The sequence below is a fragment of the Streptomyces sp. NPDC052109 genome, from assembly GCF_040680195.1.
Lineage (GTDB): Bacteria > Actinomycetota > Actinomycetes > Streptomycetales > Streptomycetaceae > Streptomyces.
Map to the genome: position 1 here is coordinate 1 of NZ_JBFAWF010000027.1, position 57,671 is coordinate 57,671.

Consider the following 57,671-nt stretch of genomic DNA (forward strand, 5'->3'; position numbering starts at 1 on the left):
CGCGACACCGGCAGCGGCCTGCGTGTGCCCGATGTTCGACTTGACCGACCCCAGCCACAACGGCACCTCACGCTCCTGACCGTAGGCCGCCAGCAGCGCCTGCGCCTCGATCGGATCACCCAGCGTCGTACCCGTCCCATGCGCCTCCACCACGTCCACGTCGGCCGCCGACAACCGCGCCGCCGCCAACGCCTGCCGGATCACCCGCTGCTGCGACGGACCGTTCGGCGCGGTCAGACCGTTGGACGCACCGTCCTGATTGACCGCGGAACCACGCACAACCGCCAGCACCGGATGACCGTTCGCCCGCGCGTCCGACAACCGCTCCAGCACGAGTACCCCCAGCCCTTCGGAGAAGCCGGTGCCGGTGGCGTCGTCGGCGAAGGAGCGGCAGCGCCCGTCCGGGGAGAGGGCGCCCTGCCGGCTGAACTCCACATAGGTGCCCGGGGAGGCCATCACCGTCACTCCCCCGGCCAGCGCCAGGGTGCACTCCCCCTGCCGCAGGGACTGGGCGGCCAGGTGCAGCGTGACGAGCGACGAGGAGCAGGCCGTGTCGACGCTGAGGGTCGGGCCCTCCAGACCGAGTGTGTACGCGACCCGGCCTGAGACGATGCTGCCGGATCCGAAACTGCCGAAGTAGTCGTGATACATGACACCCGCGAACACACCGGTGCGGCTGCCGCGCAGGGACACGGGGTCGATCCCGGCGTTCTCGAGCGCCTCCCAGGACCCTTCGAGCAGCAGGCGCTGCTGGGGGTCCATGACGAGGGCCTCGTTCGGGCTGATACCGAAGAACGCGGCGTCGAAGTCGCCCGCGTCGTGCAGGAATCCGCCCTGCCGGGTGTAGGAGCGTCCGGGCACGCCGGGCGTCGGGTCGTACAGGTCCGGGTCCCAGCCGCGGTCGTCGGGGAACGGGGTGATGCCCTCGCGGCCGTCGGCGACCAGGCGCCACAGGTCCTCGGCGGAACGGACACCGCCCGGGTAGCGACAGGCCATGCCGACGATCGCGACCGGTTCCCGGGCCGCCGCGGTCAGCGCGCGGTTGCGTTCCCGCAGCCGCTCGATCTCCTTCAGCGAGGCGCGCAGCGCCTCGACCGTCCTGGTGTCCGGCTTCTCGGACTCGGCCATGGTCCTCTTCCTTGTCGCAGGGACGCCGTCGCAGGGCGTCGTCACAGGGCGTCGTCGTCCCCGACGAGATCGTCGAGTGCCATGCTGATCAGGCTCTCGGCGTCCATCGTGTCGATCGGTGCGCGGCCGGGTCCGGCGGCCGCCGGCTCGGGCGCGGGGCGCAGTCCGGCCAGTTCGAGCAGGCTGTCCAGCAGGCCGGCCTCGCGGAGCCGCCCCACCGGGATGCCGGCGAGCGCTGCCCGCACGGTGTCCTCCTCGTCGCGCGGCCCGTCGCCGGTGCGCGGGGCCAGCTCGGCGGCGAGGTGGTCGGTGAGCGCGGCCGGCGTGGGGTGGTCGAAGACGAGCGTGGCGGTCAGCCGAAGTCCGGTGGCCTCGTTGAGCCGGTTGCGGAACTCGACGGCGGTCAGCGAGTCGAACCCGAGGTCCTTGAAGGGCAGTTCGTCGTCGATCTCCTCGATGCCGAGCACCGACCGGGTCTCGTCGCGGACCAGCCGCAGTAGACGTTCGGTCCGTTCCTCGGGTGCGAGCGCGGCCAGTTCGCGGCGCAGCGCCGACGACAAGGCCGACGCCCCGGGCCCGGTCCGGTGCGGTGTGCGTACCAGGGAGCGCAGCAGCGGGGCGACACGGGTGGCCTCGCGCGGGGCGAGGTCGAGGCGGGCCGGCAGCAGCACCGGTTCGGCGCGGCCCACGCCCGTGTCGAACAGGGCGAGCGCCGCCTCGGCGTCGAGGGCGAGCACGCCGCCGGAGGCCATGCGGCGGGCGTCGGTGTCGCCGAGCCGGTCGGCCATGCCCCCGCTGCCCGCCCAGGCTCCCCAGGCCAGCGAGACCGCGGGCAGTCCGAGCGACCTGCGGTGGGCGGCGAGGCCGTCGAGGAAGGCGTTGCCCGCGGCGTAGCCGGACTGGCCGGGGCTGCCGAGCAGCCCGGCCGCGGAGGAGAACAGCACGAACGCCGTCAGCGGGCGCTCGCGGGTCAGTTCGTGCAGGTGCCAGGCGGCGTCCAGCTTCGGCCGCAGCACGGTGTCCAGCCGCTCGGGCGTGAGCGAGGTCAGGACGGCGTCGGCGAGGACGCCCGCCGTGTGGACGACCGCGGAGACCGGGTGGTCGTCCAGGACCCGGGCGAGGGCGGCGCGGTCGGCGGCGTCACCGGCGACGACTGTCACCTGCGCGCCGAGCCCGGTCAGTTCCTCGCGCAGCTCGGCCGCGCCGGGTGCCTCGGGTCCGCCTCGGCTGAGCAACACCAGCCGCTCGGCGCCGTGCGCCGTGACCAGGTGCCGCGCCACCAGCCGGCCCAGGGCGCCGGTGCCGCCGGTGACGAGGACGCCGCCGGACCAGTCGGCCGGGGCGGGTTCGTCCAGGCGCGGCGCCCGCACCAGCCGGGGCACGCTCGATCCGCCCTCCCGCAGCACCAGTTGGGGCTCGCCGGTGGCGACGGCGGAGGGCAGCAGCCGCCGGGAGGCGTCGGAGTCGTCCAGGTCGGCGAGGACCAGGCGGTCGGGGTGCTCGGACTGGGCGGAGCGGATCAGGCCCCACGCGGCGGCGGCGCCGGGGTCGGTGACGTCTCCGGGGCCGGTCGCTCCGCATGTCGCCACCACCAGGGTGCAATCGGCGAACCGGCCGTCGGCCAGCCAGTCCTGCACCAGCACGAGCAACTCGCCCACGCCGGCCCGGATCTCCTCCGCTCCGGCGCCCCCGGCATGCGCGACCAGCAGGGTGTCGGGGTCCTGTGCGGCGGCCTCGGCGAGGTCGGCGGCGACGGCGACCTGGGCCACCTCGCCCGCCAGGGCGGCCGCCAGCTCCTCGCGGGCGGCGCCGAGCACGGTCCACCGCCCGGCCTGTGGGGCCGCGGGCACGGAGAGGGGCGCCCACTCCAGGCCGAAGAGGTCGTCGTGTCCGCCCGCGGCGGCAGCGGCGATCCGCTCCGGGTCCACTTCCCGCAGGGACAGCGACGCCACCCTCGCCACCGGCCGGCCGGTCTCGTCGGCGGCCTCGATGCGTACCGCCCCGGTTCCCGCCGGCGCGATCCGCACGCGCAGGGCGGTCGCGCCGCTCGTGTACAGCTCCACTCCGCTCCAGGCGAAGGGAAGCGACATGCGCTCCTCCGCTCCCGCACGCAGCCCGATGGTGTGCAGGGCGGCGTCGAACAGCGCCGGGTGCAGTCCGAACACGGCGGCGTCGGTGGGCACGGCGACCTCGGCGTACGCCTCCTCGCCGCGCCGCCAGGCCGCCCGCAGCCCCTGGAAACGCGGCCCGTAGGCGGCGCCCAGTCCCGCCAGCCGCTCGTAGACGCCGTCCAGGTCGACCGGTTCGGCACCGGGCGGCGGCCAGGCGGCGAGGTCGCGGACGGGGCGTTCCCCGGCGGGCCGCAGTACGCCGGTGGCGTGGGCGGTCCACGGGTCGCCGTCGGCCGAGGCGGCGTACACGCGGAAGGCGCGGGCGCCGGTCTCGTCGGGCTCGCCGACCGTGCACTGGACGCGTACGGCACCGCCCTCGGGCAGGGCCAGCGGTTCGGCGACGGTCAGCTCCTCCACCGTCCCGCAGTCGACGCGGGCGCCGGCGGCGAGGGCCATCTCGACGAAGGCGGTGCCGGGGAGCAGCGGCACCCCGCCGACGCTGTGGTCGGCCAGCCACGGCTGGTCGGCGAGGGAGAGGCGGCCGGTGTACAGGGTGCCGTCGGCGCCGGCGAGGTCGACGGCGGTGCCGAGCAGCGGATGGTCGGCGGCCCGGCGCGGCAGGCCGAGGTCGCCGGTGACCCAGTAACGGCTGCGCTGGAAGGCGTACGTCGGCAGGCCCGAGCCGTCGCGGTGGGGCAGCAGGTCGGTCCAGTCGACGGCGCCGCCGTGCACGTGCAGGGCGGCGAGCCCGCTGAGCAGGGCCTCGGTCTCCTCGCGGTCCTTGCGCAGCAGCGGTACGACGGGCGTCCCGTCGGGCAGGCACTCGCCGGCCGCGGCGGTCAGCGCGCTGCCCGGGCCGACCTCGGCGAAGTGCCGTACGCCCGCCTCGCGCAGGGCGGTGACGGCGTCGGCGAAACGCACGGCTTCGCGGGCGTGCCGCACCCAGTAGTCGGGCGTGGACAGCTCGTCGGCGGCGGCCGGGGCGCCGGTGAGGGTGGACACCAGCGGGATGCGCAGGGTGCCGTACGACAGCGATGCGGCGACCTCGCGGAACTCCTCCAGCATCGGCTCCATCAGGGCCGAGTGGAAGGCGTGGCTGACGGCCAGCTCCTTGGTGCGCTCGAAGCGTGCGGCCAGGGCGCGGGCCGGTCCGGCGGGGCCGGAGACGACCACGGACGTGGGGCCGTTGACGGCGGCGATGCCCACGCCGTCGCCGAGCAACGGGGCGACCTCGTCCTCGGTGGCGCGTACGGCGATCATCGCGCCGCCCTCGGGCAGGGCCTGCATCAGGCGTCCCCGGGCGGCGACGAGGGTGCAGGCGGCCTTCAGGTCGAGCACGCCCGCGACATGGGCGGCGGCGAACTCGCCGACGGAGTGTCCGGCGATCAGGTCGGGCCGGACGCCGAACGACTCCAGCAGCCGGTGGAGGGCCACTTCCACGGCGAACAGCGCGGGTTGGGTGTACTCGGTGCGCTCCAGCCGTTCCGCGGAGTCCAGGACGTCGGTGAGCGGCCGGTCCAGCAGCGGATCCAGCTCGGCCCGCACCTCGTCGAAGGCGGCGGCGAAGGCGGGGAACGCCGTCGCGAGGCGAGTCCCCATGCCGGGCAGTTGCGAGCCCTGGCCGGAGAAGAGGAAGGCGAGCCGGCCATCGGTGGCGGTGCCGAGGACACCGGTCCGCAGCGTGCGGCCCTCCGCCAACGCCCTTACCCCTGCGCTCAGTTCGTCGCGGGTGCGGCCGAGGACGGCGGCGCGGTGGCCGAGCCGGGTGCGGGCGTGGGCGAGGGCGCCGGCGAGGCGGTGCGGGTCGGCGTCCGGGACGGCGGACAGGTGGTCCAGCAGCCGGGCGGCTTGAGCACGCAGGGCGTCCGGGGTGTGGCCGGAGAGCAGCCACGGCACGGTGTCGGTCCGCGGGCCGTCCGGTTCCCGAGCGGGCTCCGCGGTGGGCGCGGCCTCGACGATCACGTGGGCGTTGGTGCCGGAGATGCCGAAGGAGGAGACGCCGGCGCGGCGCGGGCGGCCGGGGTCGGGCCAGGGGCGGTTCTCGGTGAGCAGCCGGACGTTGCCGCCCTCCCACTCCACGTGCCGGGAGGGCCGGTCGACGCCGAGGCTGGCCGGCAGGGTCTCGTTGCGGATGGCCTCGACCATCTTGATGACACCGGCGACACCGGCGGCGGCCTGAGTGTGCCCGATGTTGGACTTGACCGAGCCGAGCCACAGCGGATGGTCCTCGGTGTGCTCGGCGCCGTAGGTGGCGATCAGCGCCTGGGCCTCGATGGGGTCGCCGAGGGTGGTGCCGGTGCCGTGCGCCTCGACGACGTCGACCTCGGCCGCCTCCACGCCGGCCGCCTGCAGGGCGCGGCGGATGACCCGCTGCTGGGCGGGGCCGTTGGGTGCGCTGATGCCGTTGGAGGCGCCGTCCTGGTTGACGGCGGTACCGCGCAGCACCGCGAGGACCTTGTGGCCGTTGCGGCGCGCGTCGGAGAGCCGCTCCAGCAGCAGGACGCCGGCGCCCTCGCCGAAGCCGGTGCCGTCGGCGGCGTCCGCGAAGGGCTTGCAGCGGCCGTCCCGGGACAGCCCCCGGTGCCGGCTGAACTCCACGAAGGTGCCCGGGGTCGCCATGACGGTCACTCCCCCGGCCAGCGCCAGCGAACAGTCGCCCTGGCGCAGCGACTGGGCGGCCAGGTGCAGCGCCACCAGCGACGAGGAGCAGGCGGTGTCGACGGAGAGCGTCGGCCCCTCCAGGCCCAGGGTGTAGGCGACCCGCCCGGAGACCACACTGCCGGATCCGAAGCTGCCGAAGTAGTCGTGGTACATCACGCCGGCGAACACGCCGGTGTCGGAGCCACGCAGCCCGGCGGGGTCGATGGAGGCGCGCTCCAGGGCCTCCCAGGACGTCTCCAGCAGTAGCCGCTGCTGGGGGTCGGTGACCTCGGCCTCCTCGTCGTCCATGGCGAAGAACGCCGGGTCGAAGTCGGCGGCGTCGTACAGGAAGGCACCGTGCCGGGTGTAGCTGGTGCCGGGCCGGTCCAGGGTCGGGTCGTAGAGGTTGTCGACGTCCCAGCCACGGTCGGCCGGGAACTCCCCGACGGCGTCCCGGCCGTCGGCCACCAGCCGCCACAGGTCCTCCGGCGAGGCGACGCCGCCGGGGAAGCGGCAGGCCATGCCGATGACGGCGATCGGCTCGTCGGCGGCGGCGCCCCTGGTCCCGGTGCGGGTGGCCGCCTGGGCCAGGGTGCCGGTGAGTTCCCCGAGCAGGTGGCGGGCGAGTTCCGCGGGGGTGGGGTGGTCGAACACCAGGGTGGCGGGCAGCCTCAGGCCGGTCGCCGCGGTGAGCCGGTTGCGCAGTTCCACGGCGGCCAGCGAGTCGAAGCCGAGTTCCCGGAAGGCCAGGGTGCGGCCGACGTCCTGGGCGGAGCGGTAGCCGAGGATGGTCGCGACATGGCTCCGCACGAGTTCGGTGAGGAACGGCTCGCGCTCCGTCTCCAGCAGCCCGGCGAGCCGCTCCCGCAGCGCGTCGGCGCCGCCGGCCGCGCCCTGCCCGGTGGCCGCACCGGCCCGGCGCACGGGTACGAGGGCGCGGAACAGCGGGGCCAGGCCCTCCCCCTGGGCCCGGAGGGAGGCCAGGTCCAGCTTGACGGGCAGCACGGCGGGCTCGTCGCCGCACAGGGCCGCGTCGAAGAGGGCGACGCCTTCCGCGGTCTCGAGGGGAGCGACACCACCGCGGGCGATGCGCGTGAGGTCCGTCTCGTCGAGGGTGCCTGTCATGCCGCCGGCCTGCGCCCACAGACCCCAGGCCAGGGAGTGCGCGGGCAGCCCGAGGGCCCGGCGGTGCACGGCGAGCGCGTCGAGGTAGGCGTTGGCGGCGGCGTAGTTGGCCTGGCCCGGCGAGCCGAGCGCGGCGGCCGACGAGGAGAACAGCACGAACGCCGACAGGTCCAGGTCCGCGGTGAGTTCGTGCAGGTTCCAGGCGGCGTCGACCTTCGGCCGGAACACCGTGTCGATGCGCTCCGGGGTCAGGGAGGTGAGCACGCCGTCGGCGAGGACGCCGGCCGCGTGGATCACGGCGGTCAGCGGCCGGTCGCCCGGTACGGCGTCCAGGACGGCGGCGAGCGCGGCCCGGTCGGCGACGTCGCAGGCGACGCTCGTCACCTCGGCGCCCAGCCCGGTGAGTTCGGCGACGAGGTCGCCGGTGGCGCCACTGCGGCTGAGCAGCAGCAGGTGGCGCACGTCGCGCTCGGCGACCAGGTGGCGGGCGAGGATCCGGCCGAGGGCGCCGGTGGCGCCGGTGAGCAGGACGGTGCCGGTGCCCAGGCCGGCACCGGTGGCGTCCTCCGGCTCCTCCCTGGTGACGCGGGCCAGGCGGGGTGCGGTCCAGGCGCCGTCCCGGAACGCCACATGCGGCTCGCCCGTGGCCACGGCCTCGGCGACCTGCTCGGCGTCCAGGTCCTGTTCGGCCTCGACGAGCACGAGTCGGCCGGGGTTCTCCGACTGGGCCGAGCGGACCAGGCCGCCGGCCGCGGCTCCCGCCGGATCGCTCCCGGCGACGACCACCAGGGTGCGGTCGCCGTCCACGAGCCGGGTGCGCAGCTCGTCGAGGACCGTGTCGACGGCCGCCCGGGTCTCGGCGGCGCTCACCCCGGCCGGGGCACGCACCACCTCCGGTGCCGGAGCGCTCGCCGCGGCCGGCGCGGCGGGCACCCAGTCGACCCGGTACAGCGCGCCCGCCCGGGCGGTGCGGGCCGCTGCCCGCAGCGCTTCGGTGCGCAGCGGTCGCAGGGTGAGCGAGTCGACCGAGGCGACGGGCGCGCCGGTGGGATCGGCGAGGGTGAGGGAGACGGTGCCCTCGCCGGTGGTCCGGACGCGGACGCGCAGGGCGGTCGCTCCGGTGGCGTACAGCCGTACCCCGGACCAGGCGAAGGGCAGCAGTGCCTCGTCGCCCGCGGCGTCGGTGAGGCCGACGGTGTGCAGGGCGGCGTCCGACAGAGCGGGGTGCAGCCCGAAGCCGTCGGGTGCGGCGTCGGTTGCGACCTCGGCGTACAGTCCGTCCTCGGTGCGCCAGGCCGTGCGCAGCCCCCGGAACAGCGGCCCGTAGCCGAGGCCGAGGCCGGCCAGTTCGTCGTAGAGACCGTCGAGGCCGATGGCTTCCGCGTCCTGCGGGGGCCAGGCGGTGAGGGTGTCGGCCTCGGCGTCGGCCGGGAGGGTGCCGGGCGGGGCGAGCAGGCCGTCGGCGTGCCGGGTCCAGGGCAGTTCCTCGTCGGTGCTCTCCGGACGCGACCAGATCGACACCGGTCGAGTGTCGCCCTCGGGCGCGCCGACGACGACCTGCAGCTGGACGGCGCCGTGGTCGGGCAGGACCAGCGGGGCGTGCAGGGTGAGTTCCGCGATGTCGCCGCAGCCGACCTGGTCGCCGGCCCGCAGGGCGAGCTCCAGGTGACCGGTGCCGGGGAAGAGCAGCCGACCGCCGACGCGGTGGTCCTCCAGCCAGGGCTGGATGGCCGGAGAGAGCCGTCCGGTGAGGACGGCACCCTCGCTGTCGGCCCGAACCATCGCGGCGCCGAGCAGGGCGTGGTCGGTGGGGGCGAGCCCGGCGGAGGTGACGTCGGCTGCGCTCGCGGTGCTGTCGAGCCAGTACCACTCGCGCTGGAAGGCGTAGCCGGGCAGCGGGACGCGGCGCGGCCGGCGGCCCTCGGCGACGGCCGCCCAGTCGACGCCGGCCCCCTGGGTGAACGCCTCGCCCAGGGCGGTCAGCAGCCGGTCCCGGCCGCCTTCGTCGCGGCGCAGGGAGCCCACGGCGGCCACGGCGTCGTCGGTCTCCTGGATGCCGACGGTCAGCACGGGGTGCGGGCTGGACTCGACGAACAGCTGGTGGCCGTCGGCGACGGCCGCGCGCACCGCTTGCTCGAAGAGCACCGTTCCGCGCAGGTTGGTGTACCAGTACCCGGCGTTCAGTTCCGTGGTGTCGATCGGGCCGCCGGTGACGGTCGAGTAGAACGGCACCTGGGTGGCGCGCGGTTCGATCCCGGCGAGAACCCGGGCGAGGCGCTCGCGGAGCGGCTCGACGTGGGCGCTGTGGGAAGCGTAGTCCACGGGCAGGCGTTTGGCGCGGACCTTCTCCTTGCGCAGCAGGGCGAGGAGTTCGTCGAGTGCGTCGCGGTCTCCGGACACCACCGTGGAGGCCGCGCCGTTGACGGCGGCGACCGACAGCCGGCCGTCCCAGGCCTTGAGGCGGGCGCGGACCGCGTCGGCGCCCTCGCCTACGGACATCATGCCGCCCGAGCCGGAGAGCAGCTCGGCGATGGCCTGGGAGCGCAGCGCGACGACGCGGGCGCCGTCCTCCAGGGACAGCGCGCCGACCGCGCAGGCGGCGGCGATCTCGCCCTGGGAGTGGCCGATCACGGCGGCCGGGGTGACGCCGTACGCGCTCCACGTGTGCGCCAGGGACACCATGACGGCCCACAGCAGCGGCTGGACGACGTCGACACGGTCGAGATCGCCGCGCAGCTCCGTGGGGAAGTCCCAGTCGGTGTACGGCGCGAGGGCGGCGGCGCACTCGGCCATGCGGGCCGCGAACACCGGGGATTCGTCGAGGAGTTCGGTGGCCATGCCGGACCACTGGGAGCCCTGGCCGGGGAAGACGAACACGGGTCGGGCGCGGCCGGGCGCGGTGCCCAGGACGAGGTTGCGGGCGGTGCTGCCGTCGGCCAGCGCGGCCAGGGCGCCGCGCAGTTCGGCCGGGTCGGCTCCGGTGATCGCGGCCCGGTGCGCGAAACGGGCGCGGGTCGTGGCCAGCGACCAGGCGACGTCGGACGGATCGAGCCCGGGGTGGGTGTCGAGGTGGCCGAGGAGCGCGGCGGCCTGGCCGGCGAGCGCTGCGGGCGTCCTGGCGGTGAGCAGCCACGGGACGGCGAGGCCGGCGGGGCCGGTGCGCTGCGGCTCGGCGGGGGCGGGCGGTGCCTGTTCGAGGATGACGTGGGCGTTGGTGCCGCTGATCCCGAACGAGGACACACCGGCCCGGCGGGGCCGACCGGGCTCGGGCCAGTTCCGCTGCTCCGTCAGCAGGCGCACCCGGCCGGCGTCCCAGTCGACCTTCGTGGACGGCGCGTCCACGTGCAGGGTCTTCGGCAGCACCCCGTGCCGCATCGCCATGACCATCTTGATGACGCCGGCGACACCGGCGGCGGCCTGCGTGTGCCCGATGTTGGACTTGACCGAACCCAGCCACAGCGGCTCGTCCCGCTCCTGGCCGTAGGTGGCCAGCAGCGCCTGCGCCTCGATCGGGTCACCCAGCGTCGTCCCCGTCCCGTGGGCCTCCACGATGTCCACGTCGGCGGTGGTGAGGCGGGCGTTCTCCAGGGCCTCGAGGATGACGCGTTCCTGGGCGGGGCCGTTGGGGGCGGTGAGGCCGTTGGAGGCGCCGTCCTGGTTGACGGCCGTGCCGCGGACGACGGCGAGGACGTCATGGCCGTTGCGGCGGGCGTCGGAGAGCCGTTCCACCACCATGACGCCGACGCCCTCGCCCCACACGGTGCCACCCGCCGCGTCGGCGAAGGCGCGGGTACGGGCGTCGGCGGCGAGCGCGCCCTGCCGGCTGAACTCGATGAACGTCTCCGGAGTGGCCATCACGGCGACGCCGCCGACGAGGGCGAGGCTGGACTCGCCCTGCCGCAGCGACTGGGCGGCCAGGTGCAGTGCGACCAGCGAGGAGGAGCAGGCGGTGTCGACGGACAGCGAGGGGCCTTCCAGGCCCAGCGTGTAGGCGACGCGTCCGGAGATGATGCTGCCGGAGCCGAAGCTGCCGAAGTAGTCGTGGTACTGGACGCCGGCGAACACGCCGGTGCGGCTGCCCTTGAGACTGTGCGGGTCGATGCCTGCGCTCTCCAGCGCCTGCCAGGACACCTCGAGCAGCAGCCGCTGCTGCGGGTCCATGACGAGGGCTTCCTTGGGGCTGATGCCGAAGAACGCGGCGTCGAAGTCGCCCGCGTCGTGCAGGAATCCGCCCTCGCCGACGTAGGAGGTGTCGGGCCGCTGCCGGGTGGGGTCGACGATACGGTCCACGTCCCAGCCCCGGTTGGCCGGGAACGGGGTGATGGCGTCGGTGCCGTCGGCGACCAGCCGCCACAGGTCCTCGGGGCCGCGGACGTCGCCCGGGTAGCGGCACGCCAGACCGACGATCGCCAGCGGCTCGTCCGCGCGGGCCTTGACGGTACGACGGCCGCGCCGGGCCCCGGCGCGCGCGCCGCCGACCAGGGTGCCGAGGTGGCCGGCGAGCGCCTCGGGTGAGGGGTGGTCGAAGACGAGGGTGGCGCCGAGGCGCTGGCCCAGCTCGGCGGAGAGGGAGTTGCGCAGCTCGATGGCGGCGAGGGAGTCGAAGCCGAGGTCCTTGAAGGCCCGGTCGGTCTCCACGCTGTCCGGGTCGGCGTGTCCGAGGACGGCGGCGACGTGGGCGCGGACAGTGTGCAGCAGTGCCTCGGCGCGCTCCTCGTCCCCGAGGGCGGCCATCCGCTCGGCGAAGGTGGCGTCGGCACCCTCGGCGGCGGCCTCCCGGCGCACCGCCCGGCCGGCCAGTGCGCGGAACACCGGCGCGAGGCCACTGCCCTGGGCGCGCAGCGCGGGCATGCTGAGCCGCACCGGTGCCAGGGCGGGACGCCCGGCGCGCACCGCCAGGTCGAACAGGGCGGTGCCCTCCTCGGCGGACAGGGCCGTCATGCCGCCGCGCGCCATGCGGGCGCGGTCGGCCTCGTCGAGGGAGCTGGTCATGCCGCCGGACGGGGCCCACGGCCCCCAGGCCAGCGACAGCGCGGGCGCGCCCTGGGCGCGGCGGTGGGCGGCGAGGGCGTCCAGGAGGGCGTTGGCGGCGGCGTAGTTGCCCTGGCCCGGGGCGCCGACGGTGCCGGCGACGGACGAGAACAGCACCAGCGCCGCGCCGTTCGCGGTCAGTTCGTGCAGGTGGAGGGCGCCGAGCGCCTTCGGCGCGAGGACCGAGTCGATCCGCTCGGGGGTGAGCGAGGAGACGACGCCGTCGTCCAGGACGCCGGCGGCGTGCACGACCGCGGTGAGCGGGTGCTCGGCCGGGATGCCGGCCAGGACGGCGGCGAGGGCCTCCCGGTCGGCGACGTCGCAGGCGTGGGCGGTCGCGGTGGCGCCGAGGCCGGCGAGTTCGGCGATCAGGTCGCCCGAGTCGCCCGAACGGCTGAGCAGCGCGAGGTGGCGGACGCCGTGCGCGGTGACCAGGTGGCGGGCGAGCACCGGGCCGATGCCGCCGGTGGCGCCGGTCAGCAGCACGGTTCCGCCGGGATCGAGGATCAGCTCAGCTGATTCTCCCGGTACGTCGGCCCGCACGAGCCGGGCCGCACGGGCGGTGCCGGAGCGCAGGGCGATCTGCGGTTCGCCGGAGGCGAGGACGGCGGGCAGGACGGGGCCGGCGTCCGTGCCCGGTTCGAGGTCGAGCAGCACGAACCGGTCGGGGTTCTCCGACTGCGCGGACCGTACCAGCCCCCAGACGGCGGCCCCGGCCAGGTCGGGCACGTCCTCCCCGGCGACGACGCCCACCGCGCCGTGGGTGACGACGGCCAGCGGGCGGGGGTCGTCGTCCTGGAGTGCCGCGAGCGCCCGGTGCAGCGCCTCCCGCACGGCGTCGGCGTCCGTCCCCGGAGTGCTGTACAGCACCCGGTGCTCGCTGTCCGGAGCGTCGCTGTGCAGGGGTACCGGCTGCCAGTCGAGGGCGAACAGGGCGTCGGCGGTCGTGTCGCGGGCGGCGCGCAGATGGGTGAGCGGGCGGGAGGCGAGCGAGGTGACCGTGGCGACGGGCGCTCCGGTGGCGTCGGCCAGGTCGACGGCGAAGGCGTGCGGCCCGGTGGGTACCAGCCGGGCGCGCAGCACGGAGGCGCCGACCGCGTGCAGGGTGACGCCCGCGAACATGAAGGGCAGCCGGGCCGTGTCGTCGGCGGATCCGTCGCCGAGCAGGGCGAGCGAGTGCAGGGCCGCGTCGAAGGCGGCCGGGTGCAGGCCGAAGCGGGGCGCTTCGGCGGCGGACCGCTCGGACAGCCGCACCTCGGCGAAGACCTCGTCGCCCCGCCGCCAGGCCGCTGTCAGCGCCTGGAAGACGGGGCCGTACTCCAGACCGGCGGCGGCGTGCCGCTCGTACAGGCCGGCGGTGTCGAGAGGTTCGGCGTCCGCCGGGGGCCAGACGTCCAGGCGGGTGCCCGGGGCGTCGGTGGCGACGGCGAGGAGGCCGGAGGCGTGCAGGGTCCAGGGCTCGTCTGCGGGCAGGGCCTCGGCGCGGGCGTACACGTGCACGGTACGGGCGCCGGACGCGTCCGGTGCCCCGACGGCGACCTGGACGCGTACGCCGTCGTCCGGGGGCAGCACCAGCGGTACTTCCAGGGCTAGTTCCTCCAGGCGGCCGCAGCCGACCTGGTCGCCGGCGCGGACGGCCAGCTCGACCAATGCGGTGCCGGGGACGACGACCGAGCCGCCGACGACGTGGTCGGCGAGCCAGGGGTGGGTGCGCACCGCCAGCCGGCCGGTGAGCACGGCGCCGTCGGAGTCGGCGAGCACGGTGGCCGCGCCGAGCAGCGGGTGGTCGGCGGAGTCCAGGCCGGCGGAGCCGACGTCGCCGACCGGTGCGGCCGTCTCGGGCCAGAACCGTTCGCGCTGGAAGGCGGTGGTGGGCAGGTCGACGGTGCGGGCGCCGGTGAAGAGTGCGGTCCAGTCCACCGCGGCCCCACCGGCGTACATCTGTGCCACGGCGGTGAGGAGGGTCTCGGTCTCGTCGCGGTCGCGGCGGGTGGCGGCGGCGAGCACGGCGTCGGTGTCCGTGCCGTCGGCGGCCAGGCACTCGCGGGCCATGGCCGTCAGCACGGCGTCGGGGCCGAGTTCGAGGAAGCGGGTGACGCCCGCGGCACCGAGGGAGCGCATCCCGTCGTGGAAGCGGACCGCCTCGCGCACGTGGCGTACCCAGTAGCCGGGCGTGGCGAGGTCCTGCGGGGCGAGGGCGCCGGTGACGTTGGAGACCACCGGGACGGTGGCCCGGTGGAAGGTCAGGGACTCCACGACCGCCCGGAAATCGGTCAGCATCGGCTCCATCAGCGGCGAGTGGAAGGCGTGCGACACCTTCAGGCGCCGGCTCCTGTCGAAGCGCGCGGCGACCGCCTCGGCCTCGTCGGCATCGCCCGAGAGGACCAGGGAGTCGGGGCCGTTGACGGCGGCGATGCCGACCCGCTCGGTGAGCAGCGGGCGGACCTCGTCCTCGCCGGCGCGTACGGCGATCATCGCGCCGCCCTCGGGCAGCGCCTGCATGAGCCGGCCGCGCGCGGCCACCAGCGTGGTCGCGTCCTTCAGGTCCAGGACGCCCGCGACATGGGCGGCGGAGATCTCGCCGATGGAGTGGCCGGCCAGGTAGTCGGGGGTGAGGCCCCAGGACTCCACCAGCCGGTACAGCGCGACCTCGAAGGCGAACAGCGCGGTCTGGGTGCGGGCGGTCCGGTTCAGCGGCTCGGGGTCGTCGCCGAACATCACCTCGCGCAGGTCGTCGCCGAACAGCGCGCATATCTCGTCGACGGCACGGGCGAACACCGGGAAGTGCGCGTACAGTTCGCGGCCCATGCCGGCGCGCTGCGCACCCTGCCCGGTGAACAGGAAGGCGGTCTGTCCCTTGCGGACACGGCCGTAGGCGGCGCCCTGACCGCCCTCGGCGACGCGGGCCGTCGCCGCCATGAGCGCGTCGCGGTCGGTGCCGAGGACCACGGCGCGGTACTGGTGGGCGGTGCGGGTGGCGGCCAGGGAGTGCGCGACGTCCACCGGGTCCGGCTCGCCGGCGGTGGCCACCAGGCGGGCGGCCTGCTCGCGCAGGGCACGTTCGGTCCGCCCGGACAGCACCCACGGCACCAGTGGCGGCGCCGTACGAGGCCCGGCTTCCGCCGGTTCTTCGGAAGGCGCCTCCTCCAGGATGGTGTGCGCGTTGGTGCCGCTGGCGCCGAAGGAGGAGACGGCGGCCCGGCGCGGGCGGCCGGGGTCCGTCCAGGGCCGGTTCTCGGTCAGCAGCCGGACCTGGCCCTGGCTCCAGTCGACCTTGGTGGAGGGTTCCTCGGCGAACAGTGACTTGGGCAGGACCCGGTTCCGTATCGCCATGACCGCCTTGATGATGCCGGCGACGCCGGCCGCAGCCTGGGTGTGCCCGATGTTGGACTTCACCGAGCCGAGCCACAGCGGGGCGTCCGCGGGCCGGTCCTGGCCGTAGGTGGCGAGCAGGGCCTGGGCCTCGATCGGGTCGCCCAGCGTGGTGCCGGTGCCGTGCGCCTCCAGCAGGTCCACGTCGGCCGGGCCGAGCTGTGCGCCGGTCAGCGCGGCGCGGATGACGCGCTGCTGGGACGGGCCGTTGGGCGCGGTCAGGCCGTTGGAGGCGCCGTCCTGGTTGACGGCGGAGCCACGGACGACGGCCAGCACCTCGTGGCCGTTGCGGCGGGCGTCGCTGAGCCGTTCCAGCACCAGCATGCCGGCGCCCTCGCTCCAGCCGGTGCCGTCCGCCGCGTCCGCGAAGGACTTGCAGCGGCCGTCCAGGGCGAGGCCGCGCTGCCGGGAGAAGGCGATGAAGTTGCCCGGCGTGGACATCACGGTGGCGCCGCCCGCCAGGGCGAGGGTGCACTCCTTGGTGCGCAGCGCCTGTACGGCGAGGTGCACCGCGACGAGCGCGGAGGAGCAGGCGGTGTCGATGGTGACGGCCGGGCCCTCCAGGCCCAGGGTGTAGGAGATGCGGCCGGAGATCACGGCGGCCAGCACGCCGGTGCCGAGCGCCGCCTCGCTGTCCTCGGGCATTTTCGCCAACAGGTCCTTGTAGTCCTGGCCGTTGGTGCCGGCGAACACCCCGATCCGGGCGCCGTGCGCGGAGTCGGGGGCGATCCGGGCCCGCTCCAGGGCCTCCCACGACACCTCCAGCAGCAGCCGCTGCTGGGGGTCCATCGCGACCGCCTCGCGGGGGCTGATGCCGAAGAAGTCCGGCTCGAACCCGGCCGCGTCGGCCAGGAAACCGCCGCGCTTGACATAGGTCCTGCCGGTGGCGTCCGGGTCGGGGTCGTAGAGCGCTTCGACGTCCCAGCCCCGGTCGCCGGGGAAGTCACCGATGGCGTCGGTGCCGTCCTGGACGAGCCGCCAGAACCCCTCCGGCGTGGTCACGCCGCCGGGGAAGCGGCAGCTCATCCCGACGATGGCGATGGGTTCCCGGTCCTGGGTCTCCACCTCGCGCAGCCGCTGACGGGTCTGGGCCAGGTCGGCGGAGACCCGCTTGAGGTAGGAGAGCAGCTTTTCGTCGTTGGTCATCGGGTGTCGCCACTCCTGTGCGAAGAGGTGGACTGCGGTGGGGCCGGGGTGTCGGGGGAGGGTGGGGTCACGCCGAGCCGAGTTCGTTGTCGATGAAGGCGAAGACGTCGTCGGCGGAGGCGTCCTCCAGCCGTCCGGCGACGCCGGCGGCGTCCTGGCCGAGGGTCTTGTTCAGATCGCTGAGCAGGGACTGCAGGCGGGTGGTGATCCGGCCCTGCTCGATGTCCTCGGCGGTGAGGTCGCCGAGCCGGGCCGCGACCCGGTCGAGTTCGGCGACGACCGAGTCCACCGAGGTGCCGGTGCCGGCGAGTTCGGTGCCCAGGTACTTGGCGAGGGCGGCCGGCGTGGCGTAGTCGAAGATGAGAGTGGCCGGCAGCGGCACCCCGGCCGCGCTGCTGATCCGGTTGCGCAGGTCGACCGAGGTGAGCGAGTCGAAGCCGAGGTCGCGGAACGCGGTCGTCGGCTCGACCGCGTCGGCGCCGGCGTAGCCGAGGACCGCCGCGGCCTGCCCGCACACCAGCTCCTGCAGCGCGCGCTCGCGTTCGCCGCCGGTGAGGCCGGCGAGCTTCTCGGCGAAGCCGTCGACCGCGCCCGCCTCGGCGCCCCCGCCCGTGCCGCGCCGGGCCTCGGGCAGCGCGGACAGCAGGGCGCTGGGCCGGCTCGAGGTGAAGGCGGGCGCGAACAGGGACCAGTCGACGTCGGCGACGGTGACGGTGGTGTCGCCGCCGGCCAGGGCGCGGCCGAGCGCGGTGAGAGCGCGCTCGGGGTCGAGGAGGGACATGCCCATGGCGCGGGCGGCCGAGCGGACGGTGCCGTGGGCGGCCATGCCGTCGCCGCCCCACGGTCCCCAGGCCACCGAGGTGGCGGGCAGTCCGGCCGCCCGCCGGTGCTCGGCGAGCGCGTCCAGGCAGGCGTTCGCGGCGGCGTAGTTGGCCTGTCCGGCGCCGCCGACGGTGGCGGTCAGGGAGGAGAACAGCACGAACGCCGACAGGTCCCGGTCCGCGGTCAGTTCGTGCAGATGGCGGGCGGCGTCGGCCTTGGGGGCGAGGACGCCGGTGAACCGCTCGGGGGTGAGGGCGTCCAGGACGCCGTCGTCGAGCACGCCGGCCAGGTGCATCACGGCGGTGAGGGGGTGCTCCTCGGGTACGGAGTCCAGCAGCGCGGCCAGTGCCTCGCGGTCGGCCACGTCGCAGGCGGCGAGGGTCACCTCCGTGCCGGCCCCGGTGAGTTCGCGGACGAGGTCGGCGGCGCCGGGCGCGTCCATGCCGCGGCGGGAGGCCAGCAGCAGGTGGTCCGCGCCCTCGGCGGCGAGCCAGCGGGCCACGGCCGTACCGACCGCGCCGGTGGCCCCGGTGACCAGGACCGTGCCGGACGGCTTCCAGGGCGCGCCGGCGCGGGCCGGGGCGTGTTCCAGCCGCCGACCGTAGGCACCGGACTCGCGGATGACTACCTGGTCCTCGCCGCCGGCCACGCCGAGCAGCGCGGCCAGCCGGGCGACGCTCTGCGGACCGAGCTCGGCGGGCAGGTCGACGAGTCCGCCCCACCGGTCGGGGTGCTCCAGGGCGGCGACCCGGCCGAGGCCCCACACCTGCGCCTGGGCGAAGCCGGTGACGGTGGCGGCGGTGCCGTGGGCGACGGCGTCGCGGGTGACGCACCACAGCGGGGCGGTGATCCCGGCGTCCCCGAGGGCCTGCACGAGAGCGGCGGTGGCGGTCAGTTCGGTGACGGGCGCCAGCAGGGACAGCACCCCGTCCACGCCGCCCCGGTCCGCGAGCAGCTCGGCCAGCCCGGCACGGCCGACGGACTGCGGTGCGGTGACGGTGTCGATCCGCAGGCCCCGGTCGGCGAGCCCGGTCAGGACGGTGGCCGTCCAGGGGTCGGCGGCGGCGGGGACGACGGCCAGCCAGTGGCCGCCGAGCGCCGGGGTGGCGGCGGGGGCCAGCGGCTCCCAGGTGACCCGGTGGCGCCAGCCGTCGGCGGCGGCGTTGGCCTGCCGCTGCTCGTGCCAGGCGGCCAGGGCGGGGACGACGGCGGCGACGGACGTCTCGTCGGGGACGCCGAGCGTGGCGGCGACGGCGGTCACGTCCTGGTCCCGCACCAGCTCCCAGAACGGGTCGTTCGCGTCGCCGCCCGCGCGGGCCGCCGCCGAACGCTCGGCCTGCAGGATGGGGGCGTCCTCCCAGTGCCGGTCGCGGCGGAACGGGTAGGTCGGCAGATCGACCTTGCGGCCCCCGGCGAACACGACCCGCCAGTCGGGGCCGGTGCCGGTCAGATGCAGTCGGCAGACGGCGTCCACGAGGGCGGCGTCCTCGTCCCGGTCGCGGCGCTGGGTGCCGATCACGTCGGGCACCACGTCCTGCGCCATGTTGGTGAGCACCGAGTCGGGGCCGATCTCCAGGAAGCGGGTGGCGCCCTCGGCGGCCAGGGTGGTGACCCCGTCGTGGAAGCGGACGGCCTCGCGGACGTGCCGCACCCAGTAGTCGGGCGAGGTCAGTTCGTCGGCCATGCGCCCCGTGACGTTCGAGACGACCGGCAGGGCGGGCTCGTGGAAGGTGAGGCCGGACACCACCTCACGGAACGCCTCGAGCATGGGGTCCATGCGGCCGGAGTGGAAGGCGTGCGAGACCTTCAGCCGGGTGGTCTTCTCCACCTTCGCGGCGACGGCGAGTACGGCTTCCTCTTCGCCCGAGACGACCACAGCACGGGGGCCGTTGACGGCCGCGATGTCGACGCCGTCGGTGAGCAGCGGCGTGACCTCGGCCTCGGAAGCGAGCAGGGACACCATGGCGCCGCCCGCGGGCAGGTCCTGCATGAGCCGGCCGCGTGCGGCGACCAGGGCGACCGCGTCCTTCAGCTCCAGGACACCGGCGACGTGCGCGGCGACGACCTCGCCGATGGAGTGCCCGGCGAGCAGGTCGGGCCGGATGCCCCAGTGCTCCAGCAGCCGGTACAGGGCGGTCTCGAAGGCGAACAGGGCGGCCTGTGTGTAGACGGTCTGGTTCAGCGGCGCGGCCGCCGGGTCCACGGCGTCCTCGAACATCACCTCACGCAGCGGACGCTCCAGGTGCGCGTCGAAGGCGGCGCAGATCTCGTCGAAGGCGGTGGCGAACACCGGGAACGCGGCGTGCAGGGTGCGGCCCATGCCGGGCCGCTGGGAGCCCTGGCCGGAGAACAGGATGCCGAGCCGGCCGGGCGCGGGGGCCGACACGGCCGCCTGGCTGCCCTCGGCGACGGCACGCAGACCGGCCAGCAGCTCGTCCCGGTCGCGGCCGGTGACGGCGGCCCCGTGGGTGAACCGGGCGCGGGTGGTGGCCAGCGAGTACCCGACGTCGTACGCGTCCAGGTCCCCGGCGACGGCGAGCAGCCGTTCCGCCTGCCGCCGGACGGCGTCGGACCCCTTGCCGGACAGGACCCACGGGACGACGGGCAGCGCGGCGCGCACCGGGGCGGGCTCGGCCTCGGCGGGCGGCGCCTGCTCCAGGATGGTGTGCGCGTTGGTGCCGGAGATGCCGAAGGAGGACACGCCGGCGCGCCGGGGGCGGCCGTCGGGGGTGTCCCAGGGGCGGGGCTCGGTGAGCAGGCGGACGTCGCCCGCGCTCCAGTCGACGGCGGCCGAGGGCTTCTCGACGTGCAGGGTGCGGGGCAGGGTGCCGTGGCGCATCGCCATGACCGTCTTGATGATGGCGCCGACGCCCGCGGCGGCCTGCGGGTGGCCCATGTTGGACTTGATGGAACCGAGCCAGACCGGCCGGTTCTCCGGCCGGTCCTGTCCGTAGGCGGCGATGACGGCCTGGGCCTCGATGGGGTCGCCGAGGGTGGTGCCGGTGCCGTGTGCCTCGACCGCGTCGATGTGGTGCGGGGCGAGCTGCGCGTCGGCGAGCGCCTGCTGGATGACGCGGATCTGGGCCGGCCCGCTGGGCGCGGTCAGGCCGTTGGAGGCGCCGTCCTGGTTGACGGCGCTGCCGCGAACCACGGCGAGCACCTCGTGGCCGTTGCGCAGCGCGTCGGACAGCCGCTCCACGAGCAGCATGCCGGCGCCCTCGGCCCAGGCGGCGCCCGCGGCGTCGTCGGAGAAGGAGTGGCAGCGCCCGTCGGGGGACAGCGCGCGGCGCTCGCTGAACTCGATGAACATCTCGGGGCTGGCCATGACGGCGGCACCGCCCGCGAGCGCGAGGGAGCACTCCCCCTTGCGCAGCGACTGGATCGCCGAGTGCAGCGCCACCAGCGAGGAGGAGCAGGCGGTGTCCATGGTGACCGCGGGGCCCTCCAGGCCCAGGGTGTAGGCGATGCGGCCGGAGACGATGCTCCCGGAGATGGTGCCGCCGATGTAGTCGTGGTGCATCAGACCGACGAAGACACCGGTCGGGGTGCCCTTGACCGTGGTGGGGTCGATGCCGGCGCGCTCGAAGGCCTCCCAGGTGACCTCCAGCAGCAGCCGCTGCTGCGGGTCCGTTCCGGGCGCGTCCTTGGGGCTGATGCCGAAGAACGCCGGGTCGCACTCGGCTGCGTCGTGCAGGAAGCCGCCGTGGCGGACGTAGGACTTGCCGGGGGCGCCGGGCTCGGGGTCGTAGATCGCCTCGACGTCCCAGCCGCGGTCGGTGGGGAACTCGGTGACGACGTCGATGCCCTCGTCGACGATGCGCCACAGGTCTTCCGGGGTGCGCACGCCGCCGGGGTAGCGGCAGCCCATCCCGATGATGGCGACGGGCTCGCGGTCCTGCTCCTCCAGCTCCCGTACGCGGCGGCGGCTTCGCTCCAGCTCGGTCGTGGCCCGCTTGAGGTACTCGCGGAGCTTGCCGGCCGTGGCCGAGTCTTCCATCACTGGGCTCCCAGTTCGTTGTCGATCCTGGCGAAGAGTTCTTCGTCGCTGGCTTCCCGGAAGTCCGCCGGCGCCTCGGGCGCGGTGCGACGTCCGTGGGTGTCCTGCCAGCTGCGCAGCAGCGCTTCGAGGCGCGCGGTGACGCGGGCGTGGCTGCCGCCTTCGTCGGGCAGGTCGTGCAGGGCGGCTTCGAGGCGGTCCAGCTCGGCCAGCGCGGACCGGGTGAGGTCGGCCGGTCCGGGCACGAGCGCGGTCTTGAGGTGGGTGGCGAGGGTCAAGGGGGTGGGCTGGTCGAAGACGAGCGTGGCGGGCAGGGTGAGGCCGGTGGCGCCCGCGAGGAGGTTGCGCAGTTCGACGGCGGCGAGCGAGTCGAAGCCCATCTCCTGGAAGGCGCGCCCTGGGTCGACCGACTCGGACGAGGGGTGGCCGAGTACACCGGCGACGTGGGTGCGGACCAACTCGAGCAGGGCGCGGTCCCGTTCGGAGTCCGCCAGCGGGGCCAGCCGGTCGCGCCAGGAGTCGGCGGGGGCGCCCGCGGCGGGCTCGGTGCCGCGCCGCCGGGCGGGCCGCACCAGGCCGCGCAGCAGTGCGGGTACGCCCTCGGGCCGGGCGCGCAGCGCTGCGGCGTCCAGGCGTACGGGCACCAGTACGGCGTCCTCGGCTCCGAGTCCGGCGTCGAAGGTGCGCAGTCCCTGGGCGGGGGTCAGCGGCGGAAGCCCGAGCCGGCGCAGCCGTTCCAGGTCGGCGGCGCCGATGCCGGCGCTCATGCCGCCGGAGCCGGACCACAGGCCGTAGGCGAGCGAGACGGCGGGCAGGCCGAGTGCGCGGCGGTGGGCGGCGAGGCCGTCGAGGAAGGTATTGGCGGCTGCGTAGTTGGCCTGCCCGCCGCCGACCAGCAGACCGGCGGTGGAGGACAGCAGCACGAAGGCCGCCAGGTCCTTGTCGCGGGTGAGCTCGTGAAGGTTCCAGGCGGCGTCCACCTTGGGCCGCAGCACCCGGTCGACCTTGTGCGCGTCCAGAGTGGCCAGCACGCCGTTGTCGACGACGCCGGCGGCGTGCACCACGGCCCGTACGTCGTGCCCGTGCTCGGCGAACAGCGCGGCCAGGTCGGCTCGGTCGGCGGCGTCGCACCGGGCGAGGGTCACCTCGGCCCCCAACTCCCTCAGCTCTTCCCGCAGTTCGGCCGCACCGGGGGCGTCCGCGCCGCGCCGCCCGGCCAGCAGCAGGCGCCGTACGCCGTGCTCGGTCACCAGGTGACGGGCGATCAGGGCACCGAGGCCGCCGGTGCCGCCGGTGATGAGGACGGCGCCCTCCGGGTTCCGGACGGGCGGGCCACCGGGCTTGGCACGGGCCAGTCGCGGCACCCGCACCTCGCCGTCGCGCACGGCGACCTCCGGTTCGCCGGAGGCGACGGCCGTGGCGAGGGCGGGACCTGGGGCGGCACTGCCGTCGCTGTCGACGAGCAGGAACCGGCCGGGGTTCTCGGCCTGGGCGGCGCGTACGAGCCCGTACAGGGGGGCGTGGCTGAGGTCGCCGCTGCGCAGGAGGACGGCGAGCCGCCGGTCCGCGCGGCGCTCGTCGTCCAGCCAGGTGCGCAGGGTCTCCAGGGTGGCGTTCACCCGGTCCCGTACCAGGGCGGGCAGGTCGGCCGCGGCATCGGACGCGGTCGGTACGGCCAGCACGACCAGGTCGGGCGCCGGGCCGGCGGCGAGGAGGGCGGCCAGGTGGGGGTGGTGGGGCGCCTCAAGGCCGGTGTCGTCGCCACAGACGGCCAGGGCGGGCACGCCTGCGGACACGGGGCCGGGCGCCGGGACCAGGTCTACCCGGTACAGCGGGTCGTCGCCGTCCCCGGCGAGTTGCTCGGCGGAGACGGGGCGGGCCACGAGGCTGCGCACGGTCGCGACCGGCGCGCCGGTCGCGTCCGCGAGGGTGAGGGTGACGGAGTCGGGTCCGGACGGGGTCAGGCGCAGGCGCAGGGTGTCGGTCCCGGCGCGGTGCAGGGTGACGCCGCCCCAGGCGAACGGCAGCACGGCCTGGCCGCCGGGGAGGTCGAGGAGGTTGACGTGCAGGACGGCGTCCAGCAGTGCGGGGTGCACGCCGAACGCGGCGGCGGTGGCGCGGGCACTCTCGGGCAGGGCCGCCTCGGCGAACAGTTCGTCCCCGCGCCGCCACATGGCGCGCAGCCCCTGGAAGGACGCGCCGTACCCGTAGCCGGCGCGGGCCAGGCCGGGGTACAGGCCGTCCAGGTCGACGCGTTCGGCGCCCTCGGGCGGCCACGCGGTCAGGTCGGCCTTGATCCCCTCGTCTGCGGGCGCGGGGGTGAGAACGCCCGCGGCGTTGCGAGTCCACGGGGCATCTGGGCTGTCGGCGCGGCGGGACCACACGGTGAGTTCCCGCCGCCCGTCCCGCTCGCCGCCGACGGCGACCTGTACGGCCAGTGCGCCCTGCTCGGGCAGGATCAGCGGGGCGTGCAGGGTGAGTTCGTCGACGCTGTCGCAGCCGGTGCGCTCCGCGGCCTGCAGCGCCATCTCGACGAAGCCGGTGCCGGGCAGCAGCACGGTTCCGTGTACGGCGTGGTCGGCGAGCCACGGGTGGGAGGCGAGGGAGAGCCGGCCGGTGAGGACCGCTCCCCCGGTGTCGGGCAGGTCGGTCGCGGCGGTGAGCAGCGGATGGCCGGTCGCGCTCTGCCCGAGGCCGTCGGCGTCGCCCCGGCCGCCGGCGCCGGCCTCCAGCCACAGCCGTTCGCGCTGGAAGGCGTAGGTGGGCACGTCGATGCGCCGGGCGGCGTGCGGGGCGAAGAAGGCCCTCCAGTCGACGGCGGTACCGGCCGCGTGCAGCCGGGTCACGGCGGTGACCAGGTCCCGCTCCTCGTCACCGTCGCGCCGCAGCCCGGCGACGGTCACACTGTCCTCGGGAACGCAGTCCGCGGCGAGGGCGGTGAGGGCGGCGTCCGGGCCGACCTCGAGGAACGTCCGGACGCCCAGCTCGTGGAGGGCGGCCATGGCGGGGGCGAAGCGGACGGGCCGGCGGACGTGGTCCACCCAGTACTCGGGGCTGGTCAGTCGACCGGGGCCGGCGAGGGCGCCGGTGAGCGTGGAGACGATCGGGATACGCGGCTCGTCGAAGGTGCACGTGGCGGCGGCCTCGGCGAAGCCGGCCAGCACGGGCTCCATCAGCGGCGAGTGGAAGGCGTGCGACACCTTCAGCTTCTTGCTCCTGTCGAAGCGGGCGGCAAGCGCGTCCACGGCGTCCGCGGCACCCGAAATCACCACCGATCTCGGGCCGTTGACGGCGGCGATGTCCACCCGGTCGTCCAGGTGGGGCGCGACGTCGTCCTCGGTGGCGCGCAGGGCGGCCATGGCGCCGCCGGCGGGCAGGGCCGCCATCAGGGCGCCCCTGGCGAGCACGAGCCGGACGGCGTCCGGAAGGGACAGGACGCCGGCGACATGGGCGGCGGCCAGTTCACCGACGGAGTGTCCGGCCAGGTAGTCGGGGGTCACGCCCCAGGACTCCAGAAGCCGGTAGAGGGCCACTTCGGTGGCGAAGATGGCGATCTGCGCGTAGTCGGTACGGGTCAGCAGGTCGGCGTCCGTGTCGATGACGTCGGCGAGCGGCCGTTCCAGGCTCCGGTCGGCGAGGGCGCACACCGCGTCGAAGGCCTCCGCGTACACCGGAAAGGCCCGGTGCAGGTCCCGGCCCATGCCGGGCCGCTGCGCTCCCTGACCGGTGAACAGGAAGGCGGTCCTGCCACCGACCGGGTTGAGCGGCGTCGCGGTGGCGAGCTGGGCGAGCAGTTCGCCGGGGTCCCGGCCGACCGCTACGGCACGGTGCTCGAAGTGGGTGCGGGTGGTGGCCAGCGACAGACCGAGGTCGGCGGGGCGCGTGCCGGGGTGCGCGTCGAGGTGGTCGCGCAGGCGGGCGATCTGCCCGGCGAGGGCCTGCCTCGTGCGCCCGGTGACGATCCAGGGGACGCAACCGTCCTGCCGTGCGGGCAGCGCGTCGGCTTCCCGCGCGGGCGCCTGCTCCAGGACCACGTGCGTGTTGGTGCCGCTGATGCCGAAGGAGGAGACGGCGGCGCGGCGGGGCCGTCCGGTCTCGGGCCACGGGCGCCGCTCGAGGACCAGTTCGACGGCGCCCGCGCTCCAGTCCACCTGGTCGGTGGGGGCATCGACGTGAAGCGTCGGCGGTACCTCACCGTGCCGCATGGCCAGCACCATCTTGATGACCCCGGCGACGCCCGCGGCGGCCTGGGTGTGTCCGAGGTTGGACTTGACCGAGCCCAGCAACAACGGCCGCTCGGCGGGGTGTTCCTTGCCGTACGTCGCCAGCAGCGCCTGCGCCTCGATGGGGTCGCCGAGGGAGGTGCCGGTGCCGTGTGCCTCGACCACGTCGACGTCCGCGGCGGTGAGCCCCGCTCCGGCCAGCGCCTGGCGGATGACCCGCTGCTGGGAGGGGCCGTTGGGCGCGGTCAGCCGGCTGCTGGCGCCGTCGGAGTTGACCGCGCTGCCGCGGATCACGGCGAGCACCGGGTGGCCGTTGCGCTGGGCGTCGGCGAGCCGTTCCAGCAGCAGCATGCCGGCGCCCTCGCCCCAGCCGGTGCCGTCGGCCGCCGCCGCGAACGCCTTGCAGCGGCCGTCCGGGGAGAGTCCGCGCTGCCGGCTGAAGTCGATGAACGTCTCGGGTGTGGACATCACGGTGACGCCGCCGGCCAGGGCGAGCGAGCACTCGCCCGACTGCAGCGCGCGCACCGCCCAGTGCAGAGCGACCAGGGAGGAGGAGCAGGCGGTGTCGACGGTGACCACCGGGCCCTCGAGACCGAAGGTGTAGGCGATGCGGCCGGAGGCGATGCTGGCGGCGCTTCCGTTGGCGAGGTAGCCGTCGAGGTCGTCGGGGACGGAGGTGAGGCGGGTCGCGTAGTCGTTGTACATCACGCCGGCGAACACGCCGGTGCGGCTGCCGCGCAGGTCGGCCGGGACGATGCCGGCCCGTTCGACGGCCTCGTGGGAGGTCTCCAGCAGCAGCCGCTGCTGCGGGTCCATGGCGAGGGCCTCGCGGGGGCTGATGCCGAAGAAGTCGTGGTCGAAGTCGGCGGCGTCGTGCAGGAATCCGCCGGTGCGGGCGTAGGTCCTGCCGGTGGCGTGCGGGTCGGGGTCGTACAGGGCGTCCACGTCCCAGCCGCGGTCGGCCGGGAAGTCGGACACCGCGTCGGTCCCCGACGCGACCAGTTCCCACAGTTCCTCGGGCGTGGTGACGCCGCCCGGATAGCGGCATCCGGTGCCGACGACGGCGACCGGGCCGTGTGCGCGTTGCTCGTTCTCGCGCAGCCGCCGCCGCGCCTCCCGCAGGTCCGCGGTCGTCCGCCTGAGATAGTCGAGCAGTTGCTCTTCGTTGTTCACCAGCGCGCCATCCGATCGAGATCGAAGTGAGGGCCTCGGCCGTGCGGACAGCTTCCGGACGGTTTCCGGTCCGCTTCCCCTCCGCTGTCGGAGGCTAGGCAGGCGGCGATGACGCAGGACACCCCTACAGCCCCCAGGGGCCCCTGCGGCGGTTAAGGGGTGACCTGTTCGGTGCCACTCGTCGACCGGTGTTCGGCAGCGGCCTCCCGTGGGGGGACCGGCCCGGCGCTGTACCGTGGCGCGCGTGAAGTCTCCGTGGTTCGAGTTCGACGACGAGGACGAGGTGTGCGGGGCGTTCCCACGCGAGGTCCTGCGCCTGGTCCGGGAACGCGCCGAACGATGGCCGTGCCCGCCCGGGTCGACGTATGTCCTGTTCTTCCCTGGGGGTGAGACCGAGGACGCGCCGGCGTCGGAACCGGACCTGATGCGTCTCGTCGTCGACCTGAGTCGGGAGGGGTCGATCTTCCAGGCGATCGGTGCGGAGGTGGAGGGCGACACGGCGCTGTGCACCGCGTTGCACATCTGCGACCTTGCGCCGACCGATGAACATGCCGACATCGTCGCCCGCGAGGCGAAGGGCTCGGCCGAGGAGCTCGCGGAATGCATCGCCGACTGGATCGGCGAGGTCCTGCACCGGCCGACGCTTCAGTACGACGGCCGCAACGGCTGAGCCTGCTGCCGGCCCTCCCGCGACCGGGGTCAGGACATGCCGGCGTGATGCGGGCCGGACGGTTCGGCAGTCGGTGAGGATGACGGGCACGGCGTCGGTGCGGGGCCGGTGGCATCGGGCATGCCGCCGGCGCGCGACCCGGTCCGGTCGTGCCTCACACCTCGCCGACCCGGCGGCCCCCAGCACTTCGCGCCCGGCGTGCGGACCCGGTCAGGCGGGCTGCCACAGCTCGACCCGATTGCCCTCAGGGTCGGTGACCCAGCCGAATCGACCGACACCCTCCATGTCCTGTGTTTCTTCGGCCACGTCCGCTCCCTTGGCGCGCAACTGCGCGAGCATCGCGTCCAGGTCGCGGACCCGGAAGTTGAGCATGGTGTGCTGGGCAGGGGACCCGAAGTAGTCGGTGCCGGACTCGAACGCCGCGAACACCGTCGGCCCGGTCTCCGGACGCCACAGTCCGTTCTCGTCGGCGTCCAGGCCCAGGCAGTCGCGATACCACGCGCTCAGGGCCGCCGGGTCGGCGGACCGCAGGAAGTACCCGCCGATTCCAAGCACACGTTCCATGCCGCCATCTTGCCAGGACGGCGACCGGCCCGGGCCGACACCCACCGCCCGCTTCCCCCAAGGGCGGCGTACCGGTCATTCGGTCGCTGTACGCCGGGTCGGCGGCCGGGCGCTGCCCGAGGAGACCGCCTTCCGGCCGACGGTGTCTCGTGGTAGGATGCGTCCGGTTTGCAACGCGTCGTCCCGTGCCGCTCGTGCCGCTCCTGCTGGGCACCGGCCTCGCCGCACCGCTGCCACCGCTGAGCGGCGCGCCAGTGCGCCACCTGACCGCCCCCGCGATCCGCACCCTGGCCGCCCCGGCACCGCGTTCCTGGCCCTGCGCCTGACGGCATGGAACGGCACGGCCGACCACCTCACAGGCATCGCCGACGCCTCCCTCGTCACCTGCCACCGGCTCACGCTCGGATTCGCCGCACCCTGCCTGGGCACCCTCACCGCACGCACCGCTCACCTGCCGGCCACGACCCTGCTGTGAGGCGGAGCGGGACCGACGACAGCGGCAGGTCACCCTCCGCGTCTGCGTCAGGTCCGCCCGGCGAACTCCACCTGCTGAGTTCTTTCGCGAGACTCCGTATCATCGGGAGCATGAAACGAACGTCGTTCGCCAACTGGCCGTGCTCCATCGCGCGCACCCTCGACCTGCTGGGTGACCCCTGGACGCCCCTCGTCGTGCGGGAAGCGTTCTACGGCATCCGCCGCTTCGACGAGTTCCAGCGGGAACTGGGCATCGCACGCAACACCCTGACCGACCGGCTGCGCCGCCTGGTGGACGAGGGAGTGCTGGAAAAGCGGCCCTACGACACCGAACCGCCGCGCTACGACTACGTCCTCACGGAGAAAGGGCGCGACCTGTTCACCGTAATGGCCACGATGTCCAGGTGGGGCGACCGATGGCTGGCCGGTGAGCAGGGCGTCCCGGTGGTGTTCCACCACGACGCCTGCGGCCACGACACCACGGCCGAGGTCGTGTGCTCCGCGTGCCGGCAGCCCCTGGTGGCCCGGGAGACGTCGATGCGGATGGGACCCGGCTATCCCGACCGACTCAAGCGCAGGCCCGATGTGCGACGCCGGTTCGGCGTGTCTTGATCACCATCACTCCTTTCCTCTTGACATGGTAAGTCTTATGAAGCAACTCTAGGCCGTGTTCCCCGACGGCAAGGAGGCCGACTGACGTGGAGTGGACCGGCGCACGCTATGCGGACAAACCCACGGTCGAGGTACGGACCTGGATCGACGCCCCGCCGGCACGGGTGTGGGCACTGGTCAGCGACATCGCCTTGATGCCGGCCAGGAGCGAGGAACTCCAGTCCGTCGCGTGGCTCGACGGTGCCGACGGACCGGCCGTGGGCGCCCGGTTCGTCGGCCACAGCAAGCACGAGGCGTTCGGCGAGTGGTCGACGACGTCGCATGTGATCGAGTGCGAACCCGAACGTGTCTTCGCCTGGGCGGTCCAGGACCCTGCGGACCCCTCCGCGATCTGGCGCTTTCGCCTGCGGCCCGAGAACGGCGGCACGGAGCTGTCGGAGTGGATGCAACTGGGGCCGGGGCGCTCCGGACTGTCGGTCGCGATCGAACGGATGCCGGAAAAGGAGCAGAAGATCGTGTTCGTACGGCTGCGCGAGTTCGAGCAGAGCATCGCCACCACTCTTGAGCACATCAAGCGGCAGGCGGAGGTGTGATGCGTACCGCGACCACCGTCGAGGCCTCGGGCGGCGAGAGCTGGGCGCAGACGGCGGACTTCGTCGTCGAGGCGGAAAAGCTGGGCCTGGACATCTGCTGGGTCGCCGAGGCCTGGGGCTCCGACGCCCCCTCGGCACTGGGCTACTACGCCGCGCTGACCGACCGGATGCTCCTGGGATCCGGTGTCATGCAGCTGGGCACGCGCACCCCGGCCGCCGTCGCGCAGACCGCCATCACGCTGTCCAACCTCTCCGGCGGACGCTTCCTGCTCGGCCTGGGGGCGTCGGGCCCGCAAGTGGTGGAGGGGCTGCACGGCGTGCCGTTCGCCCGGCCGCTGCGCCGCATGCGGGAAACCGTCGAGATCGTCCAGCGGCTGCTCGACGGCGGCAAACTCTCCTACTCGGGGGCCGAGTTCACGATCCCTCTGCCCGGAGGCAACGCAGTCCCCATGCGGCTGTCGATGCGGGCCGAGCACCGGGTCCCCCTGTATCTGGCCGCGCTGTCACCGGCCATGCTGCGTCTCACCGGGGAAGTCGCCGACGGCTGGCTGGGCACCAGCTTCGTGCCCGAAGGCGCGGACGGCGCCTACTTCGCCCACCTCGACGAGGGTCTGGCCCGCAGCGGCCGGGCCCGCGCCGACCTGGACATCTGCCAGGGCGCCGAGGTCGCGTTCGCACCCGACGAGGAGGCACTCCGCGCGATGACCGCCCGGCGCAAGAAGGAACTCGCCTTCAGTCTGGGCGGCATGGGCTCGGCGTCCACGAACTTCTACAACAACGCCTACAGCCGTCAGGGCTGGGCCGAGGTGGCCGCCGAGGTCCGCGAGCGGTGGCAGGCCGGAGACCGGGACGGCGCGGCGGCGCTGGTGACCGACGACATGGTCCTGGGCACGACACTGGTCGGCACCGAGGCCATGGTGCGCGAACGGCTCCGGGTGTGGCGCGCCGCGGGCGTGGACACCGTGCGCCTGTACCCGGCCGGGGACACCCTGGAGGACCGGCTCACCACCCTGGCCAGGGCGATCGAGCTGGTGCGCGAGGTCGACGGAGCCTGACGCAGGCGGTCCCGCCGGGAGGCGTGAGGGCTCGTCCGCGTGAGACGGACCCCGATGCCCACCCCGTCGGCCATCGACCGGCAAGGCGGCGATCCAGTGCCGCACCGCCCGCTTTCCGCCTCGTGCCCCAACTCGCCAAGGACCTCGGCCCAGCGGACCGCAGGGACGGACAGTGGAAGGCCGGCCCCCGCCACACGGGGGGGGCCGGTCTTCGTCGTGCTCAGTGCGCCGCGCGCACCGCCGAGACCAGTCCCCCGGTGCCCTCGTCCTGCTGCGACGGGGTGAGCACCGGACGCCCGTAGGCCTCGGCGCGCTCACGCAGGGTGAAGGTCTCCGCCTCCCAGCCGAGGCCGTCCAGCCAGCCGACCGGGTCCTCCGGCATCTCCGAGACCCACATCGACGCTGCCGATCCCGGAGCGGCGTCCTCGCGGAAGCGTTCGATCACACCGCGCGGGCCCAGTGTCAGGCCCATCCTGCTGCCTGCAGCGGACACCTCGCCGACCCGTTCGAGCAGCGACTGCACCGCGTCCTCGGGCAGATAGATCAGCAGTCCCTCGGCGATCCACACCGTCGGCTGCGCCGGATCGTGCCCGGCCGCGGCCAGGGCACCGGGCCAGTCCTCGCGCAGGTCGACCGGGACGGTGATCCGCTCGCAGCGCGGGACGGCCCGCTCCTGACGCAGCACCGAGTCCTTGAAGCCCAGCGGTTCGGCCGTGTCGACCTCGAACAGCCGGGTCCCCGCAGGCCAGTCCATCCGGAAGGCCCTGCTGTCCATCCCGGATCCGAGCAGCACGACCTGCCGGACGCCGGCCGCGACCGCCCGATCCAGCAGGTCGTCCAGGAACTTCGTCCGGATGACGATCGAGAAGGCCACACCGAGCCAGCGGCGCCGCGCCGCCTCGTCGGCGCGCGGGGGCCGCGGCGCCTCGGGGCCGATCCCGCCGGCCGTGGCGAAGGCCAGCGCCAGCGGGTCCCGGAACAGCGGTTGCTCGCGTGCCGTCTCCATCGCCCTCACCCGGGCCACGCGCACGGCTGTGGCCCACACCCCGGACGGCTCGACCCGGTCCGCCGCATCAGTCATGCGTTCAGCCTAGGCCACCGGGGCGTCACACCGACGTAGTGGGCAAGAGCGCTCCGGGGGCAGGTCAAGTGCCAGGCGCCGGCGACGCGTTCAGCGCCGCGCTGCCCCCGCCGGCCGTCAGCGCCGCCAGGACCATCTGCCCTGGGCAACGGCGCCGTCGCGGTGCCGCTCCCGGTCGCATCGATCGTCGCGGTGCCGGTGTCCTTCTCGGCGTCCTCCAGCGGTGACAGGTGGCCGGTACCGTCGAGCGCGGCGAGGGGGCGGTGCCGATCAGCGGCAGCAGGTGTGCCCGCAGGACATGAGGGGGCCCACCTCGTCCTCACCTTGCCCTCGCTGCCGGCCGTCTGGGCGGACAACCCGCCGTCTCGCGGCGATCGAGTCCCGACACGACGCCGAGGCCGGCACGGGACGGGAAGCTACCGGACGGCCGCAGCGGGTGGCCGTTCGCGAAGAGCCCCGTAGGCGACGAAGTACGCGGGCAGCCGGCGGAGCCATCGCGACTCGGCGAGCAGGTGCGCCAGGCGCCGGGCCCTCTTCGCGTTCCCGAGGGGTGACCGGCCCTGCAGGACGGGGGCGATGAAGCGGGCGTGCGCCATGCGCTGGAGCGTCTGTGTGACGACCGTGGCGGGACGGCGCCGGCGCTGCACTGCACGCAGGTCGCGGGGATGCACGGTGCCACGGCGGAGCGGCCCGGCGAGGTGACGGGCGGTGGCGACCGCGTCCTGCACCGCGAGGTTGATGCCGATGCCGAACACCGGGGACATCGCGTGCGCGGCGTCGCCGATGCACAACAGGCCGGGCCGGTACCAGCGGCGCAGCCGGTCCAGGCGTACGTCGAGGAGCCTGACCTCGTCCCAGGAGCGCACGGCGTGCGCGCGGTCGGCGAGCCAGGGAGCGGCCGCGGTGAACTGCGCCAGGAAGCGGTCCAGCCCGGCGGCGCGGCGCTCGGTGTCGGTGCCCTTGGGGATGAGCGCGGCGCACTGCCAGTAGTCGCCGCGGTCGATCATCGCGGTCAGGAAGCGGTCGCCGACCGCGCCGACGAGTCCGCGCGGGTCGTCCTCCCGTCGCGGCACGCGGAACCACCAGGCGTCCATCGGGCACGTGAAGCGGCGCAGGCGAAGTTCCGGCCGGGCGCGGGCCAGTGACCCCCGGCCGTCGCAGGCGACGGTGAGGGCGGCGCGCAACTCGCCGGTGCGGCCGCCGGCGGTCCGGTAGCGCACTCCTGCCACCCGCCCGGCTTCGGTCAGGAAGCCGACCGCTTCCGTGTTCATCCGCAGACGAAAGGACGGCTCGTGCCGGGCTTCGTCGGCGAGCAGGTCCAGCAGGTCCCACTGAGGCACGATCGCCACGTAGTTGTAGGGCCCGCGCAGCACCGTGAGGTCCGCGACGGTGACCGCCGGGCGACCGGCCCCGACCGGCAGCTGGACGGTGCGCACCCGGCGCTGCGGGAGCCGGGCGAAACGCTCGCCCAGACCGAGTTCGTCCAGCAGCGCCAGGGTGGAGGGATGGACGGTGTCGCCGCGGAAGTCACGCAGGAAGTCGCCGTGTTTCTCCAGCACCGTCACCTCGACACCGGCCCGGGCCAGCAGCAGCGCGAGCACCATGCCGGCGGGGCCGCCTCCCACCACGCAGCAGGTGGTCTGTTCCATGACAGTCCTGCCCTCCACGAGTAGGAGCAGTAATTCATCGGTCGATGAATAGCGTACTCCTTCAGGCGACCGCCGTCCTCCCGGGTTCGTCGCCGTCGTGGTGGATCGGCGTACGCGCACCGGTCAGGGGGACACCCGTGCCGCCGCGCCGGGCGGCGACGACTTCCGCCACGATCGACAGGGCGGTCTCCTCCGGTGTACGCGCGCCCAGATCGAGGCCGATCGGGGACCGCAGCCGGGCCAGCTCCCGTTCGCTGACGCCTTCGGCGCGCAGCCGCCGGTCGCGGTCCGCGTGGGTACGGCGGGAGCCCATCGCGCCGATGTAGGCCGCCGGCATGCGCAGGGCCGCCTTCAGCAGGGGCACGTCGAACTTCGCGTCGTGCGTGAGGACGCACAGGACCGTACGGGCGTCGGTCCCGGTGCGCCGCAGATAGCGGTGCGGCCAGTCGACCACGACCTCGTCGGCGTCGGGGAAGCGGGCCGGTGTGGCGAAGACGGGCCGGGCGTCGCAGACGGTCACGTGGTAGCCGAGAAACCTGCCCGCCCGCGCCAGCGCGGCCGCGAAGTCGACGGCGCCGAAGATGATCAGGCGGGGCGGCGGCACCTTCGACTCGACCAGCAGGGTCAGACCGCCCGGGCAGTGCGAGCCGTCCGCCGAGAGCTCCACCGTGCCGGTGCGGCCCGCCTCCAGCAGGGCCCGGGCCTGCGCCGCCGCCGTCCGGTCCAGGTCCGGGTGCCCACCGAGCCCGCCCTCGAAGGTGCCGTCGGCCCGGACCAGCAGGTCGCGGCCGTGGAGCTCGGCGGGGCCGCGGGCGACCCGGGCGAGGGCCACCGGCTCGCTCCGGCCGACGGCCGACAGAGCCGCCGCCAGGACCGGGCGAGCCGGTCCGGCCACCGGCGTGATCAGGACGTCGATCGTCCCGCCGCAGGTCAGCCCCACGGCGAAGGCGTCCTCGTCGCTGTATCCGAACCGTTCGAGCACGCTCCGTCCGGTCCGCAGCGCCTCGCTGCACAGGTCGTACACCGCGCCCTCCACGCACCCGCCGGAGACCGAGCCGATGACGGTGCCCGCGCTGTCGACGGCGAGCGCGGCGCCGGGACCGCGGGGTGCGCTCCCGCCGACCGCCACCACGGTCGCGACGGCGAACTCCCGGCCCTCCTCGATCCAGCCGCTCAGCTCCTGGGCGAGGTCAAGCATCCGGCGCCCCCGCGGCGGCCGACAGGACGCGGTCGGGCCGGATGGGCAGGCTGCGATGGCGTACGCCGGTCGCGTGCCAGACCGCGTTGGCGATGGCGGCCGCGGCGCCCACGATGCCGATCTCGCCGACGCCCTTGATGCCCACCGGGTCGTCCGGGTCGATGTCCTCGACCCAGTCGGCCTCGATCCGGGGCACGTCGGCGTGCGTCGCCACGTGGTAACCCGCGAGATCGGCGCCGACGTGGCCGCCCGAGGCCCGGTCGCGCACGGCCTCCTCGTGCAGGGCCATGGAGATGCCCCAGATCATGCCGCCCAGGAACTGGTTGCGCGCGGTGAGCGGGTTGACGATCCGGCCGGCCGCGAAGATGCCGAGCATGCGCCGCACGCGCACCTCGCCGGTGGTGACGTCCACGGCGACCTCGGCGAACTGCGCCCCGAAGGAGTGCCGTTCGGCCGCCGCGAGGGCGCCGATCGCCGCCGTGGTGTCGGACCGCACCGTGATGCCCTCCGGGGGTACGTCGGCTCCGAGAGCCAGCCTCTCGCGCAGGTCGCCCGCCGCGGCCCCGACGGCCCAGGACCACGAACGGGTGCCCATGGAACCGCCCGCGATCATCGCCGGCCCGAAGTCGCTGTCGCCGATGCGCACCCGGACTCGCTGCGGAGACACCTGGAGTGCGTCCGCGGCGACCAGGGTGAGCGCCGTACGGGCCCCGGTGCCGATGTCGGCCGCGGAGATCCGGACCGTGAAGGAGCCGTCCGGGTGCGCGGTCGCGGTCGCGGTCGAGGGTGCGGCGCCCGCCGGGAAGGAGGCCGCCGCGGTACCGGTACCGAGCAGCCAGCGGCCGTCCCGGCGCAGCCCGGGGCGCGGGTCCCGGTCCGCCCAGCCGAACCTGCGGGCGCCCTCACGGAAGCAGGCGGCCAGATTGCGGCCGGCGAACGGCAGGCCGGACACCGGCCCCTTGTCCGGCTCGTTGCGCAGGCGCAGCTCGATCGGGTCGATCCCGCACCGCTCCGCGAGTTCGTCGAGCGCCGACTCCAGCGCGAACGACCCCGGTGCCTCCCCGGGGGCACGCATGAACGTCGGGGTCGGTACGTCGAGCGGTACGACGCGGTTGGCGGTGTGGTGGGCGTCGGCGTCGTACATCACCCGGGCGACCCCGGCGCTCGGCTCGACGAACTCGTGCACGGTGGAGGTGAGGCTGATCGAGCGGTGTTCCAGTGCGCGCAGGCGTCCGTCGGCGCCGGCGCCGAGCCTGACGCGCTGGGCGGTGGGGCTGCGGTAGCCGGCCAGGCTGAACATCTGACGACGGGTCAGGACGACCCGTACGGGGCGTTGCAGGACGGTCGCGGCCATCACGGCGGCCACCTGGTGGGCGCGGACTCCCTTGCTGCCGAACCCGCCGCCGACGTGCTCGGAGCGTACGCGCACCGAGGCCGGATCCAGCGAGAAGAGATTCGCGAGTTCGGAGACGACCCAGGTGGCGCCCTGGTTGGAGTCGATCACCTCCAGCCGGCCGCCGTCCCAGCGGGCGGTCGCCGCGTGGGGCTCCATGGGGTTGTGATGTTCTTCGGGGGTGCGGTACTCGGCGTCCACGACGAAGGCCGAGGAGGCCAGTTCGGCGTCGAGGTCGCCCTTCTCCGTCACCCCGGGCTGGTGGCCGTCCACCGGGTGGGCGTCCGGGTGCTCGGCGGTCAACTCGACGTCGTGCGGCTCGCGTTCGTAGTGCACCACCAGCGCTTCGGCGGCCTCCCTGGCCTGCTCGGACGTCTCGGCGACGACCAGCGCCACGGGCCAGCCCAGGTGCGGCACCCGGTCGTGCTGGAAGACCGCACAGGTCGGATCCGGCTTGCCCAGCATGCCGTTGTACTCGGTGTCGACGCGCGGGGCGTTGCGGTGGTCCAGAACGGCGAGGACGCCCGGCATGGCGAGGACGGGGTCGGTGTCCAGGGCGCGGATACGGCCGCGGGCGACCGTGGAGAGCACCAGCCAGCCGTGGGCGAGCTCGGCGAAGGGCACCTCTCCGGCGTAGCGGGCCGCTCCGGTGACCTTGTCCCGCCCCTCGACCCGGGTGTGGGCCGTGCCGACGGAGGGCGTCTGTACAGGTGTTCCGGTGGTGAGGGTGCTCATCGCGCGGCCTCCTCGGCGAGTTCGGACAGGACGGCCACCACGAGGTTGCGCATCAGCTGCACCTTGTAGCCGTTGTGCGGCAACGGCCGCGCCGCCGCCAGCTCGGCGTCCGCCGCGGCGGCGTAGGTCTCCGCGGCGGCCGGCGCACCGATCAGGATCCGTTCGGCCTCGGCGGCCCGCCACGGGCGGGAGGCGACGGCGCCGAGCGCCAGGCGCGCGTCCCGTACGACGCCGTCACGGACGTCGAGCGCCGCGGCGAGGGAGCCGATGGCGAAGGCGTACGAGGCACGCTCGCGCACCTTGCGGTAGCGGGAGTTGGCGGCCACCGGGGCAGCCGGCAGGGTGACGCCGGTGATCAGCGCGCCCGGCGGCAGGGCGGTCTCGCGGTGCGGGGTGTCACCGACGGGCAGGTAGAAGTCGGCGAGCGGCAACTCCCCCGGTCCGTCCGCCGTTTCGAAGTGGACGACGGCGTCGAAGGCGGCCAGGGCCACCGCCATGTCCGAGGGGTGTACGGCCACGCAGTGGTCGGACGCGCCCAGGACGGCATGGTTGTGGTGCTCGCCCGTGAGAGCGGGACAACCGCTGCCGGGCACTCGCTTGTTGCAGGGCTGGGTGACGTCGGCGAAGTAACCGCAGCGGGTGCGCTGCAGCAGGTTCCCGCCGACCGTGGCCATGTTGCGCAGCTGACCGGACGCCCCTGCCAGCACCGCCTGTGCCAGCGCGGGAAAGCGGCGCCGGACCTCGGGGTGGGCGGCCAGGTCTCCGTTGGTGACGGTGGCGCCGATGCGAAGGCCGCCCTCGGGCGTCGCCTCGATCTCGTCGAGCGGGAGTTCGCGGATGTCGATGAGCCGGGCGGGTCGTTCGACGCCGGATTTCATGAGGTCGACGAGGTTGGTGCCACCGCCGAGGAAGCGCGTGTCCGGGTCGGCGCCGAGCAGGGCGACGGCGCCCGCTACGTCGGAGGCCCGCTGATAGCCGAACTCCCTCATGCGACGGCCTCCTTCGCGCTCGCCACGGCGTCGGTGCGCCCCTGGCTCGTCCGGTCCTCCGCCGCCCGGGCCACGGCCTCCACGATCGAGACGTACGCGCCGCAGCGGCACAGGTTGCCGCTCATCCGTTCCCGGATCTCCTCGGCGGTAAGGGGCGGCGGCCCGGCTTCGGGGCGGACGTCCTCGGTCACGGCGCTCGGCCAGCCCGCCGCGTGTTCGGCGATCACCCCGATGGCCGAGCAGATCTGTCCCGGGGTGCAGTAGCCGCACTGGTAGCCGTCCAGGTCGAGGAAGGCCTGCTGCACGGGGTGCAGCCGCTCGCCGTCGGCGACGCCTTCGATGGTGGTGATCTCGCGGCCCTCGGCCGCCACCGCCAGTTGCAGACAGGCCACGGCCCGGCGCCCGTCCAGCAGGACGGTGCAGGCCCCGCACTGCCCCTGGTCACAGCCCTTCTTGGTACCGGTGAGATCGAGGCGCTCGCGCAGTGCGTCGAGCAAGGTGGTGCGGTGGTCGACGGGCAGTGTGAACTTCTCGCCGTTGATCTTCAAGGTGATGACACTGGACGTCGATGAGGCCATGAGCTGCTTCTTTCGCATTTCCAGTACAGACGGGAGGGATCCGGCGGCTGGAGTGCCGCGCTGTGCGCAGGGTGCGTCGTGCGGGCCTGTGCCGCGACGTGCGGAGTGCTGGACGGAACAGCGGCAGCCGGCGACTGCCGTAGTGCCGCGTCCGCGGCTATGGTGGACGTAAGGGGACAGTTGTCCGCTACCTGGAAACGTAACGGACAGCTGTCCGCTTAGCAAGGGCGAGGTTCGGCCACGAACCCTCGAGGAGGACGAGTGCCGCAGCAGAAGGAACCCCCACGGCGCTCGGACGCACAGCGCAACCGCGAGCGGATCCTGGAGGTGGCACTCGCCGAACTGTCGCGGTGCGCCAACACCCCGCTCAGCGTGATCGCCAGGAAGGCCGGTGTCGGACAGGGCACGTTCTACCGCAACTTCCCCAATCGCGAGTCACTCGTCCTCGAGATCTACCACCACGAGATGCAGCAGGTCGCCGGCACCGCCGCGCACCTGCTCGCGACCCGGGCACCCGACGAGGCCCTGCGCGCCTGGATGGACCGGCTGGCCAGGTTCGCCATGGCCAAGGCCGGAATGGCCAACGCCATCCGCCAGGTCACCAGCGTCCCGGGCGGCCCGGCCAAGCCGTCCCCCACGCCGGTCACGTCCGCGGCGGAACTCCTGCTCCGCGCCAACGAGGAAGCCGGCACCATCCGGCCAGGTGTCACCATGGACGATTTCATGCTGGCGATCGCGGGTTTGTGGCAACTCGACCCGAACGACGACTGGCAGCCGCGCGCCGCCCGGCTCCTCGACCTGGTCATGGACGGCCTGCGCAGCGGGGCGCCCGGGCGCTGAGCGCCGCCCTGCCGACAGGCGGCGTCGACGGCGGGACGTTCCACCGCATTGTCCGCATGTGACTTCCGCGCCTTGACGTCCAGTCAGCCTCACGACTTAACTCATGACTTGAAATTTGCTGCGCTCCCCACCGGCACTCCTCGCTCGGTGTCCCTCCACGATGGCCCCCGATCCCCCACCCAACGGAGCCCGCCATGCCGAACTCCCACCGCACACCGATCTGGACGCGCCGCAGAGTGCTCGGCACTACCGCCGGCGCCACCGCCGCGGCCGCGCTCGGCGGGTTCGGTCTCGCGCGGGCCGCCTCGGCAGTCTCCACGAGTGCCACCGTCGGCACCCCTGGCGACGTGGTCGGCAAGGTCACCGTCGGCTACCAGGGATGGTTCGCCTGCAAGGGCGACGGCGCGCCGATCAACGCCTGGTGGCACTGGGCCCCCAACAGCGCCCAGACCCCCTCACCCTCCAACAACGGCATCAAGGCCTGGCCCGACGTCCGCGACTGCACCAGGACGTACCCGACGGCCTTCGCCAACCTCGGCAACGGCCGGACGGCGTCCCTGTTCTCCTCGTACGACCAGCAGACCGTCGACACCCACTTCCTGTGGATGCAGCAGTACGGCATCGACACCGCGGCGCTCCAGCGCTTCAACCCGACCGGCGGCGAGGGTCCGACGCGGGACGACATGGCCGGGAAGGTGCGCAGCGCCGCCGAGTCGTACGGGCGGAAGTTCTACATCATGTACGACGTCAGCGGCTGGACCGGCATGCAGTCGGAGATCAAGGCCGACTGGACGAACAAGATGTCGGCGCACACGGCGAGTCCGGCGTACGCGATGCAGAACGGCAAGCCGGTCGTGTGCATCTGGGGCTTCGGATTCAACGACGCCAATCACGCGTTCAGCGCGGACGCCTGTCTCGACGTCGTCAACTGGTTCAAGAACCAGGGCTGTTACGTGATCGGCGGCGTGCCGACCTGGTGGCGTACGGGCACCAGCGACTCGCGTTCCGGCTTCGCCGACGTCTACCACGCGCTCAACATGATCTCGCCGTGGATGGTGGGCCGGATCGGCACCGTCTCCGACGCGGACAACTTCTACACCAACGCGACCGTGCCGGATCTCGCGGACTGTGCCGCGCACGGCATCGACTACCAGCCGTGCGTGCTGCCCGGCGACGTCTCCGCCCGTCAGCGGGCCCACGGCGACTTCATGTGGCGGCAGTTCTACAACATGGTCCGGGCCGGAGTGCAGGGCATCTACATCTCCATGTACGACGAGTACAACGAGGGGAACCAGATCGCCAAGACGGCCGAGTCGCAGGCCTGGGTGCCGACGAACTCGGGGCTGCTCGGCCTCGACGAGGACGGCACCGCCTGCTCCGCCGACTACTATCTGCGTCTGACCGGCGACGGCGGCCGCATGCTCAGGGGCGACCTCGCCCTGACCGCCACCCGCCCCACCCAGCCCTACGTCAACGGCACCTCCGCAGGGGCCCCGGCCACCGCCACGGTCACGCTCAAGGCGCGGGCCAACAGCAAGTTCGTCACGGCCGAGAACGCCGGAGCCAAGGCCCTGATCGCCAACCGCGACACGGCCGGCTCGTGGGAACGGTTCGACCATATCGACCTGGGAGGCGGCAACATCGCCCTGCGCTCCCGCGCGAACGGTTGTGTCGTCACCGCGGACGACGCGGGCGCCTCAGCCCTGATCGCCAACCGCACCGCCGTCGGCGGCTGGGAGACCTTCCAGCTGGTGAAGAACTCCAACGGCACGGTCAGCCTGCTCGCCGCGGCCAACGGCAAGTACGTGACGGCCGAGAACGGCGGGGCCGACCCGCTCATCGCCAACCGCACGGCCATCGGGACGTGGGAGCAGTTCGACCTGGCGACGGTCTAGGCACGGGCCCGGATACCGCCGGGGGGAGACGCCGACAGCGGGCGCGGCGCCCCCTGGCGGGGTGAGCGGCGGGGCCATCAGGGTGTTCTCAGGCGGTGTCGCAAGGCCGGCGCGGCCCCCCTTGGCCATCCTGGGCCAGGAGTGGCACGCACCCTTCGCTGCGACAAGGAGCACGATATGCCGGCGGATACGGTCGGACGATTCCTGGCGGCCCTGGACCCGGAGCACCGGAAGTCCATCAGCGCCAAGCCACGTGAGGAGCAGGAGCAGCTCGCGGCGGCCTGGGAGCGGGAACTGGAAGCGGATGACGAGCTCGACACCCTCGACGAGCTGTCCCCGCCGGCGGCGGAGGCCGAGGCGGCCCGCCGCGTCCTGGAGCGCGAGACCCGATAGAAGCCCTCCCTCCGGGTGACCACCAGGGTGAGAGGCGCTCTCTGACCGATCGTGGTCAGGGTCCGGGAACGGGGAACCGGACCTGGACCAGTGCGGCGGCCTACCGGGCGGTGCCGAGGTGGGCGGCCTGCTGGCCGGCAGGTGCTCGTACGGCCCGGCCGTCCACCACCTTGGCGCCGGCCTGGTGGGGTGCGACGTCGATGTGGAGGCTGCGGGCGGCCTGCCGGCGCGGGCCCGTGCAAGGCGGGGCGGTGGGGACGGTGATCAGGGAGCCGATGCGGGCGGTGAACACATCGCCGCCATCGGACGGGAGGGGGAGCTGGTCGCCGACGTGGTCCCGGCACAGGGTGCCGGAGGTCTCCGGGAGAATGAGCTGGATCGCGGCGGCCGAGGAGCGGGCGGGGTCAGGCCAGGTGCGCGGTCGCATGCGATGCCGGCGGCGGTGCGTCGCAGGTCGATGCCGGTGGCCAGGCGAACCAGCTGACCCCCAGGGCGCGGATTGCGGCCCGTGCCGCCGGGGGCGACCACGTGGACCCGAGGATCGGCGGCGTCGACCGAGTGGGCCAGTTCCGCGAAGCACGGCGGGTCGCCGACGGTCTTGCGGGTGACCGCGACCACGGTGGTCTCAGCGGTGGGTGACGCACTCGGCCGACACCTCGGGCCCGTCGGGAGACTCCTCGTCCAGCACACTGGTGTTCTCCCGCCCCGCGACGGTGGGCTCCGTCAGCAGCGAACTCGTACGCGGCGGTGATCGGTTCGCGCGTGTCGGCGCGGATGACGCCGATGCCGGCGGCTGTGTGGCCTCCTTCAGCACGACCGGCGAACGGGGTGCGTGAGGTGGTCTCGTTGCGGATCGGCCCACGTGAACACGCCTGCGTCGGCGGCTGCGGCGACCACGACGGCAGGACGGTCGGGCAGGACGGTCGGGCAGGAATGCCGGCGGCGGATGACGTGCAGGCCCTCGACCCCGTCCGGCCGGCGCCGGCGCAGGGCCTCGACCAAAGCCTCCATCGGTGTCGTTGCGCACCCGTCTGCGCAGCGTCTCCGCGTCGGGGTGTCCACTCCAACGGACCAGCCTCACGGGAGTGATCCACACCCCTGCGCGCGCACCGGCGGTGCGGATGATGAAAAAAAGATGCATCCAATGACGTAATAATGATGGATTCCGCCTCTTCAGTTATGCCCTGCGGCCCACCTACCGTTGCGCCCATATAAACGGCCTGGCCGTTGGCTGACCAGTACTTCTTCGACCTTGCGAGAGGTCTTTCGGGAGCTTCTCGGAGAGCCACGGACCAGCCTTGACGGTTTCTGGAGGGAGACGGCAATGGCGCCTGCGGAACTACTCATCGGAAGCCGGTGGCAAGCGTCGACAGGGCCCGGACGGACCTGGGACGTGACCTCGCCCTTCGACGGCAAGACCGTCGGCACCGTGGCGGTGGCCGGCCCCGAGGACGTCGAGGCGGCCCTGGCGGCGGCTGAGCGGGGCGCGGCCGTATGGCGGCACACACCCGCTCACGAGCGGATGACGATCCTGCTGCGTGCGGCGGAACTCGCCGACCACCGGGCCGCCGAGATCGCGCGGACCATCAGCGCGGAGTCGGGCAAGACCATCACCGAGGCCACCGGCGAGGCGTCACGGTCCGGGGACCTGATCCGGCTCGCGGCCTTCGAGGGCACCCAGCTCTACGGCGAGACGCTGCCGTTGGACGCCAACCGCGGCACCGGGCAGGACAAGGTGGGCTTCACGCTGCGCCAGCCGTGCGGCGTCGTGGTCGCCATCACGCCGTTCAACTACCCCGCGCTGCTCGTGCTGCACAAACTGGCGCCCGCGCTCGCGGCGGGCAACGCGGTCGTGCTCAAGCCGGCCACCTCGACCCCGCTGACCGCGCTGGCGCTCGCCGAGTGCTTCGTGGACGCGGGACTGCCCGAGGGCGTGCTGTCGGTGCTCGTCGGCTCCGGCGGAGTACTCGGGGACGCCCTCGTGACCGACCCCCGGGTACGGAAGATCTCCTTCACCGGCTCCATCACGACCGGCGAGCACATCGCACGCGTCGCCGGGGTGAAGAAGCTCTCCGTAGTCGACCTCGACCTCCGGGTCGGCGACGAGGTCGGCGTAGGAGCCGGCCACCCGCTCCACGCCGTGCGTGGCGGCGAAGGCCTCGGCCCGGCCCCGGTCGCGGGCGGCCACCGCGACGAGGCGGTGACCACCCGCACGAGCGGGCCCCACGATCGACAGTTCGGCGATCCGCGCGGCGCCCAGGACGCCGATCCGCAGGGGTTCGTGCCTCATCCCTTGCGGACCTCGTCGAGCCGTACGGGCCGGTGCTCGCGGAGCGAGAGGGTGCACGCCTCGGCGATCCAGCTCGCCTCGACGGCGTCCGCGACCGTGCACGGGGAGGTGCGGGTGCCGGCGACGACCTCGGTGAACGCGGTGAGTTCGGCGCGGTAGGCGGCGGCGAAGCGGTCCATGAAGAAGTGGTGCGGGGCGCCGGCCGGGAAGGTGGCGCCCGGTTCGACGGAACGCAGCGGCAGCTTGTCCTCCAGGCCGACCGCGATGCTGTCCTTCATGCCGTGCAGTTCCAGACGCACGTCGTAACCGCGGGCGTTGTGGCGGGAGTTGGAGATGACGGCGATGGTACCGTCGTCCAGGGTGAGCAGGGCCGACGCCGTATCGACGTCGCCGGCCTCGAGGATGTAGTCGGCGCCCCGGTTGCCGCCCGTCGCGTACACCTCGACCACCTCGCGGCCGGTCACCCAGCGCACGATGTCGAAGTCGTGCACGCTGCAGTCGCGGAAGATGCCGCCGGAGACGGCGACGTAGGCGGGCGGCGGCGGAGCGGGGTCGAGAGTGGTGGATCGTACGGTGTGCAGGTCGCCGAGTTCGCCGCTCACCACGGCCTGTCGTGCGGCCACACAGCCCGCGTCGAAACGCCTGTTGTAGCCGATGTGCACCTCGACACCGCTGCCCCGCACCGCACGCAGCACCTCCAGGCTCTCCTCGACGCCGCGGGCCACGGGCTTCTCGCAGAAGACCGGGACGCCTGCCTTGACGGCGGCGAGGATGAGTTCGGGGTGCGCGTCGGTCGCGGCGGCGATCACGACGCCGTCGACTCCGGCGGCGAGCACCGCTTCGGGGGAATCCACCGCGGTGGCCCCGAACCTTTCGGCGGCCGAGGCGGTGGCCGCGGCCACCGGGTCGGTGACCACCAGGGAGTCCACCGCGTCCAGCCCGGCGAGGGTCTCCGTGTGGAAGGCGCCGATCCGGCCCAGTCCCATGATCCCTATACGCATGTGAATCTTCTTTCCTTCTCCTCGACGGAGCGGCTCAGTCCTGGCCGCCGAAGACGATCTGGTCCCAGTCGATGACCGAACCGGTCACCACCCCGCTGCGCTCGGACAGCAGGAAGACGACGAAGTCGGCGATCTCGTCGACTTGGCCGAGCTTGCCCATGGGCTGCGCCGCGGCGGCCTTCTCCCGCCAGTCGTCGTCGGCTCCGTGGAAGGCCCGCTGGACGGCGTCCTCGCCCTCGGTGTCCGTCCAGCCGATGTTGAGGCCGTTGATCCGGATCTTGTCCCAGCGGTGGGCGTGGGCGGCGTTGCGGGTCAGCCCGGCGAGTCCGGCCTTGGCCGCGGAGTACGGCGCCAGAAAGGGCGGCCCGCCGTGGGCGCAGTTGGAGATGATGTTGACGATGGCGCCGGGCGCCTTGCGGCCCCTCATGTCGGCCACGGCCGCCTGCATCGCGAAGAACGGCGCCCGCAGGTTGATCGCGATGTGCTGGTCGAAGAGCTCCGGTGTGGTGTCGAGCAGCGAGCCGCGCGATGTCAGCCCGGCCGCGTTGACCAGGCAGTCGACGCGCCCGTGAGCGTCCACGGCGTGTACGACGCTGTCGCGCGCCTGGGCCGGATCGGCCAGGTCCGCACGTACGAAGCGGGCGCCCGCGTCCGCCGCGAGCTTCTCGCCCACCTCGGGCCGCCGTCCGGTGAAGACGACGCTCGCGCCCTCCCGTACGGCCGCCTGCACGATGCCCGCGCCGACGCCCTGGCTGCCGCCGTTGACGAGGACGACCTTGTCCTCAAGCAGTCCCATGAGTTGCGGTGTTCCCTTCATCTGTGGCGGCGCTTGGCGGCCGCCTGCAATTCCTCGCTCAGCCGCTCGGGGGCCCAGCCCTCGACGACGGCCTGCCAGACGGTGTCCGCCTGCGAGGGCGGTGCAAGACCGTCGACCGGGGGGTCGAGGTCCAGGTTGGTGGGGAAGGGGTAGCCCTCGGCGGTGGCGGCGACCACGCGGCGCAGCCAGTCCTCCGGGACCCCCTCGGCCTTGCGGCGCAGCAGCACCGGGAAGAGCGCGTTGGCCATCGCCTCGCGGTCCACCGTCTCCATCGCGCGGCCGAAGGCGGAGGAGATCTGCAGCAGGTTGGCCATGCGCCGGATGCCGGCGGAGCGGTTGTGTCCGGCGGCGTGGAAGAGCGCCGGGTTGAAGAAGACCGCGTCGCCCTTCTCCAGGGGGAGTTGGACGTGGTGGGCGTCGAAGTACTCGACGAACCGCGGGAGCCGCCAGGCGAGATAGCCGGGCCCGAACTTCTGTGAGTGCGGCAGGTAGAGCGTCGGGCCGGACTCGACGGGCATGTCGATGTGCGCCACCGCGCCCTGCAGGGTCAGCACCGGAGAGAGCCGGTGGACGTGCGCGGGGTAAGCCGCCGCCTGCTCCCGGGTGAGGAAGCCGAGGTGGTAGTCACGGTGCACGTGCTGCGCGGCGCCGCCCGGGTTGACCACGTTGACCTGCGAGGTCACCTGATAGGCGGGGCCGAGCCAGGCCTCGGAGATCAGCGCGACCATGTCGTTGGCGTAGTAGTCGGCGAACACCTCCGGTACCCGTACGGCCACCTTGTCCAGGGCGTTCCAGACGCGGTCGTTCGCGCCGGGCCCGGCGAAGTGGTCACCGCGGGCCGCGCCGGTGGCGCGCTCCTCCTCGATCAGCGCGCGGAAGGCCGCGGACGCCGCGTCCACGACGGCCGCGTCGGTGAAGGCGCGCTTGAGGACGACGATGCCCGGCCCGTCCAGCAGGGCCCGGACCAACTCGTCCTGCACGCCCCGACGGCCGTCCGGGGTGGCCGACAGGGAGCGGAGCCGTTCGCTGTCGTAGAGCGGGACGTTCTGCTCGACCCGCTCGGCCGAAGGGTGGTCGGCGGGGTCCGTGCGCTGCTCCACGAGTGAGCGGAACACTTCGAGATCACAGTCCGCCTCGGCCAGCCAAGTCCGCGCTCCCGCGGCGGTGCTGGACATCCGGGTCCTTTCGCAGTCCGTGCATTTCTGCCAGTCTTGAGAACCAGAACCCATCATTCAATGCCTATCAGTACATCAAAAACCCATCACCGGCTCTTGAGATCACTCATGCGACACCGCTACCCGATCAGGGAAATCGCCAGGCAGGCCGGACTGAGCACGGCCACGGTCGACCGCGTCCTCAATCAGCGGGGCAACGTGACAGAGAGCACCATCAGGGAGGTCCACCAAGCCATCAAGGACCTGGACCGCCAGCAGAGCCAGGTCCGGCTCGGGGGCCGCCCTTTCATGATCGACATCGTCATGCAGGCCCCGCAGCGGTTCTCCACCGCCGTCCGGGAGGCACTCGAAGCCGAACTGCCCTCCCTGCATCCCGCTCTGGTGCGCTCGCGCTTCCACTTTCGCGAAACCTGCCCTCCCGCCGACCTGATCGGTACCCTGAACAAGATCGCGAAGCGTGGGTCACAGGGCGTGATCCTCAAGGCCCCCGACGAGCCGGAGATCTCAGCAGCAGTCGGTCGGCTGGTCGCGGCCGGCATCCCCGTCGTCACGCTGGTGACCGACCTCCCGCACAGCGCACGCCTGGCGTACGTCGGCATCGACAACCGCGCGGCCGGCGCCACGGCCGCCTACCTCCTCGGGCAGTGGCTGGGCAAACGGCCCGGCAACGTGCTCACCACCGTCAGCCGGGGCTCCTTCCGAGGCGAGGAGGAACGCGAGATGGGCTTCCGAAGCGCGATGCGCCTCGCCGACCCCAGACGATCCCTGGTGGAGGTCACCGACAGCGACGGCCTGGACGCCACCCAGCACGACCTCGTTCTGGAGGCGCTCAAGCGGGACGAGGACATCATCGCCGTCTACTCGGCGGGCGGGGGCAACCTCGCCACCCTCGACGCCTTCGACGCACTCGGGCGGGAGTGCGCGGTGTTCATCGGCCACGACCTCGACCACGACAACACCCGGCTGCTGCGCGAGCGCCGCCTGTCCGCGGTCCTCCACCACGACCTGCGCCAGGACATGCGACGCGCCTGCCAGATCATCATGCGCGCCCACAAGGCCCTCCCCGACGACGGCCCGTCGCTGCCGTCGGCGATCCAGGTGGTCACGCCGTTCAACATGCCACCGGGTGCTCCGTCCGTGCCGGTCACCGACTGAAACCCACTGCGAGCCTCCGCTCGGACCGTACACTCCATCGACACCGCGGGCTCCTACGGTCCACGCGTCGGCGAGGAACTCCTCTGCAGGGCACTGGACCCCTACCCGGCGTACGTGGTGATTCGCCACCAAGGGCGGGCTTCCCACCCGGGACCTCGCGACGCCGTCGAGCGGTGCATCCTCCGCCTGAGGCAATGGCGCGGTACGCCACCCGCCTTGGGAAGACCGCGACCATCTACCTGGCCGGGCTCCACATCCGAGGCGGATCGAGACCGCCCAGTTGGACGTCTACCTCGATGATCGATCCCAAGGGTTCGGTCGGGCAGCGCCGATAGTCGCGACTGCGGTCCGACTCGCGCTTTGCTGCACACGGTCCGGAGAAGCGCGACGCCGTTGGTCAGCGTGGCCGCAGCCCGTCGAAGACCACGTCGAAAACCCGCTGCTGGGCCGCCGGATCGCCGTCGAGGTGCTCCATCGTCGTACTGGTGCCGGCCAGCAGGGCGATCACTTCGGGCAGGCCCAGTTCCGGGCGGACGGCCCCGGCCTGCCGCGCCCCGTCCAACAGCACGGCCAACTGCGCCCGGATCACCTCGCTGGACTCCCGCAGAGCCGCGTGCGCGTCCACACCGGCCACGGCGAGTGCCCGGGCGAACTCGTTCTTGCCCGCGGACTGCTCGACCACCAGGCGGAAGCAGGCGAAGAAGGCATCGGCGGGTTCGGCCTCGGCGGCCAGCTGCGCGGCCTGACTGGCAATCGCCTCCAGCCTGCGTACCATCACGGCCTCCAGCAGTGCTTCCTTGGTCGGGAAGTGGCGGAAGAGTGTGCCGACCCCGACCCCGGCTGTCCGGGCGATCTCCTCGGTCGGCACGCCGACCCCGCGGGTGGTGAACACCTCCGTGGCGACGTCCAGCAGCCTGGCGCGGTTGCGGGCCGCGTCCGCCCGCAGCGGGCGCTCCCTGGTGCCGCTCATTGCTCCCACCCTTTCCCGTCGACCGCGGAGTCGGCGCTGGACAACCGGAGTGTCCAGTCCGTATCGTCGAAAACGGATTCGCTAGTCCGATTCTAGCGACGGATCCCGCTGGGGATGATCATGTCCGAAACGCGGTCACCGCGCGAGGTCTTCCAGAAGCCGCTCGAGGACATCGGCGCCGGGCGGCTCTCGGAGCTGGCCCGGCTCTATGCCGAGGACGCGGTGGTGGAGACCGTCTTCGAGCCGGTCGGGCCTCGCCGCATCCAGGGGCGGGCCGCGCTCGAAGAGCGGTTCGCGGAAGTCGCCGCAAGCAGTCCCGTGGAGCTGACCCCGGCGAACGTGGTGATCCGGGAGACCGACGACCCCGAGGTGGTCGTCGCCGAATGGGACTACCAGGTGCGCCACCGGGTGACCGGGCGGACCTTCGAGTCCGCCGACATCCAGGTGCTGCGGGTCCGTGACGGACTGATCGTCCATAGCCGGGACTTCCGCGACCACCTGGCCCTCATCGTGGCCGGCGGCGCCCTGCCGCAGCTGGTGGCAGCGCTGGACGGCAAGTAGCGCGAGTGCGGCGCTGCGAGTCGCAGGCTCCGTGCCACGGGCGTTGACCGCGGCGCGTTCGCCGACGGCGGCCTCGATGGGACTCACTGCCAGGACGGCCGCACCGCCCGCCCGCGCCGAGCGGACGGCGGCCCTCGCAGGTCAGTGATCGCGGGCGGTCGGCGACCGTTTGACGGCCACGAGGCCGAGCCCCCACATGAGCCCGCCGCGCCGTCGCCCTCAAGGGCTCAGGGACGCTGTCGTCCCTGCTCGCAAAGTCGCGATCTACAGCTGGAGTACCGGTACTCCACCAGCGTTTCGCTATCCGGTCTGGTGAGGGGCATCGTTCGGAGCCGAGTGGGCTGATGGTGCGTCAGGGGCAGGCCGAGCGGGAATCGCGCGGAGAACGCAGTCGGCGTCCCATGGCAGTAGATCGAGGCGAGACTCTTCGAGTGAAAAACCGGAGCAAGGCCACCTGACCGGCGGTTCGCTGGTTGTTGGGGGGATCTCCAGATCATACCTTCAACTCCAGCGCTCACAGCGGCGGCGCCCGTACACAGAGTTCGTCCAGATGTACCGCAGACCACAAAGCCAAGAGGAACAGTCATGCGTCTGATCCGCTGCGCTCTCGCTGCCGCGACGGTGGCGGCCTCCGCCTCAGCCATCGGCCTGCCCCTCTTCTTGACGGACTGGATGCCCGAGAGTTCCGATGCCACGCAGGTCCGGATGGTCAGCGCCCCCGGCATCGCACGGAGCAAAGCCGAGTCGCCCCAGCCACCCTTCACGATTCCGGGCCCGCAGGTATCACCGCCCCCCTGTTTCAGCTACGGCGGCCCCTACTGCGGCTGGGTGGCGACATACTGGGGCGGCTGCGACAAGGAATGGGGCCTGAGTTACGGATTCAAAAACCCTGACTGGATCTGCCCCCACGACCCCCGCCCGAGCCCCTCGGCCACACCCAGTCCCTCGGACACGTCGGCCTCCGCCGGGAGCAGCAGTTCGCCGGCCGCGCTCAGCCGCTTATCCTGGCGGAACCGCTCGGTCAAGCCCAACCGGTCCGCCAAGCTCGACCCCACGACCACATCCGGCCCCCTCGGACACCACGGCCACCGCCGGAAGCAGCAGTTCCTTCAGACCGGTCCCGCCGAAAGACCTCCGGCGACCCGTGACAGCGGTGGTGCGCACCCGCCGGTGGCGGTCGAACCTCAGGGGCAGCCGAGGGAAGACGACCTGGCCGGCTCCCGTACCGCTCTCCGCACCGGCGTCGGCCGGCCGGTACCGGACCGTGCCTTCCAGGCCGACTACGTGGCAAGTCTTCTGCAAGCCGTGAATCCGGCGGCGGAGGTCGACGTCTTCGCCTGCCCGACCGCCGCGTGGTCCGCGGGGCGGGACTGCAGGGATGCGGCGCCGTACCGGCGTGTCCGGCCCGGCTGCCTCCCTGTAGGCCGGCTGTTCATCTACGGGTACGAGGGGGCCGACAGGGCACCAGGCTGCTGATCCGACGCGACGTCAGGGACCGAGAGTGCTGCCGGTCTTTCTTCCCGGCCGAGCGTCACTCGGCAGAACGACGTCGGCGAAGCCAGGCCACTGCCAGCATTCCCAGAATCATCACCAGACCGCCGACCGCAATCACGATGTGCTTCGCACTCAGAAGCCCGGCGCTCCAGCCGGCAGCCGCAGTATCACGCGGTACAGGGGAAAGTGCGCTCCCGGGGGCGAGAGTACCGGGCGACGGGGATCCGGACGAGCCACTCCCATCAGCAGACGTACCACCGTGCGGGCCTGCGCGGCCCCCGTCGTCCTGGTCGTTGCGGCAGTGGGCGGCCGGGAAGGGAAAGACTCGCTCGTGGCGGTCAAAGGCCTTCACCACGAAGAGCGGGTGCACCCTGAAGAAGTCACGAACCTCGAACTCGTACTGGGCGGTGTCATGGGTGGGATGATTCACGTCCATATACGACTCGACAGAAAAGCTGTCCCACGGTGCCGCCGGCGACGAGGGTCCCGAGTCCCCTTGGAGGAAGAGTGCCTCGGGGCCACGTCGGCCATTGGTCAGAATCACCCTCAGGGTCTTGTCGATGAGCACGACACGGCGCTGGCTGTAGCAGTTACGCCAGGGATTGCGGTGTCCCTGGTCACCGTCCCCGTCAAGGCGCAACGGGAAGCCGGAGACATGCCGTGCAGACGCCTGTGCGGCGACGCCGGGCGACGGAAACACCAAGGCGATAGCCGCACCCGCCAGCGGTGCTGCAACCCAGAGGCGAAGATTCATTCGATGACCTCCATGGCAGGCGGACACAGGCGATCGCCTGCCGTGCGACACATTTGAATCTCAGAAGAAGCTATGAGAAACCGACTCGCCACATCGTGAACATCCTCGTGGAGCCGCATACGTTGTCACTCAACCGCAGCAGCGTCATGGACCGCCAAGGCGTTTTCCGACGGCGCGTCGTCCGCGCACCAGGCCGGAGGCGGTCCTTCGGAGTGGGCATCTCCCTCTGGTCCGCGGTGATCCAGGCGCGCATGTGCCGGATTCCTCTTCACTGGATATATGTCCTGGTGGCGGGGTGGTTCGGCTGCTCGGGGGCGGGTGCTGGACGGTGGTGGCACGGGCACGGCCGAGCCGTGACGCGAACGAGGAACGGTTCCTGCACCGACTGGCGCGAGCGCGCAGCAACACCCAACGCCCGCACCCGCCGGCCCTCCGCCACAGCTGCCCACGGACGGGCCAACTCCTCGACCATGGAGACCAGATGGGGAGTCGATGTGCCCGTGGACAACGGATGCGCCAACACCGCCCGATCAGCCATGCCCCTCACCACGAGAGCATGACCACCCGCCATCACGCACCAGTTCGTGGCTGCGTTCACTCGTGCTGCTTGGCCTGGCCGGCCATGGCCCAGGCCCTCCTCTCCTGCACCACCTCCTCCATGCGGTCGACCAGGCTCTCCCACACCGTCTCGGCCGGGTGTTCTGCCTCCTCGTCCCCCTCACAGTCGGCCCAGGCGCCGCCCGGACGTGGTGCTGGCCGACCGCGGATACGACCACGGCAAGTACCGGCGGCTGGTTTGGGACCTCGGCGTGAAACCGCTGATAGCCTGGCGCGGCACCGAGCACGGTTCCGGACCCGGCACCCAACGCTGGGGCGTGGAGCGCGCGTTCGCCCACCTGCACTGGTGCCGCCTACTGCGGATGCGCTGGGAGGTCCGCGACGACGTCCATGAAGCCTTCCTCACCCTTTCATGCTCCGGCGATGGTTCGGCCCGGCATCGGCTGCGCGAGGGCGGCCCGCCAGGCCGGCGCGCCGAAGGGGTCGGCGAAGTACTGCGTCTCGTGCACCACGTGCTGGTCAGCGAATTCCATGATGCTCACCGAGTACGAAGGCACACCGTCGTAGGTGATGATGCATTCGCTCACCCACAGATTCGCGTGGCCGGTGACCCGCTGGACGATGAAGTGCCGATCGGCCGGGTGCCCGCCGCGTTGCGCCGAAATCGCCGCTCGGCCCCGGAACCGCTCACCTGACTGGGGGTAGTCCAGGATCGCGTCCGTCGCGTAGATGGCGTGCTCGGCTTCGGTGTTCCCGCGTTCCGAGGCCCGCCAATGCTCCTCGATCGCGGCCCTGGTCCGGGAGTCAGCATCCATGGCACCGCCCTTCCGTAGCGGTGACAGCCTAGGCACTCCGGGTCACAGCAGGCCCGGGGCCCGGCGGACGTGGGCTGCCAAGTCCTCCCTTCGGCCGGATCGGAGGACGGCAGCCGTCCACCGTGGCAACGGCGTCGAGTGAGCAGCGCCGCCCAGCGCCGTCCACCGGGGAGGTCTTCAGCGCTGCGGCGCCGCACGGCCGTCAAGGAGATGGCCGTGCGGGGCCAGGCCAGCCAGGTCCGCTCCTGGGCGAGTCCGGGGTCCAGATCTTCGAGGTCCTCGGCGGCAGTCGGGTGTGGCGATCTCTCGGATCCGGTCATCGTCGACTCCACTCGGCAAAGATCACGAGGGCTGCTGCCAACAGGCATTCGGCGGCAATCACCGGGGACCGGTTCGACGGCAGATGTGTGGGATGCAGAGGCTTGCTGTTCGCAGCGCGCGGGTCTCGCTTCCATTCGACGTAGCTGGGCACGGCGACCCCAGGAGACTCCGGGGAAGGGCGGCAGGAGCTGAGTGACGGCTGGCCCCGCCGCGCCACCAGGGCCCCGCGGTGCGGCTCACGCCAGGCCCGAAGCACATTGACCGCGCCCCTTCCGTGCGCGCGGGATGTGCCGCCCTTCATCAGGCCAGGAACCGCCGCGAGCCCCTGCCACTTCAGCAGCCGCCGACCGCCGCGCCACCCATGCGCCGCCGGCCTGCCCCTGGGTGAACGGGTTGGCGTCCGCACCCAACGTGATGGACATTTGACTTCATGGACATATGGGGCAAATCTGACGAAATGCTCGTACATGAAGACGAGCCCTACAACGCCGAATCGCCTCCTGGCGCTCTCGCAGCCAAGATCACCTCCCTCGACACCTTCTACGGCCGCAACCACGCGCCGATCCCCCGGATCGACTCCGCGAGCTGGCGGCTGCGGGTGGAGGGTCTGGTCGATCGTCCTCTGGAGTTGTCGATGGACGATCTGCGCCGCTTCACGGAGCGCACAGTGGTGGCGACGTTGCAGTGCGCCGGCAATCGCCGCGCCGATCTCATCGAGGTCAGAGACATACCCGGCCAGGTCCCCTGGGGTCCTGGAGCCATCTCCACCGCGAGGTGGAGCGGGGCGAGCCTGGCAGATGTACTGGCCGAGGCCGGGGCGCAGCCGGAAGCGGCCCACATCGCCTTCACCGGCGCCGACGTGTCACAGGAGGCCACCCCGCCCCAGCCCTTCGGCGGCTCCATACCGGTGGCCAAGGCAACCTCCGGCGAGGTGCTCCTGGCCTGGGCCATGAACGATCAGGCACTGCCCGCCGCGCACGGCGCTCCCCTGCGCGTGATCGTTCCGGGCTGGATCGGCGCCCGCAGCGTCAAATGGCTCCAACGCATCAGCGCACAGGCCGAACCGACCGACAACTACTTCCAAGCCGAATACAGCGTCCTGCCCCCCGAAGCCGACCCCGAGGCCGTTCGGCCAGGCGACGCCATCACCCTCGGCCCGGTCGCCATCCACAGCGCGATCCTACGGCCGGGCAAGAACGACAACCTGCCCCCTGGGCCGACCGAGGTCAGCGGGTTCGCCTTCGCCGGGGACGACCGAACCGTGGCACGCGTGGATGTCTCGGCCGACCACGGCCGCACCTGGACCCCCGCGGATCTCGACCCCCCGGAGAATCCCTGGACCTGGCAGCACTGGCGCGCCATGGTCACTCTGCCCCCGGGAGAGGCCGAGCTGATCGCACGCGCCTGGGACTCCACCGCGGCCGTACAGGCCGAATCCCCGGCGACCGTCTGGAATCCCAGAGGATATGCCAACAACGCCGCGGCGCACCTGCACATCACATGCCGTCCCTGACCGATCGCTTTGGTGGCACGGCAGGGCCCGTTGCCGCCCCGGGGTTTCACCCGGCCTACGGCCGCGTATCTCAGCCAGTACGAGCAGCCGGAGATCCGCCAGATCGCTGTCGAAAACGGCAGCTGCGCCGGACAGCCGAGCAGGAAAGGCAAGCCTCGGCGCTTACCGCTCGCGAAGCGGCACGAGCCGTAGTCGAAGCCGAGAACCAGTGCGCGCAGGCCGTACGCAGCGGTACCGGTGCCAGGTTTTCTCCGTCTGCCGCCGTCCACGCACGCCGTCAACCACCTCGCCGCCGCCCGGGAAGATCGCGGTGATCGTCCTGGCTGTCCTGCGTCATGACCAGCACCCGGCCGATATGGTCGGCGGCAACAACATGTCAGAGTCCACCGTCCGCCGCCGGCGCGACTGGGTGCCGGGTCCCCGCCGTCGGACGCGCACCGGTCGAACACGGCTTCGCCCACTTGAAGAACTGGCGGATCCTCACCAAGCTCCGCACCGATCCCGCTCACCCACCGTGCCTCCTGCGCGCCCTGCTCATCCTGACGAACCTCGAAGTCAACCGCCGAGCTTGTGACTTGCCTCGCCGGCGCCCGGTACGTCGATGTCACGGTCGCTGTCGAATGGCAGGCCGGTCCACTGTCGCCACTGGGCCAGTGAGCCGCTGACCGTCATCGATGCCGAGGCGACCCTCTGGATCCTGCCACCGGCCTCGACGTGTACTCGGAGCCAGGGGCCGGCCGGAAATCCGTCGTCATTCTGCCGGCGGACGTAGTCGGTCATGGTGACGCGCGGTTCGAGGTGCTTGACCGTGGGACGGACCGGGGCCAACAGCACGTTGCGGCCCTGTCGGCCTACGGCGTCCCGTAGCGCGGCCAGCATGCCGTAGGACAGACCACGCCCGAGATATGCGGTGTGCACCGTGATCTCCAGCACGGCCGTCGAGGTCGGCGTTGAACGACACGCTCGCCTGCGGGCGACAGCGCGGCCACCGTCCGTTGCGACCACGCAGTACTGGGGGAAGTCCTCGGCCACCCGGCTCAGCAAGGCTTCCGCAACCGGATCGTGCGGTACGAAGGCCGGCCACGTCTCAGCGATCTCGTAGATGTGGGAAAGCAACGATGGACGCTCGGCAAGCGGAGTGATCACGATGCTGTCCGTCTCTGCCACGGCGGAGGCCTTGCCACGGAGGCATGCCTCCTGGCCAGCGGTTTTGTGCCACGGGGTACCCGTGGCCGCGTGTCAGACGTGGCGAGGATGTCGCCGTTCGCCCGGTGTGACGCGGTGAGCGACGAGCGCGGCTACGTCGTCGTCGCGGGTGCCGGGAACGTAGGCGTTGATGTCGTGGTGAAGGTGGTGCAGGAGTTGGCGGGACGGGGCCGAGACCCATCGGCGGATGCGCTGGGCGAGGGGGTAGAAGGTGCCGGTCAGGTCGCGGCTTTCGCTGATGCCGTCGGTGTAGAGCAACAGGCGGTCGCCCATGGTGAAGGGGATGGTGTCGAGCTGGTAGTGGTCGCCGAGAAGGGCGGCCATGTTGATGGGCGGCGAGGGTTCGCTGGGTTCCACCTCGCGTACCTCGCCGTCGTGGAGCAGCAGCGGCGGGGGGTGTCCGCAGTTGACGAGGCGGGCGACGGGCTCCTCGGCGGGGATCTCGACGAGCACGATGGTGACGAAGCGCTCGAGCGTGTCGTCGGTGAGGACGTCTTCGAAGTGTTCGTGCATGCTTGCTTCCAACATGTGTGCCAGATACGGCAGATCCGGCGCGGCCCGCACATTCGCCCGGAAGGAGTTGAGCATCGTTGATGCGGCTTCGACAGCGGGAAGTCCCTTGCCGCGCACGTCGCCGATGATCAGCCGCACGCCGTGCGGGGTCCGGCGCGCCTCGTAGAAGTCGCCGCCGATGCGGGCATGCGCGGCAGCGGCCTGGTAGATGGTCTCGATGTCGACGTGTCCGAGGTGGCGCGGGATCGGGGGCCGCAGTGCGTGCTGGGCGGTTTCCGCCACGCTGCGGACCGCGGCGAGGGTGCGCTCCCGGTGCTGCCGTACCCGACTGGCGTATGCAGCGGCAAGCGTGACGGCCGTGATCGCCACGACGGTGAACACACTGGACGTCTGTCCGAGATCGTGGTGGGCGGCGGCGAGGGCGATGCCGGCTGTCAAGGCCAGTAGTCCGATGACCAGCGTGCCGGCCACGGGCCACATGGCGGCGGCCAGCGCCGGCGCCACGCCGAGCAGCCGGTTGAACTGCAAGTTGGGTGTGAGCAGATCCGCGGTCGTGTCCAGCGCGATCACCAGCAGAGGGGCGACGAGCATGGACTCGCAGGCGCCGCTCCTCTCCCGCATTCGCTCAGGAAGTCGTTTCGAGATGATCACCTGTGCGAGCGAGGGGAGTTTGTTCCAGCGGGACGGGATGGGCTTTTCGGTCTGTACACCCATGTCTTCAGCTCCTTTGGCCCGCGGGCTGCGTATCCGCGCGTGGGCGAGGGGAGTTCAGGCTGATGCCCGTCCTTGGATGCCCATGGCGGCCGACGCCCCTCGGGAGGTGTCGGTTCCCCCGATATGGACTCACGTCGAGTGGGACTGTTCGGTCCACACGGTCTTGCCGTAAGCGGTGAGGCGCGTTCCTCGGTGCTGTGTGAGCTCGGAGACGATGGACAGGCCGCGGCCGCCCTCGTCGCTCGGGCGGGCCTTGTGCAGACGGGGAACGGCACCGTTGGTGTCGGAGACTTCGCAGATGAGTGTGTGGCCGTCGTTGATCAGGCG

The 57,671-nt window shown here is 72.9% G+C and carries 33 protein-coding genes and 2 pseudogenes (1 of these 35 running past the window's edge); 13 read left to right on the top strand and 22 right to left on the bottom strand.

From position 1 onward, the window contains the following. The 4 genes from AB0L59_RS35985 to AB0L59_RS36000 all read right to left on the bottom strand — a co-directional run. The coding region (locus tag AB0L59_RS35985; protein WP_365590920.1) for a beta-ketoacyl synthase N-terminal-like domain-containing protein at window positions 1-1,128 on the bottom strand (1,128 nt) is incomplete at its 3' end. Between the two features lie 41 nt (window positions 1,129-1,169). Then, window positions 1,170-16,553 (bottom strand): type I polyketide synthase, encoded by a 15,384-nt coding sequence (locus AB0L59_RS35990; protein WP_365590921.1) that lies wholly within the window; start codon window positions 16,551-16,553, stop codon window positions 1,170-1,172. A 67-nt stretch (window positions 16,554-16,620) separates the two neighbouring features. Continuing rightward, window positions 16,621-21,372: a type I polyketide synthase gene (locus tag AB0L59_RS35995; RefSeq protein WP_365590923.1), complete on the bottom strand. Its 4,752-nt coding sequence runs from the start codon at window positions 21,370-21,372 to the stop codon at window positions 16,621-16,623. After that, a complete protein-coding gene (locus AB0L59_RS36000) occupies window positions 21,372-26,768 on the bottom strand; it encodes an SDR family NAD(P)-dependent oxidoreductase (protein WP_365590925.1) in 5,397 nt (1,798 codons plus the stop codon). The genes AB0L59_RS35995 and AB0L59_RS36000 overlap by 1 nt, the downstream gene beginning before the upstream one ends. Window positions 26,769-27,012: 244 nt before the next feature. Between AB0L59_RS36000 and AB0L59_RS36005 the strand changes: the two genes are divergently transcribed. Next, entirely contained in the window at window positions 27,013-27,438 is a 426-nt protein-coding gene (locus AB0L59_RS36005) for a hypothetical protein (RefSeq protein WP_365590927.1), read from the top strand. Window positions 27,439-27,648: 210 nt separating this feature from the next. Here AB0L59_RS36005 and AB0L59_RS36010 read toward each other — a convergent pair whose 3' ends face one another. Next, complete coding sequence (locus tag AB0L59_RS36010; RefSeq protein ID WP_365590928.1) at window positions 27,649-28,002, bottom strand: VOC family protein; 354 nt, start codon at window positions 28,000-28,002, stop codon at window positions 27,649-27,651. Window positions 28,003-28,196: 194 nt separating this feature from the next. On the opposite strand from AB0L59_RS36010, the gene AB0L59_RS36015 reads away from it, so the two are divergent. The 4 genes from AB0L59_RS36015 to AB0L59_RS36030 all read left to right on the top strand — a co-directional run bounded on the left by AB0L59_RS36015 (window position 28,197) and on the right by AB0L59_RS36030 (window position 30,736). Further along, a complete protein-coding gene (locus AB0L59_RS36015) occupies window positions 28,197-28,328 on the top strand; it encodes a hypothetical protein (RefSeq protein ID WP_365590929.1) in 132 nt (43 codons plus the stop codon). 259 nt (window positions 28,329-28,587) lie between these two features. After that, complete coding sequence (locus AB0L59_RS36020; RefSeq protein ID WP_365590930.1) at window positions 28,588-29,088, top strand: helix-turn-helix domain-containing protein; 501 nt, start codon at window positions 28,588-28,590, stop codon at window positions 29,086-29,088. Window positions 29,089-29,174: 86 nt separating this feature from the next. After that, window positions 29,175-29,681 carry an SRPBCC family protein gene (locus AB0L59_RS36025; RefSeq protein WP_365590932.1) on the top strand — a complete coding sequence of 169 codons (507 nt, stop codon included), beginning with the start codon at window positions 29,175-29,177 and terminating at the stop codon, window positions 29,679-29,681. Then, the gene (locus tag AB0L59_RS36030) at window positions 29,681-30,736 is read left to right on the top strand and encodes an LLM class flavin-dependent oxidoreductase (protein ID WP_365590934.1); all 1,056 of its coding nucleotides are present in this window, start codon (window positions 29,681-29,683) and stop codon (window positions 30,734-30,736) included. Before AB0L59_RS36025 ends, AB0L59_RS36030 begins: the two co-directional genes overlap by 1 nt. 220 nt (window positions 30,737-30,956) lie before the next feature. Here the strand turns inward: AB0L59_RS36030 and AB0L59_RS36035 are convergent, their stop codons facing one another. From AB0L59_RS36035 to AB0L59_RS36060, 6 genes are all read right to left on the bottom strand, one after another. Continuing rightward, entirely contained in the window at window positions 30,957-31,817 is an 861-nt protein-coding gene (locus AB0L59_RS36035) for a class I SAM-dependent methyltransferase (protein WP_365590936.1), read from the bottom strand. Between the two features lie 416 nt (window positions 31,818-32,233). Further along, window positions 32,234-33,466 carry an FAD-dependent oxidoreductase gene (locus AB0L59_RS36040; RefSeq protein WP_365590938.1) on the bottom strand — a complete coding sequence of 411 codons (1,233 nt, stop codon included), beginning with the start codon at window positions 33,464-33,466 and terminating at the stop codon, window positions 32,234-32,236. Window positions 33,467-33,527: 61 nt separating this feature from the next. After that, on the bottom strand, window positions 33,528-34,664 hold the full coding sequence (locus tag AB0L59_RS36045) for an XdhC/CoxI family protein (RefSeq protein ID WP_365590940.1): 1,137 nt from the start codon (window positions 34,662-34,664) through the stop codon (window positions 33,528-33,530). Continuing rightward, window positions 34,657-36,792 carry a xanthine dehydrogenase family protein molybdopterin-binding subunit gene (locus AB0L59_RS36050; RefSeq protein WP_365590942.1) on the bottom strand — a complete coding sequence of 712 codons (2,136 nt, stop codon included), beginning with the start codon at window positions 36,790-36,792 and terminating at the stop codon, window positions 34,657-34,659. Before AB0L59_RS36050 ends, AB0L59_RS36045 begins: the two co-directional genes overlap by 8 nt. Next, window positions 36,789-37,781, bottom strand: a complete 993-nt coding sequence (locus tag AB0L59_RS36055; RefSeq protein WP_365590944.1) for a xanthine dehydrogenase family protein subunit M — start codon at window positions 37,779-37,781, stop codon at window positions 36,789-36,791. The genes AB0L59_RS36050 and AB0L59_RS36055 overlap by 4 nt, the downstream gene beginning before the upstream one ends. After that, a complete protein-coding gene (locus tag AB0L59_RS36060) occupies window positions 37,778-38,359 on the bottom strand; it encodes a 2Fe-2S iron-sulfur cluster-binding protein (protein ID WP_365590946.1) in 582 nt (193 codons plus the stop codon). Before AB0L59_RS36060 ends, AB0L59_RS36055 begins: the two co-directional genes overlap by 4 nt. A 261-nt stretch (window positions 38,360-38,620) precedes the next feature. Between AB0L59_RS36060 and AB0L59_RS36065 the strand changes: the two genes are divergently transcribed. The 3 genes from AB0L59_RS36065 to AB0L59_RS36075 all read left to right on the top strand — a co-directional run bounded on the left by AB0L59_RS36065 (window position 38,621) and on the right by AB0L59_RS36075 (window position 41,487). Continuing rightward, a complete protein-coding gene (locus tag AB0L59_RS36065) occupies window positions 38,621-39,199 on the top strand; it encodes a TetR/AcrR family transcriptional regulator (RefSeq protein WP_365590947.1) in 579 nt (192 codons plus the stop codon). 194 nt (window positions 39,200-39,393) lie between these two features. Further along, window positions 39,394-41,094, top strand: a complete 1,701-nt coding sequence (locus AB0L59_RS36070) for a xylosidase (protein ID WP_365590949.1) — start codon at window positions 39,394-39,396, stop codon at window positions 41,092-41,094. A gap of 177 nt (window positions 41,095-41,271) precedes the next feature. Beyond that, a complete protein-coding gene (locus tag AB0L59_RS36075) occupies window positions 41,272-41,487 on the top strand; it encodes a hypothetical protein (protein WP_365590951.1) in 216 nt (71 codons plus the stop codon). Window positions 41,488-41,587: 100 nt separating this feature from the next. Here the strand turns inward: AB0L59_RS36075 and AB0L59_RS36080 are convergent, their stop codons facing one another. Beyond that, on the bottom strand, window positions 41,588-41,914 hold the full coding sequence (locus AB0L59_RS36080) for a hypothetical protein (protein ID WP_365590953.1): 327 nt from the start codon (window positions 41,912-41,914) through the stop codon (window positions 41,588-41,590). Window positions 41,915-42,811: 897 nt separating this feature from the next. Between AB0L59_RS36080 and AB0L59_RS36085 the strand changes: the two are divergent. Then, window positions 42,812-43,546 (top strand): annotated as a pseudogene (locus AB0L59_RS36085) (aldehyde dehydrogenase family protein); the annotation flags it as partial. Between the two features lie 21 nt (window positions 43,547-43,567). Here the strand turns inward: AB0L59_RS36085 and AB0L59_RS36090 are convergent. The 4 genes and pseudogenes from AB0L59_RS36090 to AB0L59_RS36105 form a co-directional block, all read right to left on the bottom strand. After that, window positions 43,568-43,777 (bottom strand): annotated as a pseudogene (locus AB0L59_RS36090) (Gfo/Idh/MocA family oxidoreductase); the annotation flags it as partial. Then, window positions 43,774-44,778: a Gfo/Idh/MocA family oxidoreductase gene (locus tag AB0L59_RS36095; RefSeq protein ID WP_365590954.1), complete on the bottom strand. Its 1,005-nt coding sequence runs from the start codon at window positions 44,776-44,778 to the stop codon at window positions 43,774-43,776. The pseudogene AB0L59_RS36090 and the gene AB0L59_RS36095, both read right to left, overlap by 4 nt. A gap of 34 nt (window positions 44,779-44,812) precedes the next feature. Then, complete coding sequence (locus tag AB0L59_RS36100) at window positions 44,813-45,574, bottom strand: SDR family oxidoreductase (RefSeq protein ID WP_365590955.1); 762 nt, start codon at window positions 45,572-45,574, stop codon at window positions 44,813-44,815. Window positions 45,575-45,591: 17 nt separating this feature from the next. After that, window positions 45,592-46,770 (bottom strand): phytanoyl-CoA dioxygenase family protein, encoded by a 1,179-nt coding sequence (locus AB0L59_RS36105; protein ID WP_365590957.1) that lies wholly within the window; start codon window positions 46,768-46,770, stop codon window positions 45,592-45,594. 108 nt (window positions 46,771-46,878) lie between these two features. Here AB0L59_RS36105 and AB0L59_RS36110 point away from each other — a divergent pair, with 108 nt between their 5' ends. Continuing rightward, window positions 46,879-47,925, top strand: coding sequence for a LacI family DNA-binding transcriptional regulator (locus tag AB0L59_RS36110; RefSeq protein ID WP_365590959.1), 1,047 nt, complete (start codon window positions 46,879-46,881; stop codon window positions 47,923-47,925). A gap of 397 nt (window positions 47,926-48,322) precedes the next feature. Here the strand turns inward: AB0L59_RS36110 and AB0L59_RS36115 are convergent, their stop codons facing one another. Continuing rightward, on the bottom strand, window positions 48,323-48,895 hold the full coding sequence (locus AB0L59_RS36115; RefSeq protein WP_365590960.1) for a helix-turn-helix domain-containing protein: 573 nt from the start codon (window positions 48,893-48,895) through the stop codon (window positions 48,323-48,325). Between the two features lie 120 nt (window positions 48,896-49,015). On the opposite strand from AB0L59_RS36115, the gene AB0L59_RS36120 reads away from it, so the two are divergent. Then, window positions 49,016-49,456 carry a nuclear transport factor 2 family protein gene (locus AB0L59_RS36120; protein ID WP_365590962.1) on the top strand — a complete coding sequence of 147 codons (441 nt, stop codon included), beginning with the start codon at window positions 49,016-49,018 and terminating at the stop codon, window positions 49,454-49,456. Window positions 49,457-50,987: 1,531 nt separating this feature from the next. On the opposite strand, the gene AB0L59_RS36125 is transcribed toward AB0L59_RS36120, so the two are convergent. Next, on the bottom strand, window positions 50,988-51,704 hold the full coding sequence (locus AB0L59_RS36125; RefSeq protein ID WP_365590964.1) for a hypothetical protein: 717 nt from the start codon (window positions 51,702-51,704) through the stop codon (window positions 50,988-50,990). A 746-nt stretch (window positions 51,705-52,450) separates the two neighbouring features. On the opposite strand from AB0L59_RS36125, the gene AB0L59_RS36130 reads away from it, so the two are divergent. Further along, window positions 52,451-52,957: a hypothetical protein gene (locus AB0L59_RS36130; RefSeq protein WP_365591069.1), complete on the top strand. Its 507-nt coding sequence runs from the start codon at window positions 52,451-52,453 to the stop codon at window positions 52,955-52,957. On the opposite strand, the gene AB0L59_RS36135 is transcribed toward AB0L59_RS36130, so the two are convergent. Beyond that, window positions 52,846-53,532: a DUF202 domain-containing protein gene (locus AB0L59_RS36135; protein ID WP_365590966.1), complete on the bottom strand. Its 687-nt coding sequence runs from the start codon at window positions 53,530-53,532 to the stop codon at window positions 52,846-52,848. The two genes, AB0L59_RS36130 and AB0L59_RS36135, sit on opposite strands and share 112 nt — an antisense overlap. Before the next feature lie 323 nt (window positions 53,533-53,855). On the opposite strand from AB0L59_RS36135, the gene AB0L59_RS36140 reads away from it, so the two are divergent. Continuing rightward, window positions 53,856-54,911 (top strand): sulfite oxidase, encoded by a 1,056-nt coding sequence (locus AB0L59_RS36140; protein ID WP_365590967.1) that lies wholly within the window; start codon window positions 53,856-53,858, stop codon window positions 54,909-54,911. A gap of 555 nt (window positions 54,912-55,466) precedes the next feature. On the opposite strand, the gene AB0L59_RS36145 is transcribed toward AB0L59_RS36140, so the two are convergent. The 3 genes from AB0L59_RS36145 to AB0L59_RS36155 all read right to left on the bottom strand — a co-directional run. Then, complete coding sequence (locus AB0L59_RS36145) at window positions 55,467-56,078, bottom strand: N-acetyltransferase (protein ID WP_365590969.1); 612 nt, start codon at window positions 56,076-56,078, stop codon at window positions 55,467-55,469. A gap of 72 nt (window positions 56,079-56,150) precedes the next feature. After that, complete coding sequence (locus AB0L59_RS36150) at window positions 56,151-57,344, bottom strand: PP2C family protein-serine/threonine phosphatase (RefSeq protein WP_365590970.1); 1,194 nt, start codon at window positions 57,342-57,344, stop codon at window positions 56,151-56,153. A gap of 129 nt (window positions 57,345-57,473) precedes the next feature. Continuing rightward, window positions 57,474-57,671, bottom strand: partial view of a SpoIIE family protein phosphatase gene (locus AB0L59_RS36155; RefSeq protein WP_365590972.1) — the end only. Its footprint extends 1,467 nt past the window's final position; 198 of the gene's 1,665 nt are visible here — the last part of the coding sequence; the start codon falls outside the window, past its right edge — the gene reads right to left on this strand; the stop codon is at window positions 57,474-57,476.

Excerpts from the sequence above, each read along its gene's own strand:
- AB0L59_RS36105 (WP_365590957.1), bottom strand. The coding sequence starts at position 46,770 with ATGTCCAGCACCGCCGCGGGAGCGCGGACTTGGCTGGCCGAGGCGGAC.
- AB0L59_RS36030 (WP_365590934.1), top strand. The coding sequence starts at position 29,681 with ATGCGTACCGCGACCACCGTCGAGGCCTCGGGCGGCGAGAGCTGGGCG.
- AB0L59_RS36100 (WP_365590955.1), bottom strand. The coding sequence starts at position 45,574 with ATGGGACTGCTTGAGGACAAGGTCGTCCTCGTCAACGGCGGCAGCCAG.
- AB0L59_RS36055 (WP_365590944.1), bottom strand. The coding sequence starts at position 37,781 with ATGAGGGAGTTCGGCTATCAGCGGGCCTCCGACGTAGCGGGCGCCGTC.
- AB0L59_RS36060 (WP_365590946.1), bottom strand. The coding sequence starts at position 38,359 with ATGGCCTCATCGACGTCCAGTGTCATCACCTTGAAGATCAACGGCGAG.
- AB0L59_RS35995 (WP_365590923.1), bottom strand. The coding sequence starts at position 21,372 with ATGGAAGACTCGGCCACGGCCGGCAAGCTCCGCGAGTACCTCAAGCGG.
- AB0L59_RS36140 (WP_365590967.1), top strand. The coding sequence starts at position 53,856 with ATGCTCGTACATGAAGACGAGCCCTACAACGCCGAATCGCCTCCTGGC.
- AB0L59_RS36115 (WP_365590960.1), bottom strand. The coding sequence starts at position 48,895 with ATGAGCGGCACCAGGGAGCGCCCGCTGCGGGCGGACGCGGCCCGCAAC.
- AB0L59_RS36095 (WP_365590954.1), bottom strand. The coding sequence starts at position 44,778 with ATGCGTATAGGGATCATGGGACTGGGCCGGATCGGCGCCTTCCACACG.
- AB0L59_RS36035 (WP_365590936.1), bottom strand. The coding sequence starts at position 31,817 with ATGACTGATGCGGCGGACCGGGTCGAGCCGTCCGGGGTGTGGGCCACA.
- AB0L59_RS36050 (WP_365590942.1), bottom strand. The coding sequence starts at position 36,792 with ATGAGCACCCTCACCACCGGAACACCTGTACAGACGCCCTCCGTCGGC.
- AB0L59_RS36075 (WP_365590951.1), top strand. The coding sequence starts at position 41,272 with ATGCCGGCGGATACGGTCGGACGATTCCTGGCGGCCCTGGACCCGGAG.
- AB0L59_RS36125 (WP_365590964.1), bottom strand. The coding sequence starts at position 51,704 with ATGAATCTTCGCCTCTGGGTTGCAGCACCGCTGGCGGGTGCGGCTATC.
- AB0L59_RS35990 (WP_365590921.1), bottom strand. The coding sequence starts at position 16,553 with ATGACCAACGACGAAAAGCTGCTCTCCTACCTCAAGCGGGTCTCCGCC.
- AB0L59_RS36135 (WP_365590966.1), bottom strand. The coding sequence starts at position 53,532 with ATGGAAGCGAGACCCGCGCGCTGCGAACAGCAAGCCTCTGCATCCCAC.
- AB0L59_RS36040 (WP_365590938.1), bottom strand. The coding sequence starts at position 33,466 with ATGGAACAGACCACCTGCTGCGTGGTGGGAGGCGGCCCCGCCGGCATG.
- AB0L59_RS36120 (WP_365590962.1), top strand. The coding sequence starts at position 49,016 with ATGTCCGAAACGCGGTCACCGCGCGAGGTCTTCCAGAAGCCGCTCGAG.
- AB0L59_RS36080 (WP_365590953.1), bottom strand. The coding sequence starts at position 41,914 with ATGCGACCGCGCACCTGGCCTGACCCCGCCCGCTCCTCGGCCGCCGCG.
- AB0L59_RS36020 (WP_365590930.1), top strand. The coding sequence starts at position 28,588 with ATGAAACGAACGTCGTTCGCCAACTGGCCGTGCTCCATCGCGCGCACC.
- AB0L59_RS36045 (WP_365590940.1), bottom strand. The coding sequence starts at position 34,664 with ATGCTTGACCTCGCCCAGGAGCTGAGCGGCTGGATCGAGGAGGGCCGG.
- AB0L59_RS36150 (WP_365590970.1), bottom strand. The coding sequence starts at position 57,344 with ATGGGTGTACAGACCGAAAAGCCCATCCCGTCCCGCTGGAACAAACTC.
- AB0L59_RS36110 (WP_365590959.1), top strand. The coding sequence starts at position 46,879 with ATGCGACACCGCTACCCGATCAGGGAAATCGCCAGGCAGGCCGGACTG.
- AB0L59_RS36070 (WP_365590949.1), top strand. The coding sequence starts at position 39,394 with ATGCCGAACTCCCACCGCACACCGATCTGGACGCGCCGCAGAGTGCTC.
- AB0L59_RS36010 (WP_365590928.1), bottom strand. The coding sequence starts at position 28,002 with ATGGAACGTGTGCTTGGAATCGGCGGGTACTTCCTGCGGTCCGCCGAC.